Below are 57,671 nucleotides of genomic sequence, written 5' to 3' on the forward strand. Positions count from 1 at the left end.
ATCTGAACGCACATCGGTCATTAATACCATTGACGACTTATACAAATAACCGTTTTGTAAATTGGCATAAGCAGCGGTAAGCGCATATTCGATATCTATCTTGTTTTTATAAAAATTTCTGGTCGTTCCTACATTCCCCTGAGGCACTTCATCTAAAAAATCGCTACAGCTCGAAAATGTTAATAGAACCAAAAATACTACACCGATATTTGCTAATATATTTTTCATAACAATCATTTATTTATTTTATAAACTAAAGTTTATCCCAAATACGATACTTCTCGAAAGCGGATAAGTTCCGTAATCTACTCCCTGCATAATGGGGCTGGAATCAGCACTGACTTCGGGATTATAGCCGCTGTATTTAGTGAATGTAAAGGGATTAAAAGCCGAACCGTAAATACGCAAGTTACTTATACCCATCCGCTTTAATAAACGTTTGGGAAATGCATATCCGAGGGTTATCTCACGAATACGCATATACGAACCGTCTTCAATATGCCAGGTAGAAATAACGGAATTCATCCCTGTTGCGCTACGATTAGCTTTATATACTTTTCCGCTTCCGGGATTTTCTGGTGACTGCCAACGTTCATTCGCTATCGAAAGCTGGTTTGCGTTACCCTCCATATTGGCCAAATATCGTCGATTAATATTCGCGATTTCGTTTCCGTAAACTCCTTGTAAGGATAAACCGAAGTCAAACGACTTATATTTGAGAGATGTGGAATAACCATATGTAAAGAGTGGAAGATAATTTCCCGTAATTTGTTTATCATCTGCGTTTATGACATCATCCTTGCCGAATTTCTTAAATCTAAAATCACCCGGTTGAGCATTTGGGACGATAATACCATTCATTACGTCAGTTTCTATCTCAGCCTGATTTTTATATACACCATCGGTTACATATGTATAATAGTTTCCGATAGGCTCACCCACTTTGGTAATAAAATCAATCACTTTATTCGACTGAGTGTATATTTCAGTAGCGCTACCCAACGATATGACTTTATTCCGATTCATGGCATAATTAAAACTATTCATCCAACGTATACCGCCCATTTTTACGTTCGTATTCAAAGTTATTTCAATACCTTTATTCTCTACTTTTCCGATGTTTTGCAGAATAGTAGAAAACCCGGAGGCTTCCATTACAGGTACATCTAAAAGCATATCAGAAGTTAACCCTTTATAAATATCCACTTCAAGATTCAGCCAATTAAAGAAACCTATTTCCAATCCTAAATCTGTTTGAGATGTTTTTTCCCAACTCAAATCCGGATTACCGAAAGTGCTTTCTTTCGATCCGATGCTATATATATCGCCAAACACATAATTATCGCCGTTGATAATACCATAAGAAGCATAATTACCAATGTTCATATTTCCAGTCATTCCCCAACTCGCACGAATCTTTAAGTTACTTAACCAGGAAGAAAATGATTTCATGAATTTTTCTTCCGACAAATACCACGCTCCGGATACAGAAGGGAAATACCCCCAACGGCTATTCTTCCCAAAGCGGGATGAGCCGTCGGCACGAATAGCAGTGGAAAATAAATACTTATCGGAAAAATTGTATTGTACGCGCGCGATTCCCGAAAGCAAAGTCCAAGCCTGTTTATTCGAATCATACTTTGTCGCGGTAGAATTTCCCGGAATAGTATGAATTAAGTCATTCATCGGTAAATCTGTAGCCGTGATTCTATTTGCATTTCCTTGATATCGCTGTGCCGTCCATCCAGCCAATGCCGTAATAGAATGCAATTTATTTATCTTTTTATTAAAGTTTAATGTGTTTTCCCATACCCAGGTATATTTATTCTTGGTTCGGGATTCCGCTGTAGGATTAGACGGCGGAATACGATTTGTAGAATTCGGTAAAGCAGCCGGACGGTAATAATCCCGCACGTAATTATTATAATTCCAACTTCCCTGTGTTTTTAAATTCAGCCCTTTAAGTATCTCGAATTGAGCATAAGCTACTCCCAGCATTTGTATAGAGGTCATTTTATCTTCGATAAGAGTCGCTACCGCTACCGGGTTATTCAATTTTGATTGTCCGTAACTGGTATTATTTTGTGAATAATCAAAATTTCCGTTTTCATCATAAACCGGATAGATAGGAGCTGCTCCTAACGCCAATGATAATACGCCGTCGTCACCATACCGACCTTCGGTGTTTACCAAGTCATAGATATTACGAGTTAAATTGATGTTACCCCCAAATTTCCAACGTTTGTGACTCACATCAACTTTAGAACGGAATCCCATTTTAGTAAAGCCCGAATTTATGACTATACCTTCTTCATTTTGATAATTCCCGGAAAGCATGTACTTAATGCTCTTATTTCCCCCGCTTACGGACAAATTGTGCTTTGTAATGAAACCTGTACGTAATACAGCATCCTGCCAATCGGTATTAACTAATCCCTTTTCTCCTCTGACATAGGGAAGAATTTCAGGAGGGAGCATCCATCCCTGATTTTCATTAATACTTCCTGTTTTCAGATTGTTCCAACGTTGTTGATTCGTGGCGTAAGGATCATATAAGGCAGCCTTTCCCGCAGTTTTCAATTGATCATAGTAAGCGTTGTTATGGCCGTCAAACACTAATTGTGCGTACTCATAAGCATCCAATACGTCAATTTTATCTGTTACCATTTGAGCACCGGCATACCCGCTATAAGTTATCTTCGGTTTACCTTCTTTCCCTTGCTTAGTAGTAATAATCACAACGCCATTGCTTCCTCTCGAACCATATATAGCTGCCGCCGAAGCATCCTTTAATACCTCGATTGATTCTATATCGGAAGGCTCGATAGAAGCCAACGGGCTTACGGATATTCCGGTTGCGTCTCCCGTATCATCACTCAAAGGCACACCATCTATCACATACAAGGGTGAGGTCCCTGCCGTTACGGTTCCCACACCACGTACTTTAACATCGAATCCTGCTCCGGGAGTCCCATTCGGTTGTGTGATTTGTACCCCAGCCATACGCCCCACCAACGCCTGTTCGATACTTGTTGCCGCTATATCCGCTATATCCGAAGCCCGAATAGAAGAAATAGAAGTCGTAACATCTCGTTTACGTTGAGTACCATAACCGACTACTACCACTTCATCAAGCATCTTCCCGTTTTCATTCAATATCACTCGTTCGAGAGCTTTACTGCGCGCCGGAAATTCTAATGTTTTATATCCAACATACGAAACGGCAATCGTTTTATCCTCTGGTACGTCATTCAATTCGTATCTGCCGTTAATGTCGGTAATCGTACCTATCGATGTTCCTTTTACAACTACACTGGCACCTATTACAGGATCATCATTTTTATCTACGATGATCCCTTTCAATGTTTTGGTTTTCTTTTCAACCGACTCTTTAGCTACCAAAGCAACAACATTGTCCTTTTCTAATTTATAAGAAAGGTTTTTCTTATCCAATAGTTTTTGCATAGCATCGCCGATAGAAGCGTTACTTACATTTAAGGAAACATATGTGTCGAGTCCGGACAGATTTTCATTGTAAAAAAATTTATAGTTACTTACCTGTTCGATTTTTCTCAAAGCTTCTCGTAAGGGCATATTCTCTATGGAAACGGTAATCTGTGAAAAAAGTGAAGTTGAAGTAATCAAAAGCAATACGAGACAAAAAATTCGGGTTGCTCTCATGGGGATCGGTTTCCTGTTTTTCATATATAAATTTTATTAGATTTAAATTATATACAGGAAACCTTATTTTACTATCCAAACAGATATGTAGATTTTAAACTATATTAATATTTTAATATTTTGACCTCAATATAATTGTCGTACCATCGATCACATAATCAAAAGAAGATGTCAGTTTCAAAATATCGAGTGCATTTTTAATACCGCCACCGGGGATTGTACCTGTAAAATACTCATCGGCTATTTCGGACGAATCGTAACGAATCGTAACATCGTATACTCTCGAAAGGGTTTTCACAATATTTTCCAACGATTCATTATTGAAATACAGTTTTCCACTGGTCCAGGCAATAAAATTACCGGCATTTACTTTTTCCGAATCGAATCGGCGTGTAATCCGGTTATAAGTAAGTTTCTCTCCGGGCTGCATCGATACCGAAGCCGTTTCAGAGTTAACACGAACTTTACCTTCGAGCAATACGATCGTAATATCTTGAGAATCACTATAAGCCCGTACATTAAAAACTGTTCCCAGAACTTTTATCTCTAAAACCTCTAATTGTACAATAAAAGGGCGGCGAGTATCATGCGCAACCTTAAAATAACCTTCTCCATAAAGTTTAACTCGCCGTTCGTCTTTTCCGTAACTTTCGCCGTACATGAGTTGCGAACCCGAATTCAGCATAATATCCGTTCCATCAGGCATCATTACCGTCGTCATATCTCCGTTAGGAACTTTTACAATAAACGGTACTTGTTCTTTATCGACAGGATTCAGATAATACCATCCCATGAAAGCCAAAATCAAAGGAATAAATAGAACGGCTGCCCATTTTACCAGCCTCGAAAATCCTTTTCGGGAAAGAAATATATTTTTTCTTCGTTTCACCAGATTTTCGTCCTGTATATTTATACTTTCTGTAGGTAAAACAAGAGATTTTATATATACTAACATATTATCTTTCAACGCTGTATCTATCTTAGAGCTACAACTGTCAAATTCTTTTTCCCACCAAGCAGAAAAAGCCGTATTCTCACGCATCCATGTAACGATTTTATCTTTCTCTTCTTCTGAAATATCGTCTCTTAGATACTTTTCAAATAATATTTTATAATACTCTTTATCCATTTCTTTTTTTATCGTATACAGTTACTTTAACCCAAATCTCCAAAATAACAAATGTTATTGTATTTCATTAACTAAGCACACCCATAATATAAAAAATAATTTGCCGTAATGCTTGTCGAATTGTATCCGCATATATTTTATCGCCAGCGATAACTGGGTCGCGACCGTGCTCTCAGAAATATTCATTATACGGGCTATTTCTTTATTAGAATAATGCTGTCGTTTGCTTAAACAGAATATCTTTTTACGGGATGGAGGCAAATTATCGATCAACGTATCGATATAATCATTCAAAAATTTTAAATCGGTACTTTCTTCGGTACACTTTTCTTTATCCTCTCCTTTTTCGTATAAATAACTTGTATATAAATTCTACCATGCGACGCTCGTATGCATTCATCAATATGTTTTTTGCAATAACACATAAATAAGAAGAAAAATTTTTTTCGGCATTAATCTTTTCTTTCACCTCCCATATCCGAATGAAAGTTTGTTGCACCACCTCTTCGGCCAGATATTTATCACCTGAAGAAATTTTCATTATAAAATTATAAAGTTTCCCGCCATAGAAGTCGTAAAGGCTTTCGAACGCAGCATAAGAACCTTTTGAAAGGGCATGCAACCATTCCGTCATTTTATCATCTATATCCATAATGACCTGTTCTCCGATTATAAAAAATATCTATTCCATTTATTCATAAACTAATACAACCATTAATAAACAAAAAGCAATATATATTAATTCAACAAATTTAAAAATAAAGATTGTATTTTTATTTTTTTTGATTTAATCTTTATCGATTTGTTTTTTTATATAATTGCACTAACTATGCGAATGTTATCGTAAAAAATATCTACTTAAATGTTTCCCATGAGTTTATGCACAAAAAAATTACCTTGAAATCTCTTTAAAAAGAATATTACGATCCATTATATATTTTTTAATAAACATAAGTTATGTCTTAATTCAATAATATTCTATATTTATTATTTATATTTACAGCGATAATTTTACTGATACTTCATGAAAAACAATTTACTAAATACTGAACGGATACAGAAATTCGAGTTCTTTTTTGCCAGCAATTACCCAATGGTTAAAAAATTTGCTCTCATGCTTCTGAAATCCGCAGAAGATGCCGAGGATATCGCTCAAGAAGTATTTACCCGGTTATGGGATCAGCCCGATTTATGGGAAGACAGGGAACATATAAATTCTTTTCTTTACACTATGACCCGTAACCTAATTCTCAATCAGATAAAGCACCATAACATTACTACGGCCTACCGAGAAAACTATTCGGCCAAAATATTGCAAGATGAAGCATACGGACTTAAAGATATGCTTAACCCTATTTATTATAAGGAAACTCTATTGCTGATAGAACTTACGCTCGAAAAAATGCCCGAGAAAAGAAAAAAAATATTCCGCATGAGCCGATTCGAAGATATGAGCAACAAACAAATCGCAGAAATTTTAGGTATTAGCATACGTACTGTAGAGAATCAAATATATTTAGCTACCTGTGAGTTAAAGAAAACTATTGTTTTTTCGTGGTTTCTTTTTTTGGTTATCGCCGAACGCTAATTTTCGTTTTTCGATACTTCTGTTTCTATATGTTCACATTTTTTAATTTTTTAATTTGAGTAGTTTTTCTATTTCAGTTGTGACATATACAGTAAATAAGAAAAAAGACTCATGTCACAAAAGAAAAATTATTTTCAAAGAATAGTAGAACTCTTTGCCGGGAACAATTATCCGGCTTCCGTCCGAAGCGACTTTTTCCGGTGGCTCACAGATGAAGAACACGCTACCGAAAAGGATAAGGCGCTTAAAAAATTATGGGAAACGACTCGTTCGACTGCCGATACCGAAATATCGATACACACATGGAAACGCATCAGAAAGAGCATCGGATTGTTACCCGAAAAGAATTTCATACGGCGCATACGCATTTGGCAAGGAGCCGCAGCTGTTTTATTACTCATGCTGGCCTCATCACTCTACCTCGCCTCGATTGCTCGCCGGCCATCTGCAGATCTCATTCAACAATACTTTCCTATTGCAGAAACAGGCTGTTTTCTTCTTCCCGACGGTAGTCAGGTACAACTCAATTCTAAAAGCACCCTGTTATATCCACAAAATTTCTCAGGGAAGACACGAAGTGTTTATCTTATAGGAGAAGCCAATTTTAAAGTTGCACACGATAAAAAACATCCGTTTATCGTAAAATCCGCTGATCTTCAGGTAACAGCATTAGGGACCGAATTCAATGTCTCCGCTTATCCGGATAATCCCGTTACCGAAGCGACCCTTATTTCGGGAAGTATCCGGGTAGAATACGACAACCTGCAATCTTCGGAAATATTGGAACCGAATGAGCAATTAGCCTACAATAGAATAGATAAAAACCGCCTCCGGCTCATACCCGATATGAATGATGTCACTGCCTGGCAACGAGACGAACTGGTATTCAAAGAAATGACGCTCACCGATATTATCCGGGTACTCGAAAGAAAATACCCCTACCGGTTCGAGTATAGCCTCAACAGTCTCGGTAACGATAAGTATACATTCCGGTTCAGAGAAAAGGCGGCCTTACCCGAAGTTATGGATATCATCGAAAGCGTTGTAGGTAACATAAAATATAAAATAGAGGGCAACTCTTGTTTTCTGACCGAGAAAAACAAATGAAAACCATTAACTGGAATTACTGGATTAAATTATAAAATTACCCATGAAAAAAAGTATCCGGAATGAAGCCTCACTTTCATCCCGGATATGAAATCAACATCCCGATAATAGAGTACAACTCTACAATGTCAATACTAAATAACCATAGAATTTTTAAACTCTAATACTAAGATAATGCTACAAATTTATGAATTTATAGTGAAACAAGCGAAGATCAGAAAGAGTTTTATACTTTTTTTCTGTTTGCTCTTTCTGCAAGCACCTGTCTTTGCTCAATCTGGTGAAACAATCACTATAAAAAAACAAAAAATTACAGTGATCGAAGCACTTCAGGAAGTAGCTCGACAAGCCCATATGTATGTGGGTTACAATGCCTCTCAATTAAAAGACAAACCCGATATTTCACTAAACATCGAAAAGGAAACTTTACAACAAGCCCTTTCTCGAATACTAAAGGGTACTGGTTTCTCATACCGCATTAAAGACAGGAATATTGCCATTGTTCCCGATAATAAACCAGAAACAGAAACTATTAAAAAATTAGTGACCGGCAAAGTAACCGATGAGAGCGGAGAACCGCTCATTGGTGTAAGCGTCGCTATCATGGGTAGTACGATGGGGGTAATCACCGACGTTGACGGAAAATTTTCTATCGAAGTTCCGGTCGGCAGCACTCTTACGCTCTCATACGTGGGCTTTAAGACACAACATATAAAGATAAACGATCGTAATATATACGATATAAAAATGCTTTCCGATACCAAGCAACTCAATGATGTAGTAGTAACGGCTTTAGGTATCAAACGCGAACAAAAAGCGTTGAGCTATAATGTGCAACAAGTAAAATCAGACGACTTTACACAAATAAAAGACGCAAACTTTATAAACAGCCTGGCAGGTAAAGTTGCCGGAGCTACCATCAATACCAGTTCTTCGGGAGTAGGCGGAGCCAGCAAAGTCGTCATGCGTGGTGCAAAATCTATCGAGCAGTCGAGTAACGCCCTTTATGTAATCGACGGTATTCCTATGTACAACTTCGGCGGAAACGGCGGTACAGAATTCGACTCGAGGGGAACAACCGAGGCTATCGCCGACCTGAATCCCGACGATATCGAAAGCATATCGGTACTTACAGGAGCTGCTGCTGCTGCCTTATACGGTAGCAATGCCGCCAACGGAGCGATCTTGATTACTACTAAAAAAGGAAAAGTAGGTAAAGCCCAGATCACCGTATCGAGTAATACCGATTTCCTGAAACCTTTTGTATTACCCCGTTTCCAAAACCGGTACGGCACCGGTAGCAACGGAAATCCCGACGGTTCTACTTCACAAAGCTGGGGTCCGCTACTTAATCAGGCCAGTTACCGGGGATATACTCCCAATGAATTTTTCGAAACAGGTATCGTTTATACCAATTCTATTACCCTTTCGGCAGGAACCGAAAAAAATCAAAGTTTTTTCTCTGCTGCTTCGGTAAACTCCGACGGTATGATACCCAACAATCGTTATAACCGTTTTAATTTCACTTTCCGAAATACGACGTCGTTCCTCAATGACAAGATGAAACTCGATGTAGGAGCCGGATATATTATACAAAACGACCGGAATATGACCAATCAGGGAGTATATTCCAACCCACTCGTACCGGCTTATCTTTTCCCGAGAGGAGATGATTTCTCTCTCATAAAATCGTTCGAACGCTGGGATCCCGCCCGTAAAATTATGACCATGTTTTGGCCCCAGGGAGAAGGTGATTTAAGAATGCAAAATCCTTATTGGATCGCTTATCGTAATCTTCGTGAAAACAACAAGAAGAGATACATGTTGTCGGCTCAGTTGAGCTACGATATCACCGACTGGATAAACATTACAGGCCGTGTGCGCGTAGATAATACCAATGGAAAATACGAACAGAAATTATACGCCAGTTCCAACCCTACGCTCACCGAAGGCAGCTCACAAGGATACTATGCCATAGAGACAAATGAAAATTCGCAGACTTACGCCGATGTCTTACTAAACATCAACAAACGTTTCGGCGATTATTCACTCGTCGCTAATATAGGAGCCAGCATTACCGATAATGCAAGCGACGCATTGAGTTACCGGGGGCCCATCCGTGAAAAAGGCATCCCCAACGTATTTAATGTTTTCGACCTCGACAACTCTAAAAAACGTGCCCGCCAAGAAGGTTGGGAAGAACAAACACAGTCGGTATTCGCCAGTGCGGAACTGGGATGGAAAAGTATGATCTATCTATCTCTTACCGGACGTAACGACTGGGCATCGCAACTTGCCAACTCTCCACAATCTTCATTTTTTTACCCTTCGATAGGATTATCAGCCATAATTTCTCAAATGGCAAAAATGCCCGAAGAAATCGAATATCTCAAAGTCCGTGCATCATTCAGTTCGGTAGGTACACCCTATCCTCGCTTTCTCACTATTCCCACTTACGAATACAACGAAACGACCCAAAGCTGGAGTGCCAAAACCCATTTTCCGATCGGAAAACTTTATCCTGAACGTACCGATTCCTGGGAAGTAGGTATCGACGCCCGTTTCCTCAAAGGATTTACCTTGAGTGCCTCGTTCTACCGAGCCAATACTTATAATCAAACTTTCGATCCCAAAATATCGGTATCATCAGGTTATTCTAAGATATACCTGCAAACAGGATATGTACGCAACACCGGTATAGAAGCCATGCTTGGGTACCGACACGACTGGAACGGGTTTACGTGGGATACCGGTCTTACCTTCAGCAAAAACCAAAATAAGATCATCGAACTGGTAGATAATTATATACACCCCGAAACAGGACAACCGATTACCCTCGACAAATTAGAAATGAAGGCATTGGGAAAAGCTAAATTTATTTTAAAAAAAGGAGGTACACTGGGCGACCTCTATACGACTTCGGGCCTTAAAAGAGATGAAAAAGGACAAATCGAGATCGACAACAACGGTAATGTAACCACCGTCGATAATCTCGAAGATATCAAACTCGGTTCTGTCTTTCCCAAATGTAATTTTGCCTGGCATAACCAATTCTCATACAGAGGAATCTCTCTTTCGGCTTTATTTACAGCACGTATCGGGGGTATCGTATATTCGGCGACCCAAGCTGCACTCGACCAATACGGTGTTTCCGAAACTTCGGCAGCAGCACGCGATGCGGGATATGTACTCGTAAACGGTCGCAGCCATATCGATCCTCAAACCTGGTACACAGCTATCGCTTCTCAAAGCGGTCTCCCGCAATATTATACTTACAGCGCAACCAACATACGATTACAAGAGTTATCGATCGGTTATACCATCCCTCGTCGCAAACTTAAAAACCTGATGGACATTAATATCGCATTTGTAGGCCGCAACCTGTGGATGATATATAATAAGGCTCCCTTCGATCCCGAATCGGTAGCGACTACGGGTAACTACTATCAAGGTATCGACTATTTTATGATGCCGAGCACACGCAATCTGGGATTCAATATTAAGATCAACTTTTAAAGACTAATAGGATGAAACACTTAAAAAAATCCGCTCAAGCCTGGTTTCTTCTGTTGTTACTGACTGCAGGATCCGGTTGTACCGATCATTTCGATGAAATGAACAAAAACCCGTATCAAGTAACAAAAGACGAACTGGGCCGCGAAAACTATAATGTAGGTTCTACACTCAAAACCTTACAAGGATTAGTCGTTCCTACCGAGGAACATCTTAATCAGTTTGTCGAAATATTAGCCGGAGGCGCATTCGCAGGATATGCCGGCTCTACCATCGATACCTGGGCCTCGAAATTCTCCACTTATAATCCGCCCAGCGATTGGCTGAAAGCACCGTTTGTAGATGTATTCGAAAAAACGTATCCGGCTTACCGGGATATGTTCAACCAAACCGAGGACCCTGTTGCAAGGGCTTTGGCCGTATTGCTAAAAGTTGCTATCATGCACCGCGAAACCGACATATACGGACCTATACCCTATTCGAAAGTCGTGCTTCCGACCGGAGATATCTCGCTTACAGCACCTTATGACAGTCAAAAAGATGTTTATAACGAAATGTTCAATGATCTCGAAAACGTAGATAAAGTTCTCACCGAAAATAAAGACCTGAGTCCCGAAGCATTTCGAAAATTCGACGACGTTTATTACGGCGATATCGGAAAATGGCTGAAATATTTACATTCACTACAACTACGCATGGCCATGAGGCTCGTATATATCGATCCTGTTCTAGCACAACAGATTGCCGAAAAAGCGGTCTCCGAAGGAGTGATTACAGCAAATGCCGACAATGCCCTTCTTCATGTTGAGGAAAATCGTATTGCCATGATATACAACGATTGGAACGATCATCGCGTAGGGGCCGAAATCATCAATTATATGAATGGATTCAAAGATCCCCGCCGAGAAAAAATGTTTACTAAAGTTGGCGATGATTTTATAGGCATGCGTATCGGTACAGATCCCGATGACAAAGATAAATGGGTTAAAAGTTTTTCGAAACCGATCATTACCGACTCGGATCCCATTCTCTGGATGAATGCCGCCGAAGTAACTTTTCTCCGAGCCGAAGGCGCTCTCAGAAATTGGGCGATGGGCGGTGAAGCACGCGATCTGTATGAACAAGGTATTCGTCTCTCATTCGAAGAAAAAGGAGTCAAAGGAGCAGATGAATACATTAAAGACCAAACTTCGCAATATCCAGATGTATATACCCCTCCGGTAGGACCCGGTTATACCTCCAAGCTGAGCGACATTACTATTATGTGGGAAGATGGGCAGCCGAACTTCGAACGCAATCTCGAAAGAATCATCGTTCAGAAATGGATCGCGATATACCCGCTCGGCATAGAATCCTGGGCTGAATTCAGACGTACCGGATATCCGAAACTAATGCCTGTTGCCCTGAACAAAAGCGGGGGAAGCATTCCCGAAGGTACCTGGATACGCCGATTGCCCTACCCTGCTGAAGAATATAGCCTGAACAGAACAAACGTAACCGCTGCCGTAGGAATGCTCAACGGACCCGATACCGGAGGTACTCCCGTCTGGTGGGATAACAAGAAAAATTTAAACTGAAAATCGCTATGAAGAACTATATTTCATTACATACCATCCTTTGCGCATTTCTATTAGGGGCATCCGCTATGTTGATAAATGCATGCAGCGATTGGAACGAACCCGAAACTCTCAAGTTCGATACGATCGGTCCCGAATCGCAAAATCCGGAACTCTATGCCCGATATACAGAGAGCCTGAAAGAATATAAAAAACGGCCTCACTATCTCGTTTACGCAAGACTCGACAATGCTCCGAAAGTCTCGGTAAGCGAAAAAGATTTTTTACGGGGAATGCCCGATAGCCTCGACTATGTCGTGCTTACGAGACCTGAACAAATTACCGATTTCGATCGGGAAGACATGAAAAAAGTACAAGCCGATATGGGCACCCGTATACTCTGGTATGCCGATTTGTCCAAAGATAAAGATGCGATAAATAAAGCTGTTTCAGGAATGTCTGCAGAAGGTTTCGACGGAATCAGTTTATCCATTACCCGTACGAACGTTCCCGATGCCACACAATTGGAAAAACTGTTTGCATCGGCAGGTCCTCGCAGTAAATCGGGAAAAATGCTGTTTTTCGAAGGTAATCCAGCCGATTTGCCAACCGATTTGCACAACGCATTTGATTATATCGTTCTCAATACATCCGGCTTGACCACCGCCTATGATCTCGTTTTTCAGATCGATCATGCCAGGCAATTTGCAGGTATACCCTCGTCTAAACTTATCATTTCGGCCGCACCCGAAGGAAAACTTACCGATATCGGAAAGGAATCGATCATAGGAACTGCCGGATACGTCGTATCGGCCGGCCCCCTTGCCGGGCTGGGAATTTATAATGCCGGAAACGATTATTACGATCCGCAAGCCAATTACAAAACCATACGGGCAGCCATTCAACTGCTTAATCCTTCACCCATAAAGTAACAGCTATGAAACGATACATCATTTATCAGACGCTTTCTCTCGCCTTGCTGGCCTTTATGGCCGCGGGATGCGACAATACCGACTATAGCAACAAACCGCCTTTCGATAACGGAGCTTATCTCGACGTTGCCAAAACAAAAGATATCGCTAACGTTACCTTTAAGCGTACCCTAACCGAAGTACCGAAAGTATTTACAGTGCTGTTAACTTACCCGGCAAAACAGGATGTAAAGGTAGACTTTGCGGTCGATCCCTCGCTCACCGGCAACTATAATGCCCGCATGGATACCGATTACCCGACACTCGATCCGAAACATTATAAACTGTCGGCGAGTAGCGTCGTAATACCGGCGGGTGAGGCTCAGTCGAAACCGGTTACGATTACCTTCACCGGCCTCGACGCACTACCGCTCGACGCGAGTTATCTCGTACCATTAACCGTAACCGGCGTCTCAGGAGGCATAGGAACATTAGATGGTTCGAAAACCATTTGCTACATCGTAAAAAAATCGAGTGCGATCACCACGGCAGCTAATCTCAGAGACAATTATATGGAGGTGCCCGGTTTCGACAAGGGAAGTCCTACGGCAGATGTCGTAAACAACATGACGCAACTTACTTATGAAGCGATTATCTGGGTAAACAGTTTCGACTACGGAAGCCTTCCCGGAGGTGCCCTACCTGACATATCTACTATTATGGGTATCGAACAGTATATTCTTCTGCGTATCGGTGATGCCAGCTATCCACGACAACAACTACAATTCGCAGGTCCACGATACGAATGGAAATTCCCAAAAGCCGACAAAAGCAAATCGCTGATGCCTAAGACGTGGTACCACGTTGCTCTTACTTGGAATTTGGCGACTCAAACCATCGTCTTCTATGTCGACGGACAAGAACAGAGCCGCAGTGAAGAATTTGCCAAACCCGGAGAACCGGTTGCTCTTAATCTCGGCATGCAGGAACGAGGAAAAGACTTCATGTTCAAGATCGGACATTCCTATGGTGAACCCGAAGATTATACCCGACAGCTCGATGGGAACATCTGCGAAGTTCGTGTATGGAACGTAGCCCGTACGCAAGAGGAAATTTACAAAAACATGTATGATGTAGATCCTCATACACCCGGACTTTGCGCCTACTGGAAATTCGATGAAGGCGAAGGCGACAAAGTAATAGATCGTACTGGTAACGGTAACGACGCCGTCGCTCATAAAAGTCCGCTCGTTTGGCCCGATGGCATAGAGGTGCCCAAAAAGAACGAAACAAAATAAAAGAAAAAATAATTCAAACCTTTAAATTCCCCATACGATGAATAGCTCACATCAGAAAACAATCAGGAACCTCCTCTCCGGCTGTGTGGCGGTAGCCACTGTTATACTCGCCGGGTGCGGAGAAGACCTCATACAATTTCCGGCCGGCGATTTGCCTCCCACCGGGAATATAGGAAAGTCATTCGGCATACTTCGCAATACAGAGGAAGCTGGTAAAACCGATATCCTCATTCTTCGTGAAGATGTACCGGCAACCGGTTCGTTCTATTTCGAACTCACCCGACCGGTCGAAACAGATATCAACCGTACCGTCATCGTCGACGAAAGCCTCGTACAGGCGTATAATGAGGCCAACGGGACAAAATTCGAAGCCTTCCCGGCAGACGGTACGGTTTTATCAGGCGACGGACAACTCACGGTAACCAAAGGAGAAACTCGTTCGGCACCGAGTATGTTCTCCCTCACTTTCCGGCCCGAACTTCCCGACACCACCTTGCTGGCACTGCGTGTAAATGAAGCTGCCGAAGGATACAATTCCCTTTATTTTCTCGTCATAAAAGAAACAAAGGAAACTCCGAGCAAAATTATTCCCAAGCCGGGATTTCCCGGTCAGGAAACCAAACTCATGCTCTGTATCAATACCCTGAACATGACTCCGAGAGTTGCAATATATTTTCAATTGGAAAAAAATCGCAGACTTTACGGAATGTATGAATATGTAAATATATTGGCTGCCACCGTTAAGAACGATAATGGAAGACCTTCGCTTTTCTTCGGAAACGATATCCGCCATGTGCTGACAAATGCCAAAAAGTACATCGAACCCCTGCAGCTTTACGGTCGTAAAGTATGTCTTACCGTACAGGGCGGCGGTGAGGGAATCGGTTTTTGCAACCTCGACGATAACGGTATCGCCGACCTCGTGTACAGCCTCAAATATACTGTGGATAAATACGGTCTCGACGGCATTAACCTCTGGGATGAAAATTCGAAATACGACAAAGAAGGCGCCCGACCCGTCGATCCCGAATCGTATCCGAAACTGATTAAGGCTCTACGGGAAGCCATGCCCGGAAAACTAATCGTACTTACCGACGTGGGCGACCCCACCGCCTCGTTCGATACGCCCCAAGGCGGAATCGAGGTGGGACGGTATATCGATTATGCTTTCCACGCCTACAACAGTGAATGCGTGATAAATCCCTGGGCGGCGGGAAGCTTACGCAAACCCATCGCCGGACTCGACCCATCGAAATACGGAGCGTGCTACTACAATATTCCCCAATCGGATACGCAATGGGTGAATGAACAAACGGAAAAAGTAACCGCCATGCGCAAAGCTGGAGGTCCCACAGGGCTGGCTGTCGTGATGTACGACTCCTCGACGAGGATAGATCAGGACAATGACGGTTTTAAATACAATTCGCCTATTATAATACAAGGATATTTCCAGGGCCAGAATTTAGGCCCCGATATCGATACGGGATTTAATATCAACGAACGGGTACCCGGCTGGAATTTTATGACTCCCGGAAACATTTCAAAAGACTGGTAAAACAAAAAAAGATCATTCGGGGATATCGAACGGTTGTCCCCGAACGTGAAAAATAAAAGATACCGACTATTTCAAACCTTTTTATTAACCCTAAAATTACAAACGTATGAAAAAGTTTTATTTACTATTACTGACATGTATATTCGGTCTCTCTATGAGTGCCGCTATCCATGTAAAACCTGCCGCAGAGGGTGGAGATGATTCTAATGACGGATCAAGTTGGGAAAAAGCGAAAGCGACGATAGGCGCTGCCATCAGCTCGGGTATGGAAACCCAAGAAGGTAATTTCGAAGTATGGATACAAAAAGGAACCTATACCGAAACCGCCTCATGGGGAACTTATAGCGCTGAAGACCCTAACTTGCTTAACCTGTTTATCACTGGCGGTTTTAAAGGAGATGAAATAATGGCAAGCCAGCGGGAAAAAGGGAGCAATCCCTGGGAATTCGTGAACGAAACCATTGTGACTTTCCAATTAGATGGAGAAACCAAAGCTATTTCACTGAACGGCGATGAAATATCAGCACCCTATTGTATTATAGACGGTATTTCATTCCGTGACGGAAAAAATGTAAGTTTCGAAGCGAACGATTCAGGGTTATCATTCAATAATTGTACCTTTTCAGGAAATAAGAATGACAGGGGATCACTCATCGGAATGTCATTTTTTAATCCCACAGCCTCATACTATACACACGATTGCCTATTCGAAAATAACGAAATGTCACAATACGGGGGTGATCTGATAAATATCATGACGACCGAAACAGACAGAGGAACTCTTTCGAAAATCGTATGCATAGGTAACAAGGGGCAAACAGCCATTAACTACTCCTCTCCCATTTCGTCAGGAATTGGATTAGGCATGGCAGATTTAGATAAATGTATCTTCTACAACAACGATATGAGAGAAGGAATCGTAAATCTTAAAAATAACGCCAGTATCGCCAATTCTCTTTTCTACAATAATAACGGAGTTCCCGTCTCTGTTAACGGAGGCGTTGTCGCTTTTTGTACGATTGCCAATAATAAAGGAAAAAATTATGACGACGGCGGTATCGCTATCATGGCGCCTTCTAAAATTTACAATACGATTTTGCGGGGAAATACCGGTGCTTACGGTGCTATCGGCACATTCTCATTCGGAACGAGCCAGTCTCAGATTAAAAATTGCGCTTTTCCCGGTGGCAAACCCGATGGAGCCGTCGTCGCAAACAACCGCATGTATGCCCTTAACGATTTCAACGGTTTTGTCGCGCCTACTACATTCATAGGAGCCGACCCTGCTAAAACTGCAGAACTGGCCGCAGCCGACTGGAGTCTCTCTGAAAAGCCTCACGGAATGATAGACAGCGGAGATCCTGATATATTCTCAAGTATTCAGAGTTTGTCTGGAAGCCGTTATCACTCCGGAGAGAAACAAGGTAAATGCGATATCGGAGCCTATGAATCAAAATATACCGGCATCGCCTTCCCAACTCTGACCGTTACTGCGGGTGACAACGGAACCGCTTCGACCGATAAAAGCGGAGACTATTTTATGGGTGCGGCTGTAGAACTTACCGCAACTCCCGATTCCGGATATGACCTTACAAAATGGACCGATGCCTCCGGGGCAACTGTATCGGAAGAAGCGAACTTTACTTATGCCATGCCCGAAACTTCTACCACGCTTACCGCCAATTTCGAAAAAGGAGGCGGCATAGAAGATACCCGCATACCGGGACTGAACGTATACGCTTCGGCCGGTAAACTGTATGTAAACCACTCTTCTCCGGTAATTGTAGAGGTATATACTATCGCCGGCGGTTTGGCAACAGTTTCAGAAGCAGCATCGAACCATACTATCTCGTTACAGCCGGGAATTTACATGGTCGTAGCTAAGGACGGGACAACACAAGATGTACGCAAAATAGCGATTACAAACTAATACGTTACTAATAAGCCAAACCGAGTCTCTTTGTATAAAAGATTAAGGTTCTTATCTATCCATCGTAAAAGAAGGTGTCCCTGGGTGGACACCTTCTTCTTTTAATTCTTCCGTTGTACTTATTTATATATAAAAAAAGAATGGCAACCAACCGAAATAGTAAAACACAATATATCCGGAAAATCATGATAAATTATCCGCACCTTATAATTATTCTGTCTCTTTCTCTTATTATCGGCTTGTAAAAGTATAAAACAATCAAAATTATCGATAAACGATAAGCTCCTTATCTTTTTAAGAGATAACACTGGAAAAGGAGTGTTATTAATAACCTAAAAATATGGATTTAAAACAATGTCGTTGCACTTATTTTAATTTATCATATTCTTCATCGCTTACCGGTTCGAGCCATTCGTTGAAGGTATCTTCACCGGGAATTTCGAAGGCAAGATGCGCGAACCAACTGTCGGCAGCCGCTCCGTGCCAGTGTTTCACATTAGCGGGAATATGGATGACTGTTCCGGGCAAAATTTCCTGTGCCGGTTTCCCTTCTTCCTGATACCAGCCTCTTCCGGCAACTCCTACCAGCATCTGACCACCACCTTTCGATGCCTTATGAATATGCCAGTTATTGCGGCAACGAGGTTCGAAAGTCACATTGGAAAAAGGAATTTGTTCCGTTGAAATACGGGCAAGATAACTGTTACCGATGAAATACTTAGCATAAGCCGTGTTTGGTTCACCGATAGGAAAAATCATTTCCCGTTGAAAGGATGCTTTAGCATCTGTCTCGACCGTATCCTCTGCCCATACGTCCTTAGCCAGGCGGAAGGCCGCCCATGCTTTGGGCCATCCCGCATAAAAAGCAATATGGGTAATGATTTCGGAAATTTCGGTGCGGGTAATACCGTTGTTTTTTGCCGATTGTAGATGGAATGTCAGTGAACTATCTGTAATCCCCTGACTGATAAGCGACGTAATCGTTACCAAGCTACGATCGCGAAGGCTAAGCAGGTCGTTTCTACTCCATACTTCCCCGAACAGAACATCGTCATTAAGTTCTGCAAATTTAGGAGCAAACTCACCGAGTTGGTCGCGCCCGGCAGTTTGTACAATCTTTTTTTGTGCCATAACATTAAATGTTAATATACTGAATACTGTTAATAAAATGATTTTATTCATAATTATTTATTGAATGAAGTTATTAATTTTATTTGTAAAACTCAACGGGGTCTGGTCTAATAACATAAGCGATTTAATCATGTGCAGCGTTTCCCGTTTATATTTCAGAAAATGTTTAGATTGGATATGCGATGTATATGCCGCCTGATCAGCATATGTTTCGAGAATAGTAATCATACAAGGATTAGCTTTTTCCTGTACAGCATACATGGTTAACACTCCCGGTTCTGTACGTAAAGATATTTCGCCGACTTCTATCGCATACGTCTTGTACACATCGAGATATTCGGGAAAAACTTCTATTTTAGATAAGCGTACGATACCGTCGGATGCCATTGGCAATTTAGTGCACATACCTTTACGATCTATTGCAGAAACGTTTACTTTCCCAACGATCTCCTCACCAGTTACCATCATCGGTTTCGCATAAAAAGCCAACAGATTCCCCAGACTTTCCTTTTCCATTTTCATGGTAAATTGTTGATTCGGTTTCTTTTTCACTGCCATACAACAAAACAACAAAACAGATAGAAACAGAATACTTAAAATCGATTTTATCATACTTTTGCAAAATTATATTATTCTCGTTCGAATTCCATCCGTAAATTTCCGGCAACGCTCAATGTTTCGATACCTATATGAGGAAAAGTTGAATCCACAACCTTTCAAGATGTAGAGTGAAAACATCCTCCGGCTCCGCCAGAAGAGAACGGTCATACGTCAACTCTCCAAGTCTAACCTCTTAAACGTCCTCTCATGCATACCTATATCGGTTAGTATTTAATTATATGTTTTTTTTATCAACTTTGCAATGACAAAATTATACCGATTTTCGAGTAAGCTTATTATATAAATTACAGAAGTTTGTACCAATATTACTGATTCTGAGAAGGCCGTGAATCATGTAGCGAAAAAAATATATTTTTCAAGTTAAAATTTAGAGAGTAAGATAAAAGATAAGATCGTGAATATGGAATCGGTAAGCGATTATAACAATTACCTGGGGATTGAGACATTTATGCCTAAAGCTCTCTGTTACGTCATATACACGTGAATTTAGGTTTTTACACGATACTTCTGAAAGAGGTAAAATAGCGGAGACCTGAAAATTTTCGTAAGAAGTAATATTCCGATTCTATGCCTCGTACGTAAGCTCTTTTAAATAGATATATAATTTTTACTAAGCACAAGTGAAAAATTTGTTTCAGATACTGTAACCCGTTTTCTTATATCTTCTACGTTTATCATCATCTGTAACTCATCCGCTCATATTTTCGTTTTTTATCCGTATCTTTGAAGCGGATAAGCAACCCTTCGGCAAAGTATAAATATATTTGACTTTACATCCGGTTTGCATTATCTTTGCTCGATAAAACGAAAGACCTTAATTGGAAGAACAATAATAAACACACCTATATGGATTTAGTAAATCGTTTTTTACACTACGTCAGCTTCGATACCCAATCGGACGAGCTTACCAATATGACTCCCAGTACTCCGGGACAAATGATTTTTGCACGAGAACTGGAAAAAGAACTTAAAAAAATCGGAATGACTGAAGTATCCCTCGACGAAAATGGCTATTTAATGGCTACCTTACCGTCTAATACTGATAAAAAAGTTCCCACAATAGGATTTATCGCCCACCTCGATACGAGTCCCGATCTTTCGGGACGTCATGTTACTCCCCGTATTGTAAAAAATTACGACGGAAACGATATCGTACTCAGCCAAGAAGATAATATCGTACTGAAAACCGAAGATTTTCCCGAAGTAAAAAAATATATCGGACAGGATTTAATCGTAACAAATGGTAAAACCTTATTAGGAGCCGATGATAAAGCCGGTATCGCTGAAATCATTTCGGCAATGGAATACCTGATTAATCATCCTGAAATAAAACACGGCAAAATACGCGTTGCTTTTACTCCCGACGAAGAGATAGGAAAAGGACCGCACAAATTCGACATAGACCGGTTTGGTGCCGATTGGGCCTATACACTCGATGGTGGAGAAATCGGTGAACTCGAATATGAAAACTTTAACGCCGCCATGGCAAAAATTACATTTATCGGAAGAAATGTACATCCGGGGTATGCCAAACATAAAATGATAAACTCTTTACGTATCGCCATACAATACGCAATCATGCTGCCGAGATGGGAAACTCCAGAACACACCGAAGGATACGAAGGGTTTTACCATTTAATTTCATGTGAGGGATCGGTAGAAAAAACCGTACTGACGTACATAATTCGCGATCATGATCGCGACCGTTTCGACCGGCGTAAAAAAGAATTCGAGCACCTTACCCGTAAAATTAATAAAGAGTTCCCCGAATGCGCTAGCCTCGAAATAAAGGACCAGTATTACAACATGCATGAAAAAATAGAACCGGTAAAATATATTGTCGATCTCGCTTTTGAAGCTATGGAAAAATCAGGCGTTACTCCATCGGTAAAACCGGTACGAGGCGGTACCGACGGTGCACAACTTTCGTTTATGGGACTTCCCTGTCCCAATATTTTTGCCGGGGGGCATAATTTTCACGGACGATACGAATTCGTTCCTATACAATCGATGGAAAAAGCCAGTGAAGTAGTCGTACAAATCGCCAAGCTCGCAGTCGAAAAACATTAAACATATATTATCTATAAACCTTTAAGAGCAGATTTCGAGCCGAACACCTGAAACCTGCTCTTATTTTTCTATCGTATTACTGATGATGAGTAAAACACTGATCGTACTTTTGGGTCCTACCGGTGTAGGAAAAACAGATCTTTCACTAAACCTGGCCGAATATTATAAATGCCCGATTTTGTCCTGTGACAGTAGGCAATTATATCGCCAGCTGGTAATAGGTACAGCCGCCCCAACTCCCGAACAGATGTCACGGATAAAACATTACTTTGTAGGGACACTTGATATTACTGATTATTACAGTGCTGCCCTTTACGAAGAAAATGCTTTAAAGTTAATGGAAAACTTATTCCTAACTCACGATACTTTACTTATGACAGGAGGATCGATGATGTATATCGATGCTGTTTGTAACGGAATAGACATACTACCGACCGTCTCGGAAGAAATACGTACAGCTACGCTGGAAAAATACCGAAATGAAGGTTTGGATGCCATTTGTGAAGAACTGAAAAAGCTTGATCCGGTATTTTACAATCAGGTAGATCTGAAAAACCCTAAACGTGTTATTCATGCACTCGAAATTTGTTACATGACCGAACGTCCCTATTCGGAACTGCGTACTAATACGAAAAAAAAACGACCTTTCGATATCCTTAAAATAGGACTGCGTCGGGAACGGGAAGAACTATACCAACGTATAAACAACCGTGTTGACGAAATGATAAAAGAAGGATTGGTAGAAGAAGCTCGCAACGTATACGAACACCGGGAAATGAATTCACTGAATACGGTAGGTTATAAAGAAATTTTTAAATACTTGTCGGGAGAATGGGATCTGGACTTTTCCATAGAGAAAATAAAACGGAATACAAGGGTATATTCGCGTAAACAAATGACCTGGTTTAAAAGAGATTCTGAAATAAACTGGTTCTATCCAGAGGAAAAAGAACAAATAATATCATTTATCGACTCTAAGCTGTACGGTAAAAAATAAAAAAGAAGCAGAGATTAATCCCCGCTTCTTTTCTTTAACTACAAATATATAAAATCAGAACAATTTTTCCGGATATTCGCCTGCTGCAACCAATTCGTTTATTTTAGCGACAACCGAAGGACGGTCTTGAGCATAAGTAACTCCAAACCATTTAGAAGTAGTATCCAATACTTTTACAGTAGCCATCTTATTTTGAATAAGATAATTTACCATCAATGGAATAAAATATTCCGCTTTGATATTGTCGGCATTATCTTTGAGAAATTGGACGAAATAATCTTCGGAATATTTAAAATAGTCGGGTGTAAATCCCCACATATTCATCGATACGGGAGTATTTTCATCGACCTCCGTCCAAGTTTCTCCTTCTTTAAACATGACTTTACCATCGATACGTTCGATATGGGTACGTTCTACAACGGTAGTCAGAAAATCATTTTCGTCTTTTGCACAGATACCGCGCGCTACGGCTCCGCTTTCGGACAATGTATTGCCAATACGATAACCGACCATGCAATAATGATTCTTTTCTCCTTCGAGACGGGAAAGATATTTACCCAAAACGGCAAAACTGTCACGACCGTAGAAGTCATCGGCATTTATCACGGCAAAAGGTTCTTTTATAACATCTTTTCCCATGAGTACAGCATGATTGGTTCCCCAGGGTTTTACCCGATCGGGATTAAGAGTGAAACCTTCAGGTAAATAATCGAGTTCTTGATATACCAGTTCAACGGGAATGATATTCTCGTATTTAGGAAGAATTTTTTCTCTGAAATCTTTTTCGAAAGTATGGCGAATGACAAATACAACTTTACCAAAACCACCACGTATGGCATCGAAAATAGAATAATCCATGATTGTTTCACCATTGGGACCCAACCCGTCGATCTGCTTCAATCCGCCATATCGGCTCCCCATACCAGCAGCCAGGACAAAAAGTGTCGGTTTCATTTCTTAAAATTTAAAGTGTTACTATTTTATTGATACATTATGATCGAATTAAATGTAGCGATCAAGCGACAAAGATACATAAACAAATGTAAAATTTACACTATTTACCGATATAATTTATGGAGATAAAAATATTAAAAAATAAAAGACGAATAAAAATTATCCCCTCTTTTAACATTTAACATTTCATGGGTTAACGACGTTAAATATATATCCGAAGTAAAAAAATCATTCGAAAAACTTTAGGGATTAAGAAAAATGCATTTTATTTGTAGCAAAACACAAACAATCTATAATTAACCCATAAACCGAAAAGCCTATAGAAACATCGTTACTCTTTAATCAAACATAGGAACAACACAATGGATAATTTATTATCTCAACCGGACGAAATGTTGGTTGATTTGTATGCAAAGGGTAATAATGAGGCTTTTGACATTCTGTTAAACCGTCACAAAAACAGAATTTATACCTACATTTATTACGTAGTACGCAATCGAGATCTTACAGAAGATATTTTTCAGGAAACTTTTGTAAAAGCTATTGTGACCATTAAACAGGGAAGATACACCGAAAACGGTAAGTTCCCTGCATGGATCACTCGTATCGCACATAATCTCATCATCGATTATTACCGTCAGGAAAAGAACGAAAACCAAATATCGAATGATGAAACCGAAGCCGATATATTCAACAACAAAGACCTGAGTGAAGGTACGATCGAAGACATACTGGTAGAAAAACAGATACATGCCGACATCAGAAAACTGGTAAAAGCCCTTCCCGAAAATCAAAGGGAAGTTCTTATTATGCGATATTACAAAAATATGAGTTTCAAAGAAATCGCAGATGCCACTAACGTGAGTATAAACACGGCCCTGGGACGCATGCGGTATGCTATTTTAAACATACGCAAATTAGCCGAAGAAAAAAATATTACGTTAACGTTATAATTTTAAGGCTGCCGAAATAATAAAGCAATCATAGTTGCGTTCTTTATATAAACAATACAATAAAGAATGCCTATGAATAAAAAAACTACATCTGAAACTGTGTCCGGGAAAACTCTTTTTATAGAAATGACTCCTAAAAAGATCACTCTCGATAAAATAAGTCAATTCGCACGGACATATACATTTGAAAAAAATCTCCCGGCAAAACTGGCTTCATACGTAATTAATTAAATAACAGTTGAAACTGAACGGTGCAATGGTACCGGACATAAGAAAAAGAATAATACAAAACTTTTTCTTATGTCCGGTTTCTTTTCATTGCCTTATCTCTTTTTTAAAATAATTCATCCGTACAGCCTCGTTTTCCGGCCATTTGTTTTATATTTGTAAAAAACATAAATAACCGCAATTATATATTATGAGTTGCAAAATAGCTCCTTCGTTACTCGCAGCCAATTTCGGTTGTTTGCGGGAAGAAATAAACAGGGTAAACGATAGCGAAGCCGACTGGCTTCATATCGATGTAATGGACGGGGTATTCGTACCTAATATCTCTTTCGGGTTCCCGGTTATGGAATATATCAAAGAACTCAGCAAAAAACCGCTGGATGTACATTTGATGATTACCGATCCGGCTAAATTTATAAATGAAGTAAAAGACTCCGGTGCTTACATTATGAATGTTCATTACGAAGCATGCCTGCATCTGCATCGAACCATCCAACAAATTAAAGAATGCGGGATGAAAGCGGCCGTTACTCTTAACCCTCATACACCGGTTATCTTGCTCGAAGATATTATACGCGACGTAGATATGGTATTGATCATGTCGGTAAACCCGGGATTCGGCGGACAAAAATTTATAGAAAATTCTATCGAGAAAGTTAGCCGTCTGAAAGAACTTATCCTGCGTAAAAACTCCTCTGCACTAATAGAAGTAGATGGTGGGATAAATCTTGAAACAGGGAAAAAAATCGTCGATGCGGGAGCCGATGTATTAGTTGCCGGAAACTCTGTATTTAGAGCATCTGATCCTGTTGAAATGATAAGCAAACTGAAAATGCTCTGATATATACAAGAGGCAGAGAAGCCGATAAGAAAAATTTATTTATTTTATTTCTTCCGGTACCTGAAAAACACGATATCGACTTTTTATCGTTTTCTCTGTCTCGTGCTTTTTAATTAATCGCCCTTTATATGCAATATGTTCCTTTTTTGCGTTTTCTATTACCTTTTATCACCGGAATATGCTCACAGATATATCTCGAAGGATATATCATTCCCTTATATTCGACCTGTATCGGCATTTGTTTTCTTATAATCCACTATTCCTCACGCAATATCGAAAGTAAATACCGTACGAAAAACAATTTCGGCATCTTTATTTTTTTTAGTTTTCTTGCATTAGGATCGGGTACGGTTTCTTTTCGGCAGATGCAAGAAAAAGAAATTCCGCCATCATATACATCAGTCATTGCCAGAATCGCACAAGACGCAGAAATAAGAGACAAATCGGTACGCTGCCTCGTTGAACTGAAAGGATGGATGCAAAAAGACAAACTGATCGTTAACAAACAGGGATATGCGTTACTGTATTTACAAAAAGAAGAAAACGCAGAAAGTCTGGTGCAAAGAAATTATGTAATTTTCAAACAAAATCTACAGTTTATTAAGAATGCAAGAATCCCCGACTCTTTCGATTATGCTCTTCATACCCGCAGTAAAGGAATCATATATTCCCAATATGTATCTACCAAAGACTGGGAAAGATTAGGGTATGATCCTCATAAAAATTTTCGGGAGATAGCATTGATATTCCGTAAGAGAGCTGCTGATATTATACAAAAAACTGATTTGCCCGAAGAACGGAAGGCGTTCCTACAAGCTCTTTTATTGGGTGAAATCCAAAACATAAACTCCACACAACGAGCATCGTTTTCTACTGCCGGTATCTCCCATATATTAGCCGTGAGCGGATTACATACCGGAATCATCTGGTGGCTGTTAGGAATGATTCTTCTGCCTTTCAAATATATTGCAGGCGGTCGTTTACGTTATTTTCTAATCATAACCGGATTATGGTTTTACGCTTTCTTCACCGGATTATCACCTTCTGTAACGAGAGCGACGATTATGGCAACGATGATACTGGCAGGTATGATTTTGGGTCGTAAAAACATAACGTTGAACTCATTGCTTATCGCAGCATTTCTGATGTTGCTTTACCAGCCCTACTATCTGTTCGACATCGGATTTCAACTAAGTTTTACCGCCGTATTATCCATAACCTTCCTTTATCACCTACTAACAAGATGTATTTTCCCCCGCCATATTCTGTTACGAAGAATCTGGTCTCTCACCGCATTATCTCTATCGGCACAAATAGGCACACTACCTATCGCGGTTTATTATTTTCATGAAATACCGATTCTGTTTTTGCTCTCAAATCTTCTCATACTTCCCCTATTGCCGTTTATAATGGGTACCGGCCTCTTGTATCTGTTTTTATCAGCAATCGGTTTTCAGGCTCACTGGATATTGCTCATTCTGAATTATCTTTCGAATTACGTTTTGCAAATAACCGAATTTTTATCGGGGTTACCTTTCGCCTCGATTAAAAGGATATGGCTTTTCCCCAGATACTTGTTTTTATATTATATAACAGTTCTTATTGCCATTCTCGCAATCGTTTACCGAAAAAAAACTCTATTATTAAGTTTACTTCCGGCATTGTTGCTCTTCCTCATCATCGATCTTGTTTTTCCTCCACACCAACCCGTAAAAAATGGCTGGCTTGTTTTTGACCAAAACTCGGGTACGACCTTTAATTTTATCGATAAAGGTAAAAATTATATATTTCGAGTAGATACCTTAAACGATATGGATAAAATATATCGAATGGGAAATAATTTCTGGATGAAAAACGACCTCGGGCTTCCTGATACGATTCCACAGAAAGTCCCTACGGGAAACTTATATATAAATAAACCGTTTTTATATTTCCAGGGAAAATACATTCTCATTCTCGACTCCTCCCGATGGCGGAACACAACAGCAAGACATCGGTTAAAAGTCGATTATGCGGTTATCTGTAAAGGATTCTCCGGAAAACTTACGGATCTTACCAACTTATTCGTGTTCGACTCGATTATCATTTCGGCTGACGTAAACCATTTCAAAAAAGAGGCCTTGATAAAAGAATGCCGCCGATTGCATTTAAACTGCTTTCCTATAAAAGACAAAGGAACTTGGAAAGATTACACAGATGAAAACTAAAACTCGGCTGACAACCGTATGTTGAATTGTCTCAACGTAAGATAATTAGGTACACCATATTGGTGATTATATACATCTGTTACCCAATAATATGAGTTAACATTACTAATATTCAACAAATTAAAAACATCCAATCCGATCCAGATACTTTTAAAATGTCGGAAAAATCCACGACGCATGATCCGATCCTCGCCACCGACCAATAAACGAGATGCTCCGATATCGACACGGCGATAAGGAGAAGAGCGAAAATATCCGTTCTGACGTCCCAAACGCGGAGCGCCCACCGGCAGTCCGTCCGACCATATAGCTCTTAAATTAAACTTGTATTTAGGCAATCGAGGAATATAGTCCTGAAAAAACAAAGCAATGCTATATCGTTGTTCGGTTGGGCGAGGTATCATTTTACCGTTCATTTTCTCTTCAGCCTTCATCAATGAAAAACTCAGCCAAGAATCTGTCCCGGGAACAAATTGTCCGAATAACTTCATATCGAGCCCGGCGGTATATCCTTTAGAATTATTTTTACCGCTATACCAAATTCTCACATTATCTACCTCATACGGAATTAAATTGTCGAGTTTTTTATAATAAACTTCGGCTGTAAATTTAAAAGGACGATCTACCGCCCGAAAAGAATAATCGCCGCCTAAAACAAAATGGATAGAACGCTGTGACTTTATGTTACGATTGAGATTCACGACCAAATTATTGCGCTCGTCACGTATCGTATCTCTGAACTCTTTATAAAAGGGAGCCTGATAATATATACCGGTAGCAAAACGTAACGTCAATTGTTCGTTTCGAATAGGAATAAACCCAACCGAAGCACGCGGACTGACAATACACTCTTTATTAAAATCCCAATAAGCAGCCCGTATTCCGGCGGTAAATGTAAAAAGACCGGCTGTACTGCGAAGCCGATAAGTATCTTGTAAAAAAGCCGAAAAACGATTACTTTCGATAGTCTGGTCCGAGTTAAGATTTGAGATCATTTCCAGTTTATGATCGAGATTGGGCAGCGAGTATCCGGCCGAATCCCTCAATTCCCATTCTCCTACCCGATCTGTAATTTTTTCCCGTTGATAATTGACTCCCCATTTTATATCGTTTTTCTTTATCCGGGTAGCCCCTTTGATTCCGAATGCAAATACCGACGCATTCAATTTATTGCGGGCATGTTCATGATAAGTTCCTACCCCAAGAGTTCCGGCAGGTTCCGTATTGCCGTCCTCTTTCGACATATCGATATCATCGAGCCAATATTGCCCCGTTATATCGTATTTAACGACTTCATTGGTCACAAAACCAGAAGCCATCAAAGTAAATGCGGTATTTTTAGAATAAATATAATCGAGTGTAAGTGCTCCGAACAAAGTCTGAAACTTATCCTTTTCCTGCCCGTCAAAATACACCTTAAACTGTTTTGCCATACTGGAAGTACCGAATTTTGTCGTACGTTCCTGCGGAATAAAATTATAGGTATTATTAGAAATGTTACCCAAAAAAGAAATATTCCATTTCGGATCGAAGCGATAGGTTAAAAAAGTCTGGTAATCGAGAAACGACGGATCATATTCTCCTTTCGTATCCAGCGAACTCAATAATGTAGAGTTGGTTTTATATCGCAAACCGTGCAATTGAGAAAATTTTTTCGTACTCTGTCCTAAATACACGCTTGCCCCCAAAAAACTGGCTGAAACACTCCCTTCGAAAGCTTCCGGATGCTTATATGTTATATCGAGAACCGAAGACATTTTATCTCCGTACTCGGCAGAGAAACCGCCTGAAGAGAAACCTATTTCTCCTACCATATCGGGATTTATAAAACTAAGGCCTTCTTGTTGACCAGATCGCACAGTTAAAGGACGATATACCTCGATACCATTGACATAAACGATATTTTCATCGAAATTCCCACCTCTTACCGAATATTGTGAACTCAATTCATTACTTGAGTTCACTCCGGCCAAAGTAGTCAGCATCGCTTCTACGCTTCCTCCGGTAGCATCCGGCATAAGTTTCAAGTCTTTAGAGTCTATACGCTGCAAAGTACTGGTTTGTTTTCTGTGCTCGGCAATAACGACTTCCTGAAGACTTTTATCTGATTTGTATAAACGGGCATTTAATGTAACATTTCCCTCTGAAGTAAGTAAAACTTTTTCTTCGGTACGGTAACCCAGACATGAAAATATAACGACCAGCGAATCGGATGCCGGAACCGACAATTCGTATTTTCCCTCCAACCCGGTCATTGTTCCGAGTATCGTACCTTTAATACGTACACTCGCAAGCTCAATTCCCTGATTATTAGCATCTATTATCTTTCCCGAAAGCATTATTTTCTTTTGTGCGACAGCACTCAGCGACAAAAAGAAAAAAAGTATCGGGATATATAATCTGTATCTCATTCGCAGTATCTATAATAAACCATTATTTACCTAACGTGAAAATATCGGTTAACGTATAAGTTCCCTCTCATTTTATGTACAAATTTATATCTTTTTCGCAGCGATTCTTCATCATTGTTGTATCTTTGTCTTATAACCGAATAAGCAGATTACAAAATGGGAAATATACATGAATTACTGCAAAACAGAAGAAGTATACGTAAATATACGGAGGAACCGTTATCGCCGGAACAAGTAAAGCTCATTCTCGAAGCAGCACTAATGGCTCCTTCCTCAAAACGATCGACCGGATGGGAATTCGTTGTTGTAGAAGACAAACTTCAACTCGAAAAACTTTCCTATTGTAAAAAAACGAAGAACGCAAACCCTTCGACGAAGAAAAAATGATGTGGGAGAAAGTACACATCGATAAATGGTAAAAAACATGAAAATCGTATTTATCGGAGCCGGCAACCTGGCTACGCAATTATCTTTAGCTCTACAGTCGGCCGGACATAAGATATCACAAATTTACAGTCGTACCGAAACATCGGCACGCGAGTTGTCGGATACATTGAAGACCGAATATACAACACAAATCGAGCAAGTACGTCCCGATGCCGATCTGTATCTTTTCTCGGTAAAAGACACTGTATTGCCCGAACTCATAAGGCACATGCCCCGTAATAACGGAATATGGGCTCATACCGCCGGCAGCATGCCTATGAATATCTTTAAGACCGCGACCGAAAAGTACGGAGTTTTCTATCCGCTGCAAACATTCAGTAAACATCTCGATGTAACATTTTCACACATTCCCATCTATATAGAAGGAAGTGACAGAAATGTAACGGCAGATCTGGTCGCTTTGGGAAAAGATCTGTCGGATAATGTACAGGTAATTTCCTCGGAACAACGAAAATTCCTTCATCTGGCAGCTGTTTTTGCCTGTAATTTTACGAACTATATGTATACTATCGCTGCCGATTTGCTTGAAGAACACGACTTATCGTTCACCGACCTCTTACCTCTGATCGATGAGACAGCAGCTAAAATACATAAAATGCCCCCTGTGGAAGCACAAACAGGACCGGCAATAAGATACGACCGCAACGTCATCGAAAAACATCTCGATCTGTTAAATCATGAAAATACCCGGGAGATTTACGAATTACTTAGTAAAAACATACATAAATATTACCACAAAAACAAGTAAAAGATATGAGCAGGATCGATTACGACCTTACCCTTGTAAAGGCTTTTATTTTTGATGTCGACGGGGTTCTTTCGTCAGATATGGTTCCCCTGCATCCGAATGGAGAACCGATGCGGATGGTAAACATCAAAGACGGTTATGCATTACAACTGGCGGTAAGGCTCGGTTATGTCGTGGCCATTATTACCGGAGGCCGAACGGAAGCTGTTAAAATGCGGTTTTCTGCATTAGGTATACGTCATATTTATATGGGAGCAAGTATAAAAACAGCCGCATACCATCAACTGGTACAGGAAACCGGACTTAAACCGGAAGAAGTACTGTACATGGGCGACGATATTCCCGATTATGAAGTAATGAAAAAAGTCGGATTGCCTACATGCCCTGCAGATGCAGCTCCGGAGATAAAATCGATATCCCGATACATATCATATAAAAACGGCGGATGCGGATGCGGACGTGATGTCATCGAACAAGTGTTGCGTGCACAAGGCAAATGGATGGCCGACGAAGCTTTCGGTTGGTAATATCCCGAATAAACCGTTTTATATATGAAAATAAAAAAAATACAAAGAAAGAATCAAAAGCGATAAATCTTACTCTTACCCTATCCCCTAACACCAGTCTGGTGAACTAAATAAACCAATAAATACCCCGAAAGAAATGCTTGAAAATCTCAAAAAATACGACATATTGCTGGCCAGCAATTCCCCCCGGCGCAGAGAACTGTTATCAGGTCTCGATATTTCTTATAAAGTAACTGCATTACCCGATATAGACGAGTCGTATCCTTCTTCGCTTACCGGGGCGGATATTCCTCTGTATATATCGAAAATCAAATCGAAAGCGTATCGTCCCATGATGAATGACGATACTTTACTGATAACAGCCGATACCATCGTATGGCTGGAGGGAAAAGTTTACGGCAAACCTCATAGTGCAAAGGATGCCCGTCTTATGTTAAAAACATTATCGGGAAAAACGCACGAAGTGATCACCGGCGTTACAATATGTACTAAAAACAAAGAATTATCTTTTACTGTAACGTCTCAGGTTTCTTTCGGGACGCTCGAAGACGAAGAAATAAACTATTACATCGATCGGTATAAACCTTTCGATAAAGCGGGAGCTTACGGAATACAGGAATGGATTGGTTATATCGGTGTCACTGGTATTTCGGGCTCCTATTATAATGTTATGGGATTACCTGTACAGCGTTTATATAGAGAACTGAAAACTTTCTGAATTTAGTTCTACCCTCGCTCTGTACTGCGTATTTTCTGTTACAGGAGAAAGAGAAAGATAACCGCTCTTCAACCGTCCGTTTTCTATAACTATCGGATAGCGTTTCTGTCTTTCGATGTGGTCTTTAAATAATTTTCCCGGCTCTTTCACAAAATCGACACAATAGCAACCTTCTGTCCCCGGCATGACGAAACGATCATAAAACAATCGGGATACCATTCCCATATTCATTCTTAAATTCATTTCTACACAGGGATGCAAGCGATAAACATTTTTTTCTTCATAAATCATCATGTCAATCCCGAGATACCCTTTATAAATACCGTTTAAAAACAATGCTAAAATACGGGACAAATGCATCTGCAAATTTTGCAATGAAGCCACCGGGATAAAATGCCCTAATTTATGAGCAATCGCCCGATCAGATGCCAAAAAGTTTTCTTTATAAACCCCTTTTTTATCGGTAAGAAAATAAGAATATCCGGCAAAATCGACTTTTCCGTTTCCGTTACTGTAAAATTCCATGGCAAAATCAACTACTTTATCATAATAAGGTTCCCCTATGATTTCTCCCTGCCTTCGTAATATTCCGTTACTCCACCGTTCTAAAGTAGTATCATATACGCCACGGCCCCAGCTCAACCCTTTTCCACTACCCGACCAAGGAGCTTTCAGTACAGTTCGGGAAGCACTTTCGAGAAAGTATTTCACCTCGGTTGCCGTTCTCAATCTTATAGGATTCACAGCGGGAAGCAATTCATAACCCGACTCTCGCAAATAATCGAGTATTTTTATCGTCACCGAACGATGCGAACAGACTCGTATTCCGGCCAGTTCCTCGGGAGTAGGAAGCATCGTTTTATCAACTCCATACCGAAGTAAACGATGATAAATTTCATTACTCCATCCCCAAGGAACAAACTCCGACGGCCGATCTCCTATCCCGCCAGCACCCACTTGTAACGGAAAAGATCCGAGTTGAGAAAAATCAGAAAGATCTATTTTATTATCTGTCAATACTTGTTCGCTCTCATCTGCATACCACACAGGTAAACAAGAAAGATCATAAGCGATCGCACGTGCCGCGGGAGGAGCCATATAATGGTCTCCGTTATTGGCGATCGCCAAATCATTTTCAGGATTAAATAAATGTATTACGGGATGAGCCATACGATAATTCCTTTTTTCGAAATACAAAAGTAATCAATTTTCATATCGCCCGCTTTTTTGCAACAAAAAAGCCTTAAATACAACTATCGTGTACCAAGGCTTTTCAGGATTGTAAAGAAACGGCGACAGGGATAGGAATTATCGCCATGAGTACCACAAATACAGAAAACAATATATTGGATAATATAAATCGTCTCTGAAACCCGTTCCTCGCAAGTTTCGGCAAAAACAAAGTATGGCAGGTCTTCTGACTTTCTCCTGTTTTATCCGCCTTCCCGTCATACAGACAGTGGCATTGGGTAATGAATAAAACAATAACGGAGATTCACAGCAGCGGGACTGTCCGGGAGTTACACCCGATTCCCTTTTAATCAACTTTGCAGAAAACAAAGTATGAACCAATACGTAACAAAAATACGATTCTTTTTTAGATGAAAAAAGGATTCGCCAAATTTTTTCCAAGAAAAAAACCGGTTTCTTTCAAAACCGGTTTTTCATAAATAATATCAGATTCAAAAAATATTATTTTTTTACTTTTACTCCAAATGAGCAGTAAGTCAGATATAATATACATATAAGAATTACGAATACCGAACCGTTCTGGCTACCGACCAAATCTGTTGCATATCCCATTAAAGGAGGAGCTACAGCACCGCCGAATACACCGGTGATCATAAGTCCCGAAATTTCGTTTGCTTTATCGGGTCTGCTCTGCAATGCCATAGAATAGATAATCGGGAAAATACTGGAAATTGTAAAACCGATAAGTCCTACGATAATATATATCGGCATTTCACCCTGTATAAAGAACAAAGAAATAATTGCGGCAATAGACACGATAATATTGATGCGAAAATATTTCATAGCCGAATATTTTGCCAAAACAACAGCACCCAACAAGGCTCCTATCGTACGCAATGCAAAATATACACTCGATCCGTATCCGGCTACATCATGCGGCAACCCGCAACGTTCGATTAACAATTTCGGAGAAAGAGTATTCATACCTACATCGGTACCTACTACAAAAATAATTCCGAGGAACAATAACAATATCGTTTTATCTTTCAGCAACCCGAAAGTCGCTCCCATTGAAGATGCTTTTTCCTGAGGTTCTTCTTCTACATGACTGAATATGAGCCACAACGTAGAAATTAAGGTGATACCTGCAAAAATCGGGAAAAGATACATCCAATCTCCCAAAGTATTCAGAGCAAAAGCTGCGATAAACGGCCCGCAAAACGAAGACACGGCTTTAATCACCTGACCTCCGGTAAGAGAACTCGTAAGAGCGTCTCCTTTTACCACATTCGTCAATAAAGGATTCAGCGATACTTGCAGAATCGTATTACCTATACCGAGAAATGCGAAAGCCAACATACAAGACGTCAGATTATAAGTTATAAAAGGCAGCATCATTCCGATAATGGTAATGATCATACTCACCAAAACCGTATTTTTACGGCCGATCTTATTCATAAGAATCGCGGTAGGTACCGATAATAAAAGAAACCAGAAAAATACCATCGACGGAATAAAACCGGCGAAAGTTTCACTCAGATCGAATGCCTGTTTTACATAAGTAGTCGCAATACCGACCACATCGCAAAACCCCATGACAAAAAATCCGAAAAGCACGGCGAGTAGTGCCGAAAGAGAAGTTTTGTTTTTCATTAGTTTAAATATTTGTGAATGAATTCGTGTGTTTTTTCAGGTTTCAAATATAATAAAAACTTACCGGTTAAAAGTATTTCGATAAAGATATTTTAGGAAATCCGCCTTTGGAGTTACACCGATTTCTTTCGTAATAAACGGCAGATTATCTTTACAAAATTTATTTTTTCTATAATTTACCAATGCCACTTTACAGCCGATATAAAAAAAATCTTACTTTTGCGCACGATTAACAAGAGTATACACATGAGGAAACTTTTATTTTTTACAGTTTTATTACTGACTGTGATTAATGGTTACGCACAAAAAAAGAACTTCAGTTACAAATTTTACGGTCAAATACGAACAGATTTGTTTTACAACAGCCGTGCAAATGAAGAAACCGTCGACGGACTATTTTACATGTATCCTAAAGACAAAGTTTACGACTCAAACGGGAAAGACCTGAATGCGACAGCCAACGGCAGTTTCTATGTATTATATTCCCGTTTAGGGCTGGATCTTACAGGACCTGCATTAGGAAAAGCCAAAACATCCGCTAAAATAGAGGCCGATTTCAGAGGTTCCGGAACATCTTTTTCTACCGTTCGTTTACGTCATGCTTATTTTAATCTCGATTGGGGTAATTCGGTATTGCTAATCGGCCAAACCTGGCACCCCTTGTTCGGCGAGGTATCGCCCCAAATACTCAATTTATCGGTAGGAGCGCCTTTCCAGCCTTTCAGCAGAGCTCCCCAGATACGATACCGGTTTACTAATAAAAAAATACAATTTACCGGAGCGGCTATCTGGCAATCACAGTATCTCTCGGTCGGACTAAATAATGTAAAAAGCCAAAATTACATCAAATATAGTTGTGTTCCCGAATTTTATTTCGGCATCGATTTCAAAAACAAACACTGGTTGGCCGGAGTAGGCATCGAATTGCTCTCCCTTAAATACAGAACTCAATCTACGGTAAACAACGGTATAGAAAAAATATTTAAAGTAAACGAGCGTCTCACTTCCGCATCGTATGAAATACATGCTAAATATACGAGCGAAAAATGGTATATCGGCGCCAAAAGCATACTGGGTTCTAACCTTACCCAAACTTCGATGCTGGGTGGATTCGGTATCACATCTATCGATAACCTTACCGGAAAGCAGGAATATACCCCGCTACGGAATTCAAGCTCGTGGATAAATATTGTTTACGGGAGTAAATGGAAACCGGGAATATTCGCCGGCTATATCAAAAATTTAGGAGCCCGTAAACCGGTATTTCAAGTTTTCGGTACCGGCACCGACCTCGACCGGTTGATAACAGCCGGAGCCGAACTCACCTACAATCTCCCCCACTGGAGATTCGGACTGGAATATACCTATTGTTCGGCAGCATACGGCACATTAGATAAATCGAACGGTAAAATTATAAATCCCCGTTCGGTAGCTAACCATCGCATTATCGGCGTCGCCCTGTTTTTGTTTTAACAGTCGGCGAAAACATAGAGCAAGTTCGCTAAGTCATGCTGTTTTTTTAGATTAATTCGCACCGGTAAAGCGATTAACGATTGTAACAGATGACTAATATGAAGAATGAAAGCAACCTGAATTATCCCCTGCCTGATATATTAAATAAAATAATCGATAGTAAAAAAGAATCCGGAAAATTACGTACAGCGGCAAACTACTTGGCGACGGTTTCCAAAGTAAACAAATACATAGGAACGGATACACGTAAATTTTATTTACGCGACATATCCCCCGAATGGGTATCGGGATTTGTCGACTGGCTCCACCGGCAACATCCCGGCAAACCACAAACTGCCGATTTTTACGTTCGCAACACCCGTGCTCTGTATAATCAGGCCGTCAAACTGCTGGTACACGACCAACATCTACGAGTCAATCCGTTCGAAGGGATCGCAATTAAAGGCATACGCCGTTCGGGCAGAGCCCTCTCACAACGGGAAGTACGAGGATTACTTTCCACCAAGCTGCGTTGCCGGCTCAGCCGCTCACAGAAAGAAACACTCGATCTTCTACTTTTTATGCTTTATATGCGGGGAATGGTATTTCAAGATATTTTCAACTTGCGCCGTAATGCGGTCGACGCTCATGGGCATATACAATATTTACGCAGTAAAACCGGTATTCCGATCAACTTCATCGTACCGCCCGAAGCATTGAAGATTATGAATGACTACAGCCGTATCAATTCACCTTATGTTTTTCCCTTCCTACATATGCACCATAAAATAAAAGAAAAAGAAATCGGCGAAGAATCCGCATTACGTCGTGTCAACCGGCATGCTCTCGCAATCGGTGAAAAAGCGGGACTCTCTACTCCCCTCACTACTTACGTAATAAGACATACTTGGGCGACACTGATGCTCGAAGCCGGAAAACCGGTCGAACTCATCAGCCAATGCCTGGGACATACTTCTATACGTACCACTCAAATTTATCTCTCGAAAATTTCTATTCATAAAGTCGATCGTGAAGTAGAGGATATGGTTAATCTGATGTTGAGAAACGGAACAAAACGACCCGGAAGCCCAATCGGGAAAAAGAAAATCGATAACAACATAAAAAACAATGAGAAAAGCCGGAGTGTAAAACAAGAATATGACAAATCAAAATCACATACCCATAAGTTGAAAATCGTTTTATTATTAAAAAAAATTGTCTCTTTCTTTGTAAGAAAGAGACAAGCTCAGCCTCTCAGTTTCGGCGCGTTATATTTACTGCGCAAAAATAGAGTTTAAAGGTGTATTAAGCAAATAATTAAGAATATTTTCTTGATTTTAATTTATATAATTATTTTCCAAAAGGAGAATATCTGTTGATATCTGTTTGTTTTTATGAAAATAAAAGGTTTATTATCAGATATATAATAAGGCAGTTTTTATAGTGTCTCTTTCTTACAAAGAAAGAGACACTATAAAAAAAGAGGAAATCGGCACCGGAAAACCAGCGTTTCATGACTCAATCGACACTCGTGCTGTTCGCAGCTATACGAACCGTTTTTCAAATCGATATACTCCTCCGGCATCCTGTCCCGGGAGATAATTTCCCGACCGATACATTTATCAATCTTTACTATTTATCACTTAATAACTACCAATTATGAAACATTTCAAGCATTTATTTTTTGCGGCTTTGTCCGTATTAACTCTGGCTTCGTGCAGCCAGGAAGATCAACCTGCGGCCGACGGCCCGGGTGCGGTTCCTTTAGGTAAAGACACGTACGCTTCGTTCAGCTTCCGTATCGAAGGCAACCAACCTCGTTCCCGAACCGCCATGGAGGGCGCCGCAGGTAAAGATGACAACACGGTCAGCGACGGCCGCCTGCTTATTTTCGATAACGTGACGGGCCTTTTGCTCAACAATGTCGCCTTTACGGTCACCGGCGCCGCGACCGACCTGACGGTACAAACGACTTCGGGTCCTCGGCGTATCTACATTGTGGCCGGGGCAACGAGTGATAAAACGCAGATTACCGGTCGTCTGGCCGGCCTGGCCGAAAATACGGCCCTGTTATCCGATTTCTACGCGCTGATGAGCGACCAAAAATATACGGGCGCCGCCGCCGGTGATACGGATATGGGCGAGGGTTTCAAAGAATTGCCGGTATCGGGGAAGTTCGTTATGAGCAACGTAGCCGACCGTAACGCCGTGAAAACGCTGCTTCCGGGCATCAGCAAGGAACAGGCCTCCGGAGGTACGGCCGAGGACGCCGACGTGAACCGCTTTAACTTCAACGTGCTGCGGGCCGTGGCCAAGGCCGACCTGAAAGTGGCGCTCAAAGGCACCGAGAAAGCGACCGCCGACGGCATATTCAAACTCAAGGACGACGTATGGTACGGGGTGCGCAACATCAACCGCTCCACACTATACGTACAGCAGTATATCAACGATAACGTAGATGCGGGCATCGACAACGCGGGCATCGACCGGGATATCCGCCCCTTCGCCGCCTTCTATAACGCCTTCGACGGTACCTCCGAGAATGACATGAAGCTGCAGGCCACCTTTACCCCGTATTACTTCGGCGGATACGCCATTAACGGCACCGACGCGGCCCATACCACCTTGTCGGTTACGGGGGGCACTCCCGTGGTAGGTCCCACGGTATTTATCAGCGAAAACAGCAACAACCGGCAGGTACGCGGCAACACCAGCTATTACGGCATTACCACACAGGTAAGCAGCATCGCCCCCGACGACATCGCCGGCACGATCACTCTGACCGACATCGGTCTGATCCGTAATACGGCCGCTACGACCGGGTATGACAATACCACGGGCGACAAGAGTTTCTGGCACATGCGCGAAGTTCCGGCCGACGTCCGGGCGAAAATGGATAACGGCATTAAGGAACGGTGGGTGTTTACCGACGTCGACGCGGCTTTCGAGGCCATGCGTATTTTCGTGAAAGTATCGGCTTCGATCACCCTGACGACCGCGGGATTCACGCCCACGGACGATTTCACCGCCACCGACCTGAAAGAAGCCTACCAACGGGCCACCGGCACGATCTCCACTCCCGGTACCGAGCTTAACGCCACGGACGCGGCCATCGTAGACCGTTACCTGGGCTATTACGCCAACGGCTTCAGCTATTACCGGCTGAATCTCTACGAAACGGTCGCCGGCGCTAAACGGCACTTGGTACGCCGCAACAACCACTATGGCGCCACGGTAACCTCTTTCGCCACTATCGGCGATCCCACCGAGGGCGATCTGGACAAAGACCCCGACAAACCGGTGGATGCCGACCTGACCAATGTTACGGCCGTTATTACCGTCATGCCCTGGTACACCGTCGATACCGAAGACGACTTGTAATGACTTCTTCGTCACCACTTCCCGATCCCTGTCATCCTTCGGCAGGGCCTCGGGATGACAGGGCTAAAGTGAACGATCACCCTAAAGTAAAATAAAGCAAATCTGAAAAGGAAAGAAAACAAAACATGAGAAAGATAGGCAAATGGATGTATATACTACCGCTGGCAGCGATCCTGAGCGGTTGCGTCTTGGATGACCTGTCTCTCTGTCCCCAAAACACCGGTCTGAGCCTGAGCCTGTCTTACCGGACAGGCGGGCAGGCGGCCGGCAAACTGCCCATCGAACGGGCCGACCTGTTCGTTTTCGACTCCCGCGGGCGTTTCCTCCGTACCCTGACCGACCGGCAGGGGCCTTTCACGTCCGACCGCCGCTACGAGCTGGAACTTCCCCCGGGAGACTATACCGTCGCGGCCTGGGGCAACTTGCAAAAAGACCTGAGGGTATCGCCCGATCCTTTCGTGCCCGGGATGACCACCCTGGAGGAAGCCTGTATCCTCCTTTCCGGACTTAGCGTTTCCGGAAAAGCGGATACAGGCCTCCAAAGAGTCAGCGGTCCCGAAAAATTCCTCTACCACGGCCGCACCGGAACGCTGCGGGTCGAGTCGGGGAAAAAAACCGGCGGCGTCATCCCGCTCTACCGCGATACCAAGGTCATCCGCCTGCAGGTGCGTTACCTAAAGCCCGACGGCAGCCCCTGTGACGAAGCCCGGCCCTATCCCTACGCCTGTATGTTGGCGGCCGACGGGGGACTGAAGTTCGACAACTCCTACCTGCCCCTTCCGGCTTTCGTGCTGGAAAATTCAGGCCGCAACGAGAACATTCCCAACGGTTTCGACGCGGTCTTCCACAAGATGACCCTGCGTCTGGACGAACCGCAAGAACCGGAGATCATCCTCACCGATCCCCGTAAACCCGGCCAGGTCATTTACCGCGCCGGCCTGACCCAATGGCTCAGGGGAACGGGATACGACACCCAGGAAGCCCTCGATAATACCCATGAGTATGTCGTGGAACTCCGTTTCGCCTGCACCCATACCACCGTACGCATTTTCGTCAACGGGTGGGAATACGTCCCCATCGACGAAGACATATAAACCGATACACGAATGAAAACCCGTACACATCCCCGCGTAAAATCAAGGAAGAGACCGTTCCCCAAAAGGACGGCCGCCCTGTTGCTGCTGCTTCCGACGCTCTGCCTGGCTCTGACAGGATGCCTGGTGGAATCCTATTCAGCGGCCGGCGAAGCCCCGGCGGGGGAGGAAACCGTGCCGGTGACCCTGCGGTTGATTACTCCCTCGGGGGGGAACCCCTCCCGAGGCCTGACCGCCGAAGAGGAAGCCCGGGTGAGCAACCTGTACGTCTTCTTCATACGAGAGGGGGACGGCACCGTGCACTCGGTTGTACCGGGCGAGGAGGCGGGCGCCGCCCCGGGCGAGGGCAAAACTTTCACCGCCCGGCTCGAGGTGGCCGGCAGCGCCGGACAGGAATTCCGCTGCGTGGTACTGGCCAACGCCGCCTCCCGGCTCTCGACCGATAACCTGAACCTGTACAAGGGGAAAACCTATGCCGAAATACAACGGATGCTCCTCAGCGACGAAATTACCGGCCCGCCCCTTACCCGTAGCGAAGGCTTCATCATGTGGGGCGAAGCCGCCGATCGGGTCGCGGCCTCGCGACGACCGCAAAAGATCACCGTGGGCCTGACCCGGGCCCTGGCCCGGGTAGACATCGGTCTGGGAGCCGACCCCGACCATTGGAACGGCAACGATGCCGGGGGACAGCCCATCCCCTTCCGGCTGAAGGGGATATATGTCTTTAAACCCAACGACCGGTACGCCTATATGCCCGTCGAGGGCGCCTTCGACCCCGGCCTGGGGCGGGTAACAGTCCCTTCGACAGCCGGCCGCCCCGCCACCGTGCCGTTCCGGTATGCCGTACCCGAGGGGGCGACCGCTTTTACCTCCTCGATCTACCTGCCCGAAGCCGACATTATACAGGGAGGCGCCGGACAGCCCGGCGACGCGAACCACACCCGCCGCTGCGCCCTGGTCGTACAGGGCTCCTACGATAACCATCCCGACAGCTATTACCGTATCGACTTCCGCAACGGACAATTACTCTGCGACCTGCTGCGCAACCACCGTTACCGGATGAGCGTCACCTCGGTCTCGGGAGACGGCGAGAAAACCCCCGAAGAGGCTTATGAGAGCCGCACGGTAAACATCACCGCCACCGTGCTGGCCTGGAACGACTGGTCGCAAGACGTCATCTTCGACGGGGTAGACCACGTATATGTGGAACAAAAAAAGATACTTCTGCCCGGTAACGCCGGCATCGAAGCGGCCATCGCCATCGAAAGCAACGTGGAGCCCGCCCAATGGCTGATGAGCCTCGACGGGGTAAACTTTACCGACGCTTCGATAGTCTCGGACGACGCCTTCGAAGTGACCAAACCCGCCCTGAAAGCCGGGGGAAGCCTGCGGATAAAAACCAAAACCCGGTTGGCCGACTCGCAAGAGAAAAACGCGGTATTGACGGTAAAAATACACCGCCTGGCCTTCGAAATCGCCATCGAACAGCGACCGGACACCCCCGAGGACTGGACCGACGGCGACAATTTCGACAAAGATTTCTGAGAAAAGCCCGACAATAAAAAAACGACAACCCAGCAACACCACGATATGAAGACTTTACATCCTTTCTACGCCCTAAGGGCTGTCCTGCTTTGCCTCCTGCTCCCTGCCGCCTTCGGCGGATGCACCCTGGAAGACGCCCGGCTCGAAGTCCCGGCAAGCGGACGGGTATACACCGTCAGCTACTCTTTCGAAACGCCCCTCTCGCGGGCGGCGGCCACCGGTCCCGAAAAAGAGGTAAGAGACGTGGCCGTCTTTTTCTATAAGGCCGACGAGGACCCGGCCAACGAAAGCTACATCGACTGCCAGTCGGTTACCGTACCCGAGGGCGGCGGAACGGCCGGAAGCTTTCCCCTGCCCTTGCCCCCCACCATCCTGCAGGGCCAAAAGTACCGGCTCCTAGTCATCGGCAATTACAAAAAATACGCCCCCGAAGGCAAGAGCCTCACCCAATACGCCGCCGATTACAGCACCCGCACCTACAGCAAGATGAAACAGGAGATACAGGGGCAACTCGCCTCGGACATCGCCCGGGTAACCGCCCCGTTGCCTTTCTACGGCGTGTTGTTGGGAAAAGACGGGGAAGAGACCACCCTCACCGGACCGGCCCCCACCGACACCGACCTGGGCGTATCGGTGAAATTCAGCCGTGCCGTCGCCCGGTTCGACGTGTCGAACCTCGTAGCTGACCGCCTGAAAATAGAATGGGTGAAGGTATGCAACTACCGCAACAAAGGATACTTTTATCACGAATCGGCCCCGGCGGGCGATATCGTGCGGGGTACCTCGGCAACGCCCCCGTCCCCGGGAGACCTGCCCCTCGGATATGTCGACGCGCCGGATCCCACAGGACTACCGGGCAGCCTGCGGCAAGACCTCAACGGAGGCGGGCTGTACGCCTTCCCCAATATCGTCTCGTACACCGCCCAGGACGACAAGCAGACCACCTGCCTGATGATAGCCGGCTATTACCAGGCCCCGGGTCAACCGGAAAATACTACCCGACTAACCTATTACCGCGCCAACGTAAGCGACAACGGCAGCGGACAGTTCCTTAAACGAAACTACGTGTACACGCTTACCATCGGCAACGTAAAAAGCGAAGGTGCCGAAACGGAAGAAGGCGCCGTAAACGAAAAAGAAAAGCTGCTCGACTACGTGGTGGACGACAGCTGGGAAAGCGAAAGCGGAAGCACCGTAACCGACAACACCGGAAACTTTCTCACCCTCTCTCGCACCTCGGTCGTGCTGGCCAGCTCGGCCGGATCCTCGGAAGTTATTAAGGTATCGGTAAAACAAGGAACGGGCTGGAAACCTGAATGGAAGAATAACCCGGACAATGCCTTCCGCTTCGAGCGGGTGAACGATGAGAGTTTCAGCATCATCACCAATGGAGACAACAACGAACTCTTTACCCGAAATGCCGCCCTGACAGTCAGCGTAACGGAAATTTCCTCTACCGTATCGCTCACGATAAACGTCATACAAATGTCCTCGATCAACGACCCGCAGATGCTCACTGTAGAAGGCCGTTCGGGCGACTTCGATTATACCGTGCCCGGACAGGGAGGAATCGTATCCCTGCAAGTAATTACCGGAAGCGCCGCCTCCCGGTGGAAGGCCGAGGTAGACAATAACCTCGTCACTTATATCAACGAGTTCACCCCCGAAGGCTCGAACAGCGGCTCTCTAAGTCTCACTTTCCTGGCCAATACCGAAGGAGAGCGCCGGGGAACGGCCACGGTAAGACGGTATCTGGCCGACGGTACCCCCGACAACAACGTACCCCCCGTGCACGTCACCTTCGTACAGGCCACCAGCCCCTACAAGGTCACTCTCGTACCCAGTTTTCTGGGTCGGCTGGAGATAGACGGCTTTACCTCCCGGACAGGTAGCCAAAACGGGGTCTCCTACTCACAGCGCTTCAACGTCATCCTGGCGGACCCCGTGAACTACACCTTCAAAGCGACCTCTACCTTCAATAAAAACTCAGACGCCTTTCTGAGCCTCGACAATCGGGATGACTCCCAAACCGCAGGCCCCCTGCAAACCTCGAAGACGGACTACAGCATCGTAACGGGAGAAAGCGGGCAAAACCTCTTCCTGAACGTGTTCCGCACCGGACCCGGTGATAGAGACATCGAAGGGGAAATCATTGTCACGGCCGTACCCAAACCGGGCACGAGCCTCTCGGAATTTACCGTCTCGCAAAGCGTCGTCATCAAGAGCGGGTGCAAGATCGGCGATATAAAAGCGGGCAACCTGCTTTGGGCCGACCGCAACGTAGGGACCATGCCCCGCGGCCCCGGCGGTTCGCTGGTAGGGCTCAACTACTCGAACGACCCCCTTAGCGACGACAACGGTTTACAGAATGGGAGTTATAAAGGAACCTATCATAGTTTTTTCGAGGCCCCGAACGAATGCGCCTCCTTTGGCACCAATATGCACTACGAAGGCGACCTGGCTACCGGATGGAGAGTACCGTCGAATGCTGAACAGGGCTCCATAGCCGGCAGGATGCTTTTCAGCAAACAAAGGGCCTTCGCTCTCTCAGACAACAAGATCGAAGGAAATGTCGGTTGCTGGTTCCCTTTATCCGGTAGTAGTGATTCTCCCAAAGAGATAAAAGGCATCTATTGGTCGACTGATAGGATGGGTACCACCGGTGGTTACTTCTTAGAATTACAGATAAGTTCTGCGGTTACTGCTGGTGATTATTACTCAGACGGAAAAGGACGATCCGTACGTTGCGTCCGGGATATAACGCCATGATAAGGAAATAACAACAAAAGAGGGTACCCCGGCTTACCGGGATGCCCTCTTTTTCACCCTTAGATTTTCTTAAAATTCACTCCGCCCCGGTCTCACAACTACAGGCGAGACTTTTTACGAAGGAATTACCAATAATGGGGTATCGGCATGGAACAACATCTTATGCGCGATACTCGGATTAAATAACCGGGCGAATATATTCCGCTTCCGGTTTGTTATGGTCAGAATATCTATTTTTTCGGAACGTACCAGTTTTTCTACCCCATCGAGGAAATTATTATTATCGATAATGGTATAATTGGCTTCCCGTCCCGGATAATGTTTTCCGAAATATTCTTTTATACCGGCGAGTTTTATTTCATTCCAGGTATCCGGCTTAGCCGACATGTGTACAAAAGTTATCTTAAACTTATAATCACCGAAAAGTCTCATAAACGTATCGAGAGCAATCAGATCCTGCTGGTCGAAATTGGTAAAGAAGGCGATATTGTTTACCTCGTCGAGCATCGAGAAAGATACATTTTCGGGGATGGCGAAAACGGGAAACTTCGCAAAATCAAGAACTTCCGCCGTTACGCTACCGATAAGATCGAGCTCCTTCTGGTCTTTCCCTCTTGTACCCATAACTACCAGGGTAGGCTGGTATTCTCTACAATAATGATTGATCTCATCTTCGGGAATCCCTTCCCTCAGGGTATAATCGAACTTCACATCGGCGAGCAAGCCGTCTTTTATTTTCTGGTGAAGCATTTCAGAAAACAATTTCATATCTTTTTTTACCCGTACTTGTACCTGTTTCAGAGCTTCATCTTCGGTAACCTCATAAGTAAAGGTATCGGTTACAGGAATCGCTCCGGGGAAATAAGGACTGAAATATACGTGAAGTAACATGACTTTCGCATCGTGATTTTTAGCGAAATCGAAGCCTATCTGACAGGCTTTAAAAGAATAATCGGAAAAGTCGATAGGAATAAGGATGCGTTTTTCGTGTACAGCAGGAGCATCGGGCTCGGCCTCTTTTTCATTGAAGATAGAATATTGCTCGAGGATTTGAAGTGCATGAGGCAAATCTTTTTCCCGTATTCTTACCCGTACACCAGACGATATAACAGGCTGTATGAGATTTACATTCTGGATAGCCACGGGAATATTCTCGCTTTCAAGGATACCTTTGATTATCTGAGCTTTCTCGTAGGTGTAAATGGCTATTGTAATTAATCTGTCATCGTCCATAATGCATTATTTTTAGCGTTTATATTCATTTATTCGGCAACCGTATTCTCTTCTTCGAGAATCTTCATTGCCATGTCATATATCTGAGTATTATCGAGAACTACAATACCGCCTTCGGGACCCGGTTCGATGTGCAAACCACAGTTTTTACCATATTCATAATTATTACCACCGAAGTAGTTTCGTACGGTCTGTACGGTTACATTCAATTCATCGGCTATTCTGTGCATCGAACCATCAGGCAAGCAATCTTTAATACGGCGAAGTTCATTAAATGTTATTGTCTTAGTCATAATAGTAATGTTTTTAATGGTTATACCTATGGTTAATTTTATACGCCTAATATAGGCTCAAAAATCGGTATTTCCAAATTTTACCCTGTTTTTTTTAAGTCGGAGAAAAGTTTTTTCCACCCGGCTTTTAACAAATCCACTCTTTTTATAAAGTTCGCCGGCCTGTAAGCATACAAGACCGGCGAAAGGAAAAAAAATAATTACTCGTTTACAGGTTCAAACTCGTCTTTACCCACCCCGCATATAGGGCAAACCCAATCATCGGGGATATCTTCAAATGCGGTTCCCGGTTCTATACCGCCATCGGGATCTCCTATTTCGGGATCGTATACCCAGTCACAAACAAGACAAATGTACTTTTTCATAATCTTCGCAGTTAAAAAATTAATTTATAGTATAACAAGTTGTGTGTATTTATGTTTACATTTAAAAACAACCTCCTATTATATTAAATAGCCGTCGAGTTGGGCATATCGGTTATTTTTCGTAAACTTGTAACGTAATATAACGATTGTCCGCATGGAACCTTTCCTGTATCTCATCGCCCGTAAATACTATCAAGAGTATAATGGCGATCTTTCAGAAATAGCATTCATATTCCCCAATCGCCGTGCCGGGATATTTTTTCAGAAATACCTCGCCGAAGTTGCGGGAAAACCTATTTTCTCTCCGGACATCTTTACGATCAACGACTTTTTCCAGAAACTGTCCCCTTATCGTCCGGCCGATCGTATCAGCATGTTATTTATTCTATATAAAGAATACGGTAAACTCGGTCATTCCGACGAATCGTTCGATGATTTTGTATTCTGGGGAGACATGCTTCTCAATGATTTCGACGACGTAGATAAATACGTCGCTGATGCCCGCCAGCTTTTCCGAAATATTAAAGAACTGAAAGAAATTGACGAATCATTCGACTATCTTACTAAGAATCAAATAGATGCCATAAAACAATTTTGGAGCAATTTCAATCCCATAAACGAAAGTAAGAAAAAAATTGAATTTTTATCGATTTGGGAGATACTTTTTTCTCTTTACAGTAATTTCAAAGAACGCCTGAAAGAAAAAAAACTGGCTTATGAAGGAATGATTTTCCGGGATGTAGCCGAAAAAGCGATGGCTGGAAACTTACCGGATACAGGATATAAAAAAATCGTTTTTATCGGGCTAAACGTACTTTCCCGTTCCGAAGAAATCGTTATGAAAAAACTCAAGGATCGTGGCATTGCCGATTTTTATTGGGACGATGCTTCTCCGTATGTAAAAGACAAACATAATAAAGCCTCCTATTTCCTTTCGAAAAACAGAATCCTGTTTCCCTCCGAATTAGAGATCGATATTACCGGCGAAACCGGGCATCGGCAGCACATCGAAACAATCGGAATACCGTCGGCAGTAGGACAAGCCAAACAAGCCGGTGAAATAATAGAAAATCTTATCCGGGAAAATAAAATACCGGATGTAAAAAAAGCGATCAACACAGCAATCGTTCTTCCCGACGAACATCTGCTGTTACCGGTTCTGTATTCCGTGCCCGGTGAAATCGACCCATTGAATGTGACAATGGGATATACCCTCTCCAACACACCCGTAGCCGGGCTGATCGAATCGATATTCGATTTGCAGAAACACCTAAAAATGCAAAAGGGTAACGCCGCTTTTTACCACCGCAACGTACTCTCGTTACTTTCGCATCGTTACATCATGCTTTCGGGCGAAAAAGACATATTCGCATTAAGCAACGATATAAGGCGATATAATAAAGTATTTATCGATGCAAAAGAATTAGAGATAAACGATCTTCTGAAAAAAATATTCGTCCCGATATACGATATCCGCCAGGCTGCCGAATATCTTTTGGATATTCTCGAATATATGCAAATGAATACAGATCCGGATGAAAAGTCCGAAGCTTCGGACTATACTTCTTTATCGCCACTCGAAAAAGAATTTTTATACCATTATTATATTACGATTAACCGGCTGAAAGAGGTTATTACGGAATATGACATCCCGATGAACGTACCTACTTTTTTTCGGCTTGTTACGAAAATGACCGGAAATATATCAATCCCGTTTCGAGGAGAACCTTTATCGGGACTGCAAATTATGGGTGTTCTCGAAACCCGGGCTCTCGATTTCGAAAATCTGATCGTATTATCGGTAAACGAAGGCATTTTCCCGATACGAAAAACAGCGAATACCTTTATTCCTTATAATCTGAGAAAAGGATTCGGCTTATCTACGACAGAGCATCAAGACAGCATTTACGCTTACTATTTTTACCGGATGATTTACCGGGCCAAAAATATATTTCTACTATACGATACCCGCACAGAAGGTACCGAAACCGGAGAAATGAGTCGTTACCTTTATCAGTTGAAATATCATTATCGGTTACCGATAAAAGAAAAACTGATTACCTACAATATTTCGGTAAATGATGCAGCTCCCCTTGTCGTAACGAAAACCGGGCCGATCATGGAAAAGTTACAACGCTTTCTCGAAGGCGGAGACAAGGCTTTATCCGCCAGCGCTATAAATATATACATCAATTGTCCTTTGCAATTTTATCTTAAATCGGTAGAAAGAATACAACCCGACGACGACGTTTCGGAAAATATCGAGGCCAGTACTTTCGGAAGTATTTATCACAAAGTGATGGAATATATATACCAGAGGTTACAAGGGCAATTGGTAACGGCCGATATTCTCGAAAAAATACAAAAAGATGAAAAATCACTGACCCGTTTTATAGAAACCGCTTTTGCCGAATGTTATTATCAAAAAAAAGAACCGAGTGCTCTTACAGGGCAGAATTTTTTGGCTGGTGAAATCATCCGGAAATATGTAAAAAAAACACTGACTGCCGATCGTAAACTGACTCCTTTCCGTTATATAGAGTCAGAAAGGCTGATAGAAATGGAACACGATTTCGGCGGGACAAAAAAAGTGCGGTTAAAAGCATTTATCGACCGCATCGATGAAAAAGACGGAACTGTAAGAATCATCGATTACAAATCGGGAATAAGACCGGGATCCGGAGCGAACCGAGAAATAACGTTTAAAAGTATCGACGAATTATTCGATCCGGAAATAAAAAACCGGCCCAAAGCCGTAATGCAGGTATTTATGTATGCCATGATGTACAGCCGCTTGCAACCGGGTTACCGTATCGAACCCGGAATTTATTATTTGAGATCGTTGTTTGAAAATAAATTCAACTGGCTTATTTATTACAAACCCGAGCGCATCTCGGAAGCCGTACACGACTTCGCCCCATTCGATAAAGAATTCGTATCTTCTTTTAACAAATGTCTGAATCGGATATTCGACCAAGAAATCCCCTTTACACAGACTCCTCATACCGAAATATGCGAATACTGCGAATTCGCCTCAATATGTAAACGTTAAAAAATAAAATCTTATAGGCTCTAAAAAATGAAAAAGTAAAATAAGAGAAAAAAAGGATTATCCGACCTTTTTTATTTTTACATTGTTATTTTTTAGTTAACAATATATACATAAATATCATATTATGATCACATCATTTATCATACTGGGAGTTTCTACATTTTTCTTCATCAACGGAAAAATACGATCAGACATCGTTGCAATGTGTTCTTTACTCTCTCTGGTACTTTTTAACATACTTACTCCCGAAGAAGCTTTATCGGGATTTTCCAATAATATCGTTATCATGATGGTAGGGCTTTTTGTTGTCGGTGGCGGTATATTTCAAACAGGACTTGCAAAAATGATCGGTAGCCGTATTCTGGAACTCGCCGGTAAAAGCCAGTTAAAACTTTTTATCCTTATCATGCTGGTAACGGCCGGTATAGGTGCATTTGTCAGTAATACAGGTACGGTCGCACTAATGTTGCCGATCGTCGTGAGCATGGCTGTTGCGGCAAACATAGACCCAGGACGCTTTCTTATGCCTTTGGCATTCGCCAGTAGTATGGGGGGAATGATGACACTGATCGGTACTCCACCCAACCTCGTGATTCAGAACGTTCTTGTCAGCGCAGGATACGAGCCGCTTTCGTTCTTCTCCTTTACCCCTGTAGGCCTGATATGTATCGCCATAGGTATTGTTGCACTAATTCCGCTCAGTAAAATATTTTTATCGAAGAAAGAAAACAAGGAAAACGAATCGAAAAAGAAAAACGGAAAAACTCAAAAAGAACTCGTACAGGAATATCAGTTATTACACAACCTGTTCCGCATGCAAGTAACCGGTCAATCTCATTTTAACGGGAAAACTCTCCAAAAACTACAAATACCACAAAAATATGGTATCAGTGTACTCGAAATAAGGAGAAAACCCGCAAATCAGAGATCTTTTTTCAAAACGATAGACCAAACCACTGCCGGTCCCGAAACAGTCATCCAAAAAGAAGACATTTTATATGTTTTAGGCGAATTCGATAAAGTTGAAAAATTCGCAGAAGAAAACCATTTGAAAATGGTTGACTATCATGTCACTGAAAATATCGACGAAATACCGGATAATCTCAACTTCCACCAGATCGGAATATCGGAAATTTTACTGATGCCAAATTCCAAACTGATAAATACTCCGGTAAAAGACAGCGGATTCCGTCAGAAATTCAATGTAAATGTATTAGGAATACAACGAGGAGGAAAATATCTTTTAAATAACGTAAAAGATGAAAAATTGCACAGCGGAGACGCAATTCTGATTCAGGGTACATGGGATAATATCGCCCGAATGAGTACGGACCAATCAGAATGGGTCGTTCTGGGACAACCCCGTGCCGAGGCGGCAAAAGTCACTTTAGACCACAAGGCCCCTTTGGCCGCCGGCATCATGATACTGATGATCGTAGCGATGATGTTCGATATCGTACCGTCTGTTATTGCCGTACTGGTTGCTTCCATATTGATGATACTTACCGGCTGTCTACGAAATGTCGAAGACGCCTACCGCACCATAAACTGGGAAAGTATCGTACTTATCGCGGCCATGCTTCCGATGTCGATGGCACTCGAAAAAACCGGAGCCTCCGCAATGATATCCGAAAAACTAGTATCGAGCCTGGGAGAAATGGGACCTCTCGCCTTACTGGCCGGTATATATTTTACGACCTCTCTCCTGACAATGGTAATCAGCAATACGGCGACTGCCGTTCTTTTAGCTCCTATCGCTCTACAATCGGCCAACGGTATCGGAGTAAGTCCGTATCCTTTTTTATTTGCCGTAACAGTCGCTGCCAGCATGTGTTTCGCATCACCGTTTTCTACACCGCCCAATGCGCTGGTTATGTCTGCCGGGAAATACCGATTTACCGATTATGTAAAAGTGGGTTTACCGCTACAGGTCGTTATGGGAATCATTATGATTCTGGTCTTGCCTTTACTCTTCCCTTTCTGAAATTAAATCTTCAATAAAATATAAAAAGGGGGGTATTTTTTCTCAAATACCTCCCCTTTTAAGGCAATACAAATAAATTAATATTTTTATTTACCGGCCATTTGCTTGATCACTTCCATTACACCGGCAGCAGTTTCTTCGGCAAGCTTGGGAGTAGCAGCTTCAGCGTATACCCGGATGATCGGCTCGGTATTCGATTTACGCAGATGTACCCATTTATCGGGAAAATCTATTTTCACTCCGTCTATATCGGTAACTTCGTAAGCCGAGTATTTTTCTTTTACCGCTTTCAGCAACGCATCTACATCGATATCCGGTGTTAATTCCACTTTCTGCTTTGCAATACTATAAGCGGGATAAGTCGCTCTCAGTTCACTTACTTTTTTCCCTTCTTTAGCCAGATAGGTAAGAAATAATGCGATACCTACCAAGGCATCGCGCCCGTAGTGACTCGCAGGATAAATGACACCGCCGTTTCCTTCGCCTCCTATAACCGCTTCGGTCTCTTTCATTTTAGCCACGACGTTTACCTCTCCTACCGCTGCAGCATTATATTGTTGGCCGTACCCACGGGTGACATCCCGCAAAGCTCGAGAAGAACTCAAATTAGATACGGTATTTCCCGGCGTATTTTTCAAGACATAATCAGCAACAGCAACCAAGGTATACTCTTCTCCGAACATATCTCCGTTTTCACAAACAATCGCCAAACGATCTACATCGGGGTCGACAACAAATCCGATATCCGCTTTTCCCTGCTTCATCACAGAAGCAATCTCGGTCAGATGTTCGGGCAACGGTTCGGGATTATGCGGGAAATGCCCATTCGATTCACAGTATAATTTTTCGATTTTTTTTACTCCCAACGCTTCGAGAAGTGCAGGAATGGCAATACCTCCGACAGAATTTACACAATCTACAGCAACACTGAATCCGGCTTTACGGATAGCGTCGACATCTACCAAATCGAGTGCCAATACAGCATCGATATGTTTCTGCGTATAGTTTAAATCTTGACGCATTTTACCGATATGGTCGATATAGGCAAATGTAAAATCTTCAGCCTCTGCTATACGCAAAACCTCTTTTCCTTCCTCGGCATTCAGGAATTCGCCTTTTTCATTCAACAGTTTCAGAGCGTTCCATTGTTTCGGGTTATGACTGGCGGTGAGTATAATACCGCCACAGGCGTTTTCCATCGTAACCGCCAGCTCGGTAGTAGGCGTCGTTGCCAAGCCTATATTCACGACATCGAAACCCATCCCCATCAACGTACCCGTTACGATATCTCCTACCATTTCTCCTGAAATACGGGCATCCCGGCCTACGACGATTTTATTCGTATTTACAGAAGTTGTTTTTCGGATAAAAGTAGCATACGCGGCTGTAAATTTTACAATATCGAGCGGATTAAGTCCATCTCCTACCCGGCCTCCGATAGTACCCCGTATGCCGGAAATAGATTTTATCAAAGACATAATATTAAGTTATTAGTGTGTATCAATTTTTACCTTCCCGGTATTCGACACTCCATAAAAAAGGAATTACCGATGCCGCTTCTTCACTCGACCCCTGTTTCGAGGGCACGATCACATTCGCTTTCGAATTGCGCCCCAGATAATCGATAGGTTTTTCAATACCCGCCCCTAAAGAAGAAGAGCTGTTGCCATAATCGAAATATTCTCCGGCATAGATAGTTTTATTCCCCGAACGTTGCGTATCAGGATCAGAGGCCCAAGCCAAAAGATTGAGACGATCGAACCACAGATAAACCCGTTCCCCGGTTTGAAAACGGTTCTCCATATCTCCTTTGCTTACCACCTGCATATATACCCCGTCTTCAAGCCTGTAAAAGGGGGCGCTGTTACTATTCCAATCGCCATTGGTAGTTTCCAGATCATCCAAATTGGCCGGGATATCCGCAACCCGATATCCATTCGAATCTAAATATTTATTGATCGCATTCTTTTCATCTTTCAGCTTTTCAGCATACGTCTTATCCTTCCCGCAAGAAGAAAATGCCAATACAGCCATACCCAAAAGAAAGACATTATAGAAGAATTTTATTTTCATAAATTTAAACATAAAGATTATTCGTCAAATGTAATCATTTGGCGGCTTTCAGTACAAGTTTGATACTGAAAAAATTATTAATATCACAAATATTGATTATAAAGAGGTAATATTTTTACAAAACGCTCCTTTATTTCTTCCATCGTCCCGTAAAATTCTCCTCCGGCAGCATTCAAATGACCGCCTCCGTTAAAGTGTTCGGAAGCGACCTTATTAGCCGGGAAACTCCCCCGGGAACGCAACGATACTTTTATAAAATCTTTTTCTTCCCTGAAAAAAGCTGAGAAAACGATATTTTCTATTCCTAAAGGCACATTTACCAACCCCTCGCTATCGCCTTTACGGTAATGATAACGATTGAGCTCTTCGCGGGTAAGGGTGATCATCGCAGCTTTATGTTTCGGGAAAACCTCTAGTTTTTCACTCACAGCATACCCGTTTAACCGTATCTTATCTACGGTATTGGTATTAAATACTTTGGTGTAAATTTCGTCTTTATCGATTCCCTTTTTTATCAGTTCTTCGATAATAAAATACATATCGGATTTATTAGAGTTGTAAGTAAAATTGCCGGTATCGGTCATCATACCGGTATAAATGGCAGTCGCAGAATCGGTCTCGAACAGATCGAACATACCCATACGGCAAATAAGACGAAAAACCAACTCGCTCGTAGAAGATATTTCAGGGTGAGAAATAGTGACATCGCAAAAGCCTTCCGGGTCGAGATGATGATCGACCATCACCTTACGGGCTTTGGAAGAAGCTATCGCCACCTCCATTTTTTCGCCCAAGCGTTTCAGGGCATTAAAATCGAGACAGAAAATTAGATCGGCCTTTTCGATAAGTTCCCCTGCGAATTCGGGATATTTGCTATAATTCAATATCTCCTTCGTACCTTTGAGAAAAAGCAAATTATCGGGCATTGCATCGGGAATAACCACCGTAGTCATTTTATCCAAGGCATTTAAGAAGTGATACATTCCCAACGACGAACCGATCGCATCTCCATCAGGCGCTATATGACAAACGATTACGATATTTTTGGCCTTATCTATTAATTTCGCTACCTGAGCTACTTTATTCTCAGATATTATTTTAGACATCATAAGCTATATTTTTGAGTACAAAAATTTATATACGATAAGTCGTTAAGTTTGACGACAAATCCTAAAATCATGTCGTAAAATCCTAAAAATTAATAATATACAAAATTTTCAGGATTTCTATCGTCACATCACTTCTCATTAACCTATACTGTGCAAAAGTAGATTAAAAAACGGAGATATCAAAAGCAATCTATCTTAATTAAAAGGATAAATTTTTCTTCCTTTCACACAATGTAATCTCTTTATCGCCACCACCCGATCTTTTCAGGTGATAACGCCTAAATCACAGAACTATTTATCAAATATTATTTTCGGATACAAAAATCGTGCATTGTACACAGTTTTAATGTAAATGAATCTTCGGAACGTTTGGATTAGAAAATACACCGTACTGCATTCCGAAAGAGTGTAAACGGTCGGTTTCAGAATCTACCTTCATTACATAAGAAAAAAAGGGTCTTTCTTCCCCTTCCACTCCAGTGAACTTTGAATAATCGTATAAATAGAGATCGTGAAAAACTAAATTATAACGATAAAATCCTTGGAGAGGATGGTAGTAATATAAAAATTGCTCATAATTTCTCGACCACATTGCCCTTGCCCACTCAAGTAATTGCTTTTTTACCTGAGGATCGTTACAGTAAGCCTGAAGGTCTGACGTATTATCGAGCGGATATCCGTTCAGTAAAATCTTACTTTTAAAAAATTTTGCCGGAATTTCATCGGAATCATCCCTTTCATGCGGTTTCTTATTTATTATATAATCCCAATGCAAATCGAAATTAATTACTTGATTTTCGGGAGATACCAAAGCACAAAAGCCTATTTCGTCCCAGAAATAATGATCGTAGCCTTTATTTCCCCCTTCTCCGTTCACGACCCGATCGTAAGGCCCGAATACATCCTGAAAAGAAGTAAGAGGAAGATGTATCGAGAATTCACGTCCGTTATAGGTCGCTTGTTTGTCGGAAAAAACAAACAGATGAGCCGTGTCGACCCCCATGGCCGTGAGTTCCTCTTTTGTGTAGCCGGAATTCATATATCCGTTTTCGGGAATGGTTGTTGATTTTGTTTCGCTGCACCCATAAGTATAAAATCCCAGAAAAAAGAGAAAAATCAACCTCCCTATATACTTCGTTTTTCCCTGCGCAAAGATATAATTACAACTTTGTCGTAAAAAAACAAGAAAAGAATGAAAAATGAAATGCAGAGCCAAATATCGATTTTTCATGTATCGGAATAATTAATTTATGATAATTTTAACCCAGCAAATATACTAATATAAAACGATATTTTAAAATCTACTTTAAACGATATACTTTACCCACTAAAAAGAATTCATGAACAGAACCTTGC

41 protein-coding genes, 2 pseudogenes and 1 riboswitch (1 of these 44 cut by a window edge) are annotated in these 57,671 nt (G+C 42.4%); of the genes and pseudogenes, 26 read left to right on the top strand and 17 right to left on the bottom strand.

Translation table 11 applies throughout. The features are described 5' to 3' along the window. The 4 genes and pseudogenes from NMU02_RS06555 to NMU02_RS13720 all read right to left on the bottom strand — a co-directional run. Positions 1-228 carry the start of a RagB/SusD family nutrient uptake outer membrane protein gene (locus NMU02_RS06555; protein WP_255026734.1) on the bottom strand. The gene continues 1,260 nt to the left of window position 1, outside the view, so the window shows 228 of its 1,488 coding nt (coding positions 1-228); its start codon is at positions 226-228; its stop codon lies beyond the left edge, outside the window. Positions 229-246: 18 nt separating this feature from the next. Continuing rightward, positions 247-3,705 (bottom strand): TonB-dependent receptor, encoded by a 3,459-nt coding sequence (locus tag NMU02_RS06560; RefSeq protein WP_255026735.1) that lies wholly within the window; start codon positions 3,703-3,705, stop codon positions 247-249. Between the two features lie 88 nt (positions 3,706-3,793). Continuing rightward, positions 3,794-4,810, bottom strand: a complete 1,017-nt coding sequence (locus NMU02_RS06565) for a FecR family protein (protein ID WP_255026737.1) — start codon at positions 4,808-4,810, stop codon at positions 3,794-3,796. Positions 4,811-4,864: 54 nt separating this feature from the next. Then, positions 4,865-5,462: pseudogene (locus NMU02_RS13720) on the bottom strand (RNA polymerase sigma-70 factor). Positions 5,463-5,834: 372 nt separating this feature from the next. Here NMU02_RS13720 and NMU02_RS06580 point away from each other — a divergent pair. From NMU02_RS06580 to NMU02_RS06615, 8 genes are all read left to right on the top strand, one after another. Continuing rightward, complete coding sequence (locus tag NMU02_RS06580) at positions 5,835-6,398, top strand: RNA polymerase sigma-70 factor (RefSeq protein ID WP_255026741.1); 564 nt, start codon at positions 5,835-5,837, stop codon at positions 6,396-6,398. Positions 6,399-6,509: 111 nt separating this feature from the next. Next, positions 6,510-7,505, top strand: coding sequence for a FecR family protein (locus NMU02_RS06585; protein ID WP_255026743.1), 996 nt, complete (start codon positions 6,510-6,512; stop codon positions 7,503-7,505). Between the two features lie 174 nt (positions 7,506-7,679). Then, positions 7,680-11,021, top strand: coding sequence for a TonB-dependent receptor (locus NMU02_RS06590; RefSeq protein ID WP_255026747.1), 3,342 nt, complete (start codon positions 7,680-7,682; stop codon positions 11,019-11,021). A gap of 11 nt (positions 11,022-11,032) precedes the next feature. Beyond that, positions 11,033-12,595 (top strand): RagB/SusD family nutrient uptake outer membrane protein, encoded by a 1,563-nt coding sequence (locus NMU02_RS06595; protein ID WP_255026749.1) that lies wholly within the window; start codon positions 11,033-11,035, stop codon positions 12,593-12,595. A gap of 8 nt (positions 12,596-12,603) precedes the next feature. Beyond that, the gene (locus NMU02_RS06600) at positions 12,604-13,506 is read left to right on the top strand and encodes a glycoside hydrolase family 18 (protein ID WP_255026750.1); all 903 of its coding nucleotides are present in this window, start codon (positions 12,604-12,606) and stop codon (positions 13,504-13,506) included. Between the two features lie 5 nt (positions 13,507-13,511). After that, a complete protein-coding gene (locus NMU02_RS06605; protein WP_255026751.1) occupies positions 13,512-14,783 on the top strand; it encodes a DUF1735 and LamG domain-containing protein in 1,272 nt (423 codons plus the stop codon). 37 nt (positions 14,784-14,820) lie between these two features. After that, positions 14,821-16,338 (top strand): BT_3987 domain-containing protein, encoded by a 1,518-nt coding sequence (locus NMU02_RS06610; protein ID WP_255026752.1) that lies wholly within the window; start codon positions 14,821-14,823, stop codon positions 16,336-16,338. 106 nt (positions 16,339-16,444) lie between these two features. Next, entirely contained in the window at positions 16,445-18,268 is a 1,824-nt protein-coding gene (locus NMU02_RS06615) for an InlB B-repeat-containing protein (RefSeq protein WP_255026753.1), read from the top strand. Positions 18,269-18,634: 366 nt separating this feature from the next. Here NMU02_RS06615 and NMU02_RS06620 read toward each other — a convergent pair whose 3' ends face one another. Together NMU02_RS06620 and NMU02_RS06625 are read right to left on the bottom strand one after the other, a co-directional pair. Next, entirely contained in the window at positions 18,635-19,450 is an 816-nt protein-coding gene (locus NMU02_RS06620) for a carboxymuconolactone decarboxylase family protein (RefSeq protein ID WP_255026755.1), read from the bottom strand. Between the two features lie 6 nt (positions 19,451-19,456). Then, positions 19,457-19,867 (bottom strand): putative quinol monooxygenase, encoded by a 411-nt coding sequence (locus tag NMU02_RS06625; RefSeq protein ID WP_435522023.1) that lies wholly within the window; start codon positions 19,865-19,867, stop codon positions 19,457-19,459. A gap of 999 nt (positions 19,868-20,866) precedes the next feature. On the opposite strand from NMU02_RS06625, the gene pepT reads away from it, so the two are divergent. Continuing rightward, complete coding sequence (gene pepT / locus NMU02_RS06630) at positions 20,867-22,090, top strand: peptidase T (protein WP_255026762.1); 1,224 nt, start codon at positions 20,867-20,869, stop codon at positions 22,088-22,090. Positions 22,091-22,172: 82 nt separating this feature from the next. Then, entirely contained in the window at positions 22,173-23,087 is a 915-nt protein-coding gene (miaA, locus tag NMU02_RS06635; RefSeq protein WP_255026764.1) for a tRNA (adenosine(37)-N6)-dimethylallyltransferase MiaA, read from the top strand. Positions 23,088-23,141: 54 nt separating this feature from the next. On the opposite strand, the gene NMU02_RS06640 is transcribed toward miaA, so the two are convergent. Beyond that, positions 23,142-24,041, bottom strand: coding sequence for a glycosyltransferase family protein (locus NMU02_RS06640; protein ID WP_255026765.1), 900 nt, complete (start codon positions 24,039-24,041; stop codon positions 23,142-23,144). Between the two features lie 362 nt (positions 24,042-24,403). Here NMU02_RS06640 and NMU02_RS06645 point away from each other — a divergent pair, with 362 nt between their 5' ends. From NMU02_RS06645 to NMU02_RS06660, 4 genes are all read left to right on the top strand, one after another. Beyond that, the gene (locus NMU02_RS06645) at positions 24,404-24,994 is read left to right on the top strand and encodes an RNA polymerase sigma factor (RefSeq protein WP_255026771.1); all 591 of its coding nucleotides are present in this window, start codon (positions 24,404-24,406) and stop codon (positions 24,992-24,994) included. A gap of 72 nt (positions 24,995-25,066) precedes the next feature. Next, positions 25,067-25,225, top strand: coding sequence for a hypothetical protein (locus tag NMU02_RS06650; RefSeq protein WP_255026772.1), 159 nt, complete (start codon positions 25,067-25,069; stop codon positions 25,223-25,225). A 187-nt stretch (positions 25,226-25,412) separates the two neighbouring features. Then, the gene (gene rpe / locus NMU02_RS06655; RefSeq protein WP_255026773.1) at positions 25,413-26,063 is read left to right on the top strand and encodes a ribulose-phosphate 3-epimerase; all 651 of its coding nucleotides are present in this window, start codon (positions 25,413-25,415) and stop codon (positions 26,061-26,063) included. A gap of 128 nt (positions 26,064-26,191) precedes the next feature. After that, positions 26,192-28,270, top strand: a complete 2,079-nt coding sequence (locus NMU02_RS06660) for a ComEC/Rec2 family competence protein (protein ID WP_255026774.1) — start codon at positions 26,192-26,194, stop codon at positions 28,268-28,270. Here the strand turns inward: NMU02_RS06660 and NMU02_RS06665 are convergent. Further along, the gene (locus NMU02_RS06665; protein ID WP_255026776.1) at positions 28,267-30,681 is read right to left on the bottom strand and encodes a TonB-dependent receptor; all 2,415 of its coding nucleotides are present in this window, start codon (positions 30,679-30,681) and stop codon (positions 28,267-28,269) included. The genes NMU02_RS06660 and NMU02_RS06665 overlap by 4 nt on opposite strands. A gap of 156 nt (positions 30,682-30,837) precedes the next feature. On the opposite strand from NMU02_RS06665, the pseudogene NMU02_RS06670 reads away from it, so the two are divergent. The 4 genes and pseudogenes from NMU02_RS06670 to NMU02_RS06685 form a co-directional block, all read left to right on the top strand. Next, positions 30,838-31,044 (top strand): annotated as a pseudogene (locus NMU02_RS06670) (nitroreductase family protein); the annotation flags it as partial. A 61-nt stretch (positions 31,045-31,105) separates the two neighbouring features. Beyond that, a complete protein-coding gene (locus NMU02_RS06675) occupies positions 31,106-31,876 on the top strand; it encodes a Rossmann-like and DUF2520 domain-containing protein (protein ID WP_255026779.1) in 771 nt (256 codons plus the stop codon). Between the two features lie 5 nt (positions 31,877-31,881). Beyond that, on the top strand, positions 31,882-32,403 hold the full coding sequence (locus NMU02_RS06680) for a KdsC family phosphatase (RefSeq protein ID WP_255026780.1): 522 nt from the start codon (positions 31,882-31,884) through the stop codon (positions 32,401-32,403). Positions 32,404-32,539: 136 nt separating this feature from the next. Continuing rightward, a complete protein-coding gene (locus tag NMU02_RS06685; RefSeq protein ID WP_255026783.1) occupies positions 32,540-33,121 on the top strand; it encodes a Maf-like protein in 582 nt (193 codons plus the stop codon). Here NMU02_RS06685 and NMU02_RS06690 read toward each other — a convergent pair. Both NMU02_RS06690 and NMU02_RS06695 read right to left on the bottom strand, forming a co-directional pair. Further along, a complete protein-coding gene (locus tag NMU02_RS06690) occupies positions 33,095-34,291 on the bottom strand; it encodes a hypothetical protein (protein WP_255026787.1) in 1,197 nt (398 codons plus the stop codon). The genes NMU02_RS06685 and NMU02_RS06690 overlap by 27 nt on opposite strands. Positions 34,292-34,512: 221 nt before the next feature. Further along, positions 34,513-34,709, bottom strand: a riboswitch (cobalamin riboswitch). 104 nt (positions 34,710-34,813) lie between these two features. Continuing rightward, positions 34,814-35,965, bottom strand: coding sequence for an MFS transporter (locus NMU02_RS06695; protein ID WP_255026788.1), 1,152 nt, complete (start codon positions 35,963-35,965; stop codon positions 34,814-34,816). A gap of 246 nt (positions 35,966-36,211) precedes the next feature. On the opposite strand from NMU02_RS06695, the gene NMU02_RS06700 reads away from it, so the two are divergent. The 6 genes from NMU02_RS06700 (at position 36,212) to NMU02_RS06725 (ending at position 46,206) form a co-directional block, all read left to right on the top strand. Continuing rightward, positions 36,212-37,438, top strand: a complete 1,227-nt coding sequence (locus NMU02_RS06700) for a DcaP family trimeric outer membrane transporter (protein ID WP_255026789.1) — start codon at positions 36,212-36,214, stop codon at positions 37,436-37,438. Positions 37,439-37,536: 98 nt separating this feature from the next. Then, the gene (locus NMU02_RS06705; RefSeq protein WP_255026791.1) at positions 37,537-38,715 is read left to right on the top strand and encodes a tyrosine-type recombinase/integrase; all 1,179 of its coding nucleotides are present in this window, start codon (positions 37,537-37,539) and stop codon (positions 38,713-38,715) included. A 361-nt stretch (positions 38,716-39,076) separates the two neighbouring features. Further along, complete coding sequence (locus NMU02_RS06710; RefSeq protein ID WP_255026792.1) at positions 39,077-40,798, top strand: Mfa1 family fimbria major subunit; 1,722 nt, start codon at positions 39,077-39,079, stop codon at positions 40,796-40,798. Positions 40,799-40,923: 125 nt separating this feature from the next. After that, a complete protein-coding gene (locus tag NMU02_RS06715) occupies positions 40,924-41,892 on the top strand; it encodes a FimB/Mfa2 family fimbrial subunit (RefSeq protein ID WP_255026793.1) in 969 nt (322 codons plus the stop codon). Between the two features lie 12 nt (positions 41,893-41,904). Continuing rightward, positions 41,905-43,437, top strand: coding sequence for a hypothetical protein (locus tag NMU02_RS06720; RefSeq protein ID WP_255026795.1), 1,533 nt, complete (start codon positions 41,905-41,907; stop codon positions 43,435-43,437). Positions 43,438-43,482: 45 nt separating this feature from the next. Continuing rightward, positions 43,483-46,206 carry a hypothetical protein gene (locus NMU02_RS06725; protein WP_255026797.1) on the top strand — a complete coding sequence of 908 codons (2,724 nt, stop codon included), beginning with the start codon at positions 43,483-43,485 and terminating at the stop codon, positions 46,204-46,206. 114 nt (positions 46,207-46,320) lie between these two features. On the opposite strand, the gene NMU02_RS06730 is transcribed toward NMU02_RS06725, so the two are convergent. The 3 genes from NMU02_RS06730 to rd all read right to left on the bottom strand — a co-directional run bounded on the left by NMU02_RS06730 (position 46,321) and on the right by rd (position 48,097). Further along, positions 46,321-47,439: a universal stress protein gene (locus tag NMU02_RS06730; protein ID WP_255026798.1), complete on the bottom strand. Its 1,119-nt coding sequence runs from the start codon at positions 47,437-47,439 to the stop codon at positions 46,321-46,323. A gap of 29 nt (positions 47,440-47,468) precedes the next feature. Then, positions 47,469-47,732, bottom strand: a complete 264-nt coding sequence (locus NMU02_RS06735; protein ID WP_255026799.1) for a DNA-binding protein — start codon at positions 47,730-47,732, stop codon at positions 47,469-47,471. A 200-nt stretch (positions 47,733-47,932) separates the two neighbouring features. Next, positions 47,933-48,097, bottom strand: a complete 165-nt coding sequence (gene rd, locus NMU02_RS06740; RefSeq protein WP_255026803.1) for a rubredoxin — start codon at positions 48,095-48,097, stop codon at positions 47,933-47,935. Positions 48,098-48,251: 154 nt separating this feature from the next. Here rd and NMU02_RS06745 point away from each other — a divergent pair, with 154 nt between their 5' ends. Both NMU02_RS06745 and NMU02_RS06750 read left to right on the top strand, forming a co-directional pair. Then, positions 48,252-51,149 (top strand): PD-(D/E)XK nuclease family protein, encoded by a 2,898-nt coding sequence (locus NMU02_RS06745; protein ID WP_255026804.1) that lies wholly within the window; start codon positions 48,252-48,254, stop codon positions 51,147-51,149. Between the two features lie 124 nt (positions 51,150-51,273). Further along, complete coding sequence (locus NMU02_RS06750; RefSeq protein WP_255026805.1) at positions 51,274-53,133, top strand: SLC13 family permease; 1,860 nt, start codon at positions 51,274-51,276, stop codon at positions 53,131-53,133. 86 nt (positions 53,134-53,219) lie between these two features. Here NMU02_RS06750 and glmM read toward each other — a convergent pair whose 3' ends face one another. The 4 genes from glmM to NMU02_RS06770 form a co-directional block, all read right to left on the bottom strand. Next, positions 53,220-54,611, bottom strand: a complete 1,392-nt coding sequence (gene glmM / locus NMU02_RS06755; protein ID WP_255026806.1) for a phosphoglucosamine mutase — start codon at positions 54,609-54,611, stop codon at positions 53,220-53,222. A 22-nt stretch (positions 54,612-54,633) separates the two neighbouring features. Then, positions 54,634-55,206, bottom strand: coding sequence for a DUF4827 family protein (locus NMU02_RS06760; protein ID WP_255026807.1), 573 nt, complete (start codon positions 55,204-55,206; stop codon positions 54,634-54,636). A gap of 83 nt (positions 55,207-55,289) precedes the next feature. Continuing rightward, entirely contained in the window at positions 55,290-56,315 is a 1,026-nt protein-coding gene (locus NMU02_RS06765; RefSeq protein WP_255026810.1) for a DHH family phosphoesterase, read from the bottom strand. A gap of 343 nt (positions 56,316-56,658) precedes the next feature. After that, positions 56,659-57,546 carry a DUF7738 domain-containing protein gene (locus tag NMU02_RS06770; RefSeq protein ID WP_255026811.1) on the bottom strand — a complete coding sequence of 296 codons (888 nt, stop codon included), beginning with the start codon at positions 57,544-57,546 and terminating at the stop codon, positions 56,659-56,661. Positions 57,547-57,671 lie beyond the last annotated feature (125 nt).

Origin of the sequence: Coprobacter tertius (genome assembly GCF_024330105.1) — a bacterium.
Classification (GTDB): domain Bacteria; phylum Bacteroidota; class Bacteroidia; order Bacteroidales; family Coprobacteraceae; genus Coprobacter; species Coprobacter tertius.

Excerpts from the sequence above, each read along its gene's own strand:
- NMU02_RS06605 (WP_255026751.1), top strand. The coding sequence starts at position 13,512 with ATGAAACGATACATCATTTATCAGACGCTTTCTCTCGCCTTGCTGGCC.
- NMU02_RS06680 (WP_255026780.1), top strand. The coding sequence starts at position 31,882 with ATGAGCAGGATCGATTACGACCTTACCCTTGTAAAGGCTTTTATTTTT.
- NMU02_RS06600 (WP_255026750.1), top strand. The coding sequence starts at position 12,604 with ATGAAGAACTATATTTCATTACATACCATCCTTTGCGCATTTCTATTA.
- miaA (WP_255026764.1), top strand. The coding sequence starts at position 22,173 with ATGATGAGTAAAACACTGATCGTACTTTTGGGTCCTACCGGTGTAGGA.
- NMU02_RS06745 (WP_255026804.1), top strand. The coding sequence starts at position 48,252 with ATGGAACCTTTCCTGTATCTCATCGCCCGTAAATACTATCAAGAGTAT.
- NMU02_RS06730 (WP_255026798.1), bottom strand. The coding sequence starts at position 47,439 with ATGGACGATGACAGATTAATTACAATAGCCATTTACACCTACGAGAAA.
- NMU02_RS06690 (WP_255026787.1), bottom strand. The coding sequence starts at position 34,291 with ATGGCTCATCCCGTAATACATTTATTTAATCCTGAAAATGATTTGGCG.
- NMU02_RS06645 (WP_255026771.1), top strand. The coding sequence starts at position 24,404 with ATGGATAATTTATTATCTCAACCGGACGAAATGTTGGTTGATTTGTAT.
- NMU02_RS06580 (WP_255026741.1), top strand. The coding sequence starts at position 5,835 with ATGAAAAACAATTTACTAAATACTGAACGGATACAGAAATTCGAGTTC.
- NMU02_RS06715 (WP_255026793.1), top strand. The coding sequence starts at position 40,924 with ATGAGAAAGATAGGCAAATGGATGTATATACTACCGCTGGCAGCGATC.
- NMU02_RS06700 (WP_255026789.1), top strand. The coding sequence starts at position 36,212 with ATGAGGAAACTTTTATTTTTTACAGTTTTATTACTGACTGTGATTAAT.
- NMU02_RS06590 (WP_255026747.1), top strand. The coding sequence starts at position 7,680 with ATGCTACAAATTTATGAATTTATAGTGAAACAAGCGAAGATCAGAAAG.
- rd (WP_255026803.1), bottom strand. The coding sequence starts at position 48,097 with ATGAAAAAGTACATTTGTCTTGTTTGTGACTGGGTATACGATCCCGAA.
- NMU02_RS06710 (WP_255026792.1), top strand. The coding sequence starts at position 39,077 with ATGAAACATTTCAAGCATTTATTTTTTGCGGCTTTGTCCGTATTAACT.
- NMU02_RS06560 (WP_255026735.1), bottom strand. The coding sequence starts at position 3,705 with ATGAAAAACAGGAAACCGATCCCCATGAGAGCAACCCGAATTTTTTGT.
- NMU02_RS06650 (WP_255026772.1), top strand. The coding sequence starts at position 25,067 with ATGAATAAAAAAACTACATCTGAAACTGTGTCCGGGAAAACTCTTTTT.
- NMU02_RS06725 (WP_255026797.1), top strand. The coding sequence starts at position 43,483 with ATGAAGACTTTACATCCTTTCTACGCCCTAAGGGCTGTCCTGCTTTGC.
- NMU02_RS06750 (WP_255026805.1), top strand. The coding sequence starts at position 51,274 with ATGATCACATCATTTATCATACTGGGAGTTTCTACATTTTTCTTCATC.
- NMU02_RS06565 (WP_255026737.1), bottom strand. The coding sequence starts at position 4,810 with ATGGATAAAGAGTATTATAAAATATTATTTGAAAAGTATCTAAGAGAC.
- NMU02_RS06735 (WP_255026799.1), bottom strand. The coding sequence starts at position 47,732 with ATGACTAAGACAATAACATTTAATGAACTTCGCCGTATTAAAGATTGC.
- NMU02_RS06760 (WP_255026807.1), bottom strand. The coding sequence starts at position 55,206 with ATGAAAATAAAATTCTTCTATAATGTCTTTCTTTTGGGTATGGCTGTA.
- pepT (WP_255026762.1), top strand. The coding sequence starts at position 20,867 with ATGGATTTAGTAAATCGTTTTTTACACTACGTCAGCTTCGATACCCAA.
- glmM (WP_255026806.1), bottom strand. The coding sequence starts at position 54,611 with ATGTCTTTGATAAAATCTATTTCCGGCATACGGGGTACTATCGGAGGC.
- NMU02_RS06695 (WP_255026788.1), bottom strand. The coding sequence starts at position 35,965 with ATGAAAAACAAAACTTCTCTTTCGGCACTACTCGCCGTGCTTTTCGGA.
- NMU02_RS06665 (WP_255026776.1), bottom strand. The coding sequence starts at position 30,681 with ATGAGATACAGATTATATATCCCGATACTTTTTTTCTTTTTGTCGCTG.
- NMU02_RS06585 (WP_255026743.1), top strand. The coding sequence starts at position 6,510 with ATGTCACAAAAGAAAAATTATTTTCAAAGAATAGTAGAACTCTTTGCC.
- NMU02_RS06660 (WP_255026774.1), top strand. The coding sequence starts at position 26,192 with ATGCAATATGTTCCTTTTTTGCGTTTTCTATTACCTTTTATCACCGGA.
- NMU02_RS06615 (WP_255026753.1), top strand. The coding sequence starts at position 16,445 with ATGAAAAAGTTTTATTTACTATTACTGACATGTATATTCGGTCTCTCT.
- NMU02_RS06685 (WP_255026783.1), top strand. The coding sequence starts at position 32,540 with ATGCTTGAAAATCTCAAAAAATACGACATATTGCTGGCCAGCAATTCC.
- NMU02_RS06625 (WP_435522023.1), bottom strand. The coding sequence starts at position 19,867 with ATGATGGTAACTGGTGAGGAGATCGTTGGGAAAGTAAACGTTTCTGCA.
- rpe (WP_255026773.1), top strand. The coding sequence starts at position 25,413 with ATGAGTTGCAAAATAGCTCCTTCGTTACTCGCAGCCAATTTCGGTTGT.
- NMU02_RS06595 (WP_255026749.1), top strand. The coding sequence starts at position 11,033 with ATGAAACACTTAAAAAAATCCGCTCAAGCCTGGTTTCTTCTGTTGTTA.
- NMU02_RS06640 (WP_255026765.1), bottom strand. The coding sequence starts at position 24,041 with ATGAAACCGACACTTTTTGTCCTGGCTGCTGGTATGGGGAGCCGATAT.
- NMU02_RS06675 (WP_255026779.1), top strand. The coding sequence starts at position 31,106 with ATGAAAATCGTATTTATCGGAGCCGGCAACCTGGCTACGCAATTATCT.
- NMU02_RS06620 (WP_255026755.1), bottom strand. The coding sequence starts at position 19,450 with ATGAATAAAATCATTTTATTAACAGTATTCAGTATATTAACATTTAAT.
- NMU02_RS06765 (WP_255026810.1), bottom strand. The coding sequence starts at position 56,315 with ATGATGTCTAAAATAATATCTGAGAATAAAGTAGCTCAGGTAGCGAAA.
- NMU02_RS06705 (WP_255026791.1), top strand. The coding sequence starts at position 37,537 with ATGAAGAATGAAAGCAACCTGAATTATCCCCTGCCTGATATATTAAAT.
- NMU02_RS06720 (WP_255026795.1), top strand. The coding sequence starts at position 41,905 with ATGAAAACCCGTACACATCCCCGCGTAAAATCAAGGAAGAGACCGTTC.
- NMU02_RS06770 (WP_255026811.1), bottom strand. The coding sequence starts at position 57,546 with ATGAAAAATCGATATTTGGCTCTGCATTTCATTTTTCATTCTTTTCTT.
- NMU02_RS06610 (WP_255026752.1), top strand. The coding sequence starts at position 14,821 with ATGAATAGCTCACATCAGAAAACAATCAGGAACCTCCTCTCCGGCTGT.